Genomic DNA, 57,671 nt, shown 5'->3' on the forward strand with positions numbered 1-57,671 from the left:
TCAGTCAATTTTTCCAAGTGAACAGCGACAATGGCCGTTTATATCAGCACATTCGAGAGTTTGACGAGTTAGCTCCTATTGGCACAATGGCGACAGAGTTTTACCGTAAAAGCTTTGCAGTATTAAGTCCTGAAGGTGAGCTAACCTTGTTATACGCCACTAGCCAGCGTAATTTATTCGATGACGTATTTGAGCTACCTAATCCAGGTTTGATGTCGTTTAGTCCACGCTCAAATGCGCTTATTATAGAAGCAGATAAGCAATTACATTTATTTGCCGTAGAAAACAGCCACCCAGAAGTGTCATGGAGCGCAATGTGGCAAAAAGTGTGGTACGAAGGTTATCCAGAGCCTCAATATGTGTGGCAGTCTACTTCTGGCTCAGATGATTTTGAAGCAAAATTAAGCCTAATGCCGTTAGCATTTGGCACTATGAAAGCGGCATTCTATGCCATGCTATTTGCTGTGCCATTGGCCATAGCAGGTGCCATTTACACCGCATACTTTATGACCCCCAAAGTGCGTAATGTGGTTAAACCTACCATTGAAATTATGGAAGCATTGCCGACAGTTATTTTGGGCTTTTTAGCCGGTCTATGGCTAGCGCCACTGATTGAAGATCATTTACCGGCATTCTAGCCTTACTGATGCTATTGCCTACATCTATTTTAACCAGTGCATTTTGCTGGAGTAAACTACCGCAAAAATGGAAGCAACGTTTACCTGAAACCTATCAGGAATTAATGCTAATTCCGGTGATTGTTTTTGTTGGCTGGTTTTCATTTGCTATTAGCCCAACCATTGAAATTCTATTCTTTGATGGCAATACTCGCCAATTCATTACTAATGATTTAGGTATTACCTTTGACCAACGTAATGCATTAGTGGTCGGTATTGCCATGGGTTTTGCGGTTATTCCAACCATCTTCTCTATTGCTGAAGATGCCATTTTCTCAGTACCGCGCCATTTATCTAATGGTAGCTTGGCGTTAGGTGCGACAAACTGGCAAACCCTTACACGTGTTGTACTGCTGACCGCAAGTCCAGGTATTTTCTCTGCCATTATGATGGGCTTAGGGCGTGCCGTAGGGGAAACTATGATTGTCCTTATGGCAACAGGTAATACTGCCATTTTGGAGTGGAGTGTGTTTGAAGGTATGAGAACACTTGCGGCTAATATTGCAGTAGAAATGCCTGAATCTGCTATTGGTTCATCTCATTATCGTGTGTTGTTCTTAGCGGCATTCGTGCTGTTTATATTCACTTTCGTATTCAACACCATCGCTGAGGTAGTGCGTCAACGTTTACGTGACCGCTATAGTTCGCTTTAAGGAATAATGATGACTTTTATATACACAATTTCCGCGGTTGTCTTGAGAGGTTTATATAATGGGTAAGTGGTTTAAATCAGGCTCACCATGGATTTGGATGACAGGTGGCGCAGTCAGTATCAGTTTGATTGCCGTGATCGGCTTATTATTACTGATCGCTTGGCGCGGCTTAAGTTACTTTTGGCCTGCTGAAGTTTATCAGTGGGAATTGCAAGATCAAAAAGGCATAAAAAGCACTCTTATAGGCGAAATTTATGATCGAGAAGAAGTACCCACTGAACGCTTAATATCAGCAGGGCATCAATTTAATCAACATCCTGGTGAGTTTGTCACGCGCTACTTGGTCAAAACCGGTAACCGTGAATTTGTTGGATTAGATTTTAGATGGATCTTAGCGACAGACATTGTCAGTCGCAGCACTCCATCAGATGTAGCAAAATTTGAGCGTACTAAAAACGGTAACTTTTACGGTTATCCCATTGCGGTTATCGAAGATGGTAAGCGTTTGGCTCTTGACGGTGATGCGCTTGAAAGCTCATTGATTGAGCATATCAATCGTGCGGTTAATATTGGCGATGAAGCATTAACCTTACAAAAAAGTGACATTGGTTCAATTAACTATGAAATTGAACGTCTACGTTTAAAAGAGCGCAGATACGAGTTAGAAGGTAAGTTAACTGCGGCAGCTAAAGCTGAAATTGAAGCGGGCATTAGTCAACTTAACCAAGACTATTTAGTACTTGAGAAATCACTTTTTGCATTACGTGATAGCGCAGCACGGGATTCGGTTATTGTGCGTGATATGCGCGGCGAGGAAGTGACCTTAAAACTAGATAGCATTCTTGATGTTAACTATGTTAACCATATGAACTTTATTGATAAAGTGGCCCATTGGTTTATTGGTATAGGGCGTTTTGTTAGCGATGACCCACGTGAAGCTAATACCGAGGGTGGAGTGTTTCCTGCCATATTTGGTACGGTATTCATGGTGATGTTAATGGCCGTTATTGTGACCCCATTTGGTGTTGTAGCTGCGATTTACCTACATGAATATGCTAAAAAAGGTCCAATTACTAAGATGATCCGCATTGCGGTAATTAATTTAGCCGGTGTGCCATCAATTGTTTATGGTGTATTTGGTTTGGGCTTCTTTGTTTATGTGCTAGGCGGTTCACTCGACCAATTGTTCTACCCTGAAGCGTTACCAGCGCCAACGTTTGGCTCGCCAGGGGTCATTTGGTCAGCATTAACTTTAGCTATTCTAACGTTACCCGTAGTGATTGTGTCTACTGAAGAAGGCTTAAGCCGTATTCCAAGTGCCGTCCGTCAAGGCAGTTTAGCCTTAGGGGCGACAAAAGCCGAAACCCTATGGCGCATCGTTATTCCAATGGCGAGTCCAGCTATTATGACAGGATTAATCTTAGCCGTTGCCCGTGCAGCAGGCGAGGTTGCTCCTTTAATGTTAGTGGGCGTGGTTAAATTGGCCCCAACATTACCAATAGATATGAACTTTCCATTTGTGCATTTAGAGCGAAAGTTTATGCACTTAGGTTTCCACATTTATGACGTAGGCTTTCAAAGCCCTAACGTCGAGGCGGCGCGTCCTTTGGTTTACGCTACCTCATTTTTATTAGTCTCGGTAATTGTCGCGTTAAACTTAACCGCCATTAGCGTGCGCAACCATTTACGTGAAAAATTCCGTTCGCTAGAACACTAATAGCGATATCCTGAGGGAAAATTAAAATGATTTCGATTGATCGTACAAACATGCAAACTAAAACGGTAGATTTAGCTAACTTGCCAGAACAGGATACCGCTTTAGAAATTCGTAACCTTAATTTACGTTACGCAGAAAAGCAGGCACTATTTAATGTGTCGATGAAAATACCTAAAAAGCAAGTCACCGCTTTTATTGGTCCAAGTGGCTGTGGTAAATCAACCTTGCTGCGTTGTATTAACCGCATGAATGACTTAGTCGACACCTGTAAAATTGACGGTGAAATTTTGCTTCACGGTCAGAACATTTATGACAAAAAAGTCGATGTGGCCGCCCTAAGACGCAATGTCGGTATGGTGTTTCAGCGTCCAAATCCGTTTCCTAAGTCGATTTATGAAAACGTAGTATATGGCTTGCGCCTGCAAGGGTTAAATAACCGTCGCGAACTGGATGACGCCGCAGAGCGCTCATTGCGTGGTGCAGCTATTTGGGATGAAGTTAAAGACCGTTTACATGATAATGCCTTTGGATTATCGGGCGGGCAGCAGCAACGTTTGGTGATTGCCCGTGCTATTGCCATTGAGCCAGAAGTGTTATTACTCGACGAACCAACATCGGCACTAGACCCAATTTCAACCTTGACCATTGAAGAACTGATCACTGAACTGAAGCAAAAATATACCGTCGTGATTGTGACACACAACATGCAACAGGCTGCTCGTGTATCGGATCAAACGGCATTTATGTATATGGGCGAATTGGTTGAGTACGCTGATACGAACACTATATTTACTACGCCAAAGAAGCGTAAAACAGAAGATTATATTACCGGTCGTTACGGTTAATCGTAGTCAAGCCATAGCACAAGACTAGGCTTAAACTCGATATCGTAGACTTAGGGTGTAATTGAAAAGATCAGCGTAAAGTTCAAAAATTAGCTTAGGGTTAAATAAAATGGAAAAAATGAATTTAAACAAGCATATCTCAGGTCAATTTAACGCAGAACTCGATGATATTCGTAATCGCGTACTGGCAATGGGCGGCTTAGTTGAGCGTCAGTTAGAACAAGCATTAGATGCCTTAGCAGGCCTAGATGCTGAATTAGCTAAATCGGTTATTGAAGGCGACCATAAAGTAAATGGTATGGAAGTGGCGATTGACGAAGAATGTACTCGTATCATTGCCAAGCGTCAGCCTGCTGCCAGTGATTTACGTTTAATTATTGCTATTTCTAAAACCATTACTGACCTAGAACGTATTGGTGATGCCTGTGTACGAATTGCAAAAGCTGCGGTAGATAAACGTGCCAAGAGCCAAGAGCCATTACTGGTTAGCATTGAAAGTATGGGCCGACACGCGACACGAACATTGCATGCCACATTAGATGCATTGGCACGTATGGATGCTGAACAAGCATTAGAGCTGCATAAAGAAGATGCTAAATTAGACAAAGAATATGAAGGTATTATTCGTCAATTAATGACCTATATGATGGAAGATCCACGTTCAATACCGGTGTATTAGATGTGTTATGGGCTGCGCGTGCAGTAGAGCGAGTCGGTGACCGCTGTAAAAATATTTGTGAATACATCATTTACTACGTTAAGGGTAAAGATGTTCGACATACCTCATACGAAGACATGGAAAAAGACTTAAAGCAATAAACACTATTGTTGTACCATGGTCTAGGTGATTTATTAAATCCTATTGTGTGAAAAAAACGCCTTAAGTCATCGCTTAAGGCGTTTTTATTTGCTTTAATAGCCACAATATTAGCGAACACACTTAATCATACCCCTTATGAAAAATACATTAGCGCGCGGACTGACCAACTTATTACCTATGGTGCTATCTATATGGTTATTTTGGTCATTATTTATCTCACTTGATGGGCTTGGCAAATTATTACTCAGTGTTTTTGGTATTGCAGACTTGTTTGTAGGTGCGGGGTTTATCTTAGTCGCGGTTATTGTGTTTATTGCCGGGCTGTTATTTTCGGTCAGCCCAATAGTGTTACTTTATGGTTGGTTAGAGCGCCAATTAATGAAGTTCCCTCTATTTAAGTCAGTTTATGGCAGCATTCGTGATTTAGCCGGTTTAATGAACCGCGATGGGAATCCTAATGCTCAACAAACGGTGTTAATCAAACAAGCTAATGGTAGCTATATTGTCGGCTCTATTATGAGTGATAAGCCGCCTCAGCCGCTTGAAGATGCTTTGCCTGAAGGCGATTGGGTACCGGTATTGTTTCAATTAAGCTATCAAATGGCTGGGGTCACCACATTAGTTAGGCGTGAAGATTTAATTGAAGTCGATTGGTCATTTGAAGACGCAATGCGGTTTAATTTAACCGCTGGTATTTCAACCACTAAAGCTAGTGATGCAGTGAAACCACAAGAGGGACCCCAATGAAGGATATATTGGTTACAGTATTCATTTTAATTCGACAGCATTGGTGTTGGAACTGCACCAAAAATGTGCTGTTATGCGTGTCTATTTTGGGGTTCACTTCGCCGGTTTTGAGTGATAATCATGCCACTCACTTTGTAGGTGTTGCGGATTCATCCGTTCAAAATATTGGGCGAGTGGTGTTAGAAAAAATTTGTGTTACTCAAAAGTTGCACTGCGATGTTGAAATGTTACCGGCCCCACGTGCTGAACGCAGTATGCGCGAAGGGTCAGTCAACGGTGAAATTATGCGGGTTTGGCGTTATGGTGAAGATAACCCTGAGTTTATTAGAGTACCAACGTCATATTATGAAATAAAAACGGCTTTTTTTACCCGCAAAGATACTCAATATAAGATTGCGTCAGTAGCCGATATTATGGATTTAAATGTAGGGGTGTTAACCGGTGTAAAGCATACTCAAAATTTGGGGCTTGATCCTAAAAAAGTATTTTACTCCACGACCACTGAAAAAATGATGAATTTATTGGACAAAAAAAGGGTAGATGTGGTCATTGCAAGTTATATGGATGGCACGGCAACTATCAATAAAATGCATGCAGAGAATTTAATCGTCCAGTCGACGACCATAAAAACACAACCTGTTTATATGTATATTCACCCAAACAAAAAAGAACTTGTGCCTATTATAGATAACGCTATCAATAATTTAATTAAGTCTGGTAAGTTGCAAGCGATAATTACCGATGTCGAAAACAACGTATTGAATTAATCTTTCATATGCAGTGATCAAGCTAAAGGTACAAAGTATTGGCTGGACAAGACACTAAGACTCATGTGCAAGCATGAGTGTTTGGCCACCATTCTGCCACCGTTAATACTTAGTGATTTTGATGCGCCAATCGAGATGATAACGATAATGACATTGTTATCACCAGTAATTATTTACATACAAAGTGATATAAAATAGGAATAAACATGGAAGTTGATGTATTTAACAGAACTCAAACCACAGATAAAATCATTAGTGCCACAGCGTATAATTTTACTATAGGCTTAACCCTTTGTTGGGGTTTTGCCATCAATTGGTTAATGGTAACCAACATATCACCAGAATCTATTGCAGCAATTAACCCTTGGATCTTTTTCATTGGTTATTTCGCCTCTTGTTTTTTCGGCTTGTATCTATTTAGTCGTTCCAATAATCCGCTGGTTAGCTTTATAGGCTACAACTTCGTGGTGGTGCCATTTGGGTTAATTATCAATTTAGTGGTCAGTCAATACGACGAGGCATTAGTGTCTGAAGCTATCCGTATTACTGGATTAGTCACAATAGGCATGATGTGCCTAGGGTCACTTTTTCCGGCCTTCTTTCAAAAGATAGTCGGTGCACTGACTATCGCTTTGTTGCTGGTTATCGTGGTCGAATTGATTGAAGTTTTTGTGTTTGGCGTTCACCACGGCATTCTAGACTGGATAGTGGTATTGATATTCTGCGGTTACATTGGATACGACTGGGGGCGGGCAAATCAAATACCCAAAACCTTAGACAATGCCATCGACAGCGCCGCTGCACTTTACATGGACATCATTAACTTATTTTTGCGTATTCTAAGAATACTGGGCAGAAAGTAATTATCAATATTTACGTTCGATAGATTGGCAAAATATTAATCGGTCTGAGTTATCTGAAATCATAGCGTTATATGTATATTACTAACTAAAATCTAGGCAGGTTTTTCAGCCTAGATTTTAGTTATCTAGCATTTAACGCTGATAGCTAAAGCGTTTTTTCACTCGAATGTCTGCCACAGATGAGCCTATCATCACTTCAAACTCGCCTGGTTCTGCTAGCCAATCATTAGTGTTTACATCCCAAAATGACAAGTCGCGCTTTGTTAAGTTGAACTGGGCTGTTTTGGTTTCTCCGGCTTTTAACCAGACTTTTTCAAAGCCTTTTAACTCTTTTAGCGGGCGAGGGACACTGGCTTTTATATCATGTAAGTAAAGCTGAGCCACTTCTGCACCGTCAACTTTACTGGTGTTAGTGATATTGACTGTAACAGTTAATGTGTCGTTTCCTTTAATGCTGTTGTTGGATAATTTAATGTCTGAATAGTTGAATTGACTGTAAGACAGGCCATGACCAAAAGGGAATAATGGCGCAATTTTTTGTTGTTCAAACCAGCGATAACCCATGAATACACCTTCGCTATAAAGTGACTCTTTGGCGTGGTAATCATTTAAGGCTATTGGCGCGGTGTCGGTAAGTTTTTTAGGTAAGGTTATCGGCATTTTGCCACTCGGGTTTGCATCACCAAATAGAATGTCAGCATAAGCGTGACCGGCTTCCATGCCACCATACCAACCCCAAAGCAGTGCTTTAGTCTTGTTAGCCCAGGGCATTTCAACGGCTGAACCGCCAATCATCATTACTATGGTGTTGGCATTCGCTTGCAGTAGTTTACTGATCACTTCATCTTGTTGGCCGGGTAATATCATATCTGGACGGTCAATCGACTCTCTATCGTCTGCATGACTTAAGCCGCCAAAGTAAATAACCGCATCGGCTTTTTTCGCTGCAGCCAAATATTCTTGCTCACTATTATATAAGCTGTTTGGGGTTTCCCAGCCCAACGTGGCTTGTTTATTACCCTGATAACGTAAGCTAACTGCGTAGGTTTCACCGGCCACTAAAGACATTGATTGAATAAGCATTTTTGCTGACTGTGCGGTTGATGTGTTGATGAGCGGTTGATCATTAATATAAAGCGCAACCTGGCCATCAGCTTGAATGCTAAAGCTGTGGTTGCCGGACTCCATTGGTTTGATATTGGCTTTTATTTCAATAGATTGAGTATGACCTTTGGCATCAAACTGTGGATCTGCTATCCATGATTCACTGGCTAAGTTTGTCATCGCACTGTCATTGAAATAGTTAATTTGCCACGACGGTGTGCCAGTCCAATGACGTGTGGTGAGATAGTCATTAGGAATCGGCATAAATTTGCTACTGGCAGGGCGCATTAAGGTGACCTTGACCTTGTCGCCTAGTTTGGCTTTTAAGCCATCCAGTGGGCTTATTTCATATAGCGCTTTCACTTCAGATGAGCCGCCACCAAAGCCGTGGCGTTTATCGGCATTTGGACCTAATACCAGTACATTTTTAAGCTTTGCGGCCTTTAGCGGTAATACTTGGTCATCATTTTTAAGCAGTACAACACCGTTAGTGGCAATAGTGCGGGCATCATTTCTATGTGCTTGAGTGTTACGCTGGCCCGATAAGCGCTGCTTATCCATCATGCCGATGCTCAGTTGTACCCGTAAAATTCGAGCCACTTTGTCATCTAAAACTGACTCGGGTACTTTGCCTGCTTTAATCATCTCTAGTAATGGTTTTGCCATAAAGTAGTCATCAAAACTGGCAACATCTGTGCCCATTTCAATGTCTAGGCCGTTCATAGCGGCATCATAGGTGTTGATGTCGACATTCCAATCGGTCAGTAATACCCCTTGATAACCCCATTCACCTTTTAAAATATCTTTAACAAGGTGTTCGCTTTGATTAGCATTGGTGCCCCTGAACTCATTATAAGCCCCCATAATTGCGTGCACGTTAGCCTGTTTTACCGCCGCTTCAAAGGCGGGTAAATACACTTCACGCAAGGTACGCTCATCGGGTTTTGCATTCACCCCAGTGCGGTTTAGCTCTTGAGTGTTTAAGGCGTAGTGTTTTACGGTCGCGCCGACATCATTAGCCTGAATGGCTTTAATAGTGGGTACCACAAGCGCGGCGGCTAAAAAGGGGTCTTCGCCCATGTATTCGAAGTTACGCCCATACAAGGGTAAACGGGCAAGATTAACCCCTGGGCCCAAAATTAAGTCTTTACTACGGTGGCGTGCTTCAGCGCCTAAAACATTACCGTGTAAGCTGGCCATGTTTTTATCCCAACTGGCGGCTACAGCAGTGAGCGGTGGTAAGTAGGTTGAATAATCGTTGGTCCAACCCGCTGGCGCCCATGAGTTTCTGTCTATTTCATAGCGGACACCGTGCGGCCCATCAGACATCCACATTTCATGAATACCTAAACGTTCGATAGCGGGAATGTGAAACTTGCCTGCGGCGTGAACCAATGACACTTTCTCTGCCAATGTCAGTTGCGGTAACAGGTGCTTTATTTGGTCTTCAACTTGGATAATACGATCGCCAATACGGTGCTTTTCGCTATCGGGTAGCACAGTTATCGCATGAAGTGTTTGGGGAGTTATATTGGGGTGGGCTGCAAAAACGGCAGCGTTAACGCTAAGACATAAAAGCGCTGAAATACTTAACGTAAGCGCTTTCTTTTTGTAAAAAGATGTTGTGATACCCAATGGCGTAACCATAACGTGTTCCCTGTGTTATTTGAAATTGATAAAAATATTGGCGGTGAGACGACCGGTACTTGGGTCATCATCAATATCTGTGTTGAGGTCAACTAAGGTTGAGTGGAGTAAGTTACCTGGATAAATGACCAGTCGATTAGGCTTATATTCAACTTGATGATAAATATCATAATGTGGATCACTTTTAACAAAGTACTCTGGTGTGTCTTTGGCATGATCAGTTAAAAAGGCTTTAGCCGATTCAAAGTAATGATCCATCTTGGCTTCATTGACCCGCTCATAGCCAGTTTTTTTATGCCTGAAAAAAGCCGTGTTACCGTGGGGAGCATCATTAAGGTAATGCAAAATGGCAAAATAATACGGCTCTGGCGTATCAAAATGCGGTAAGCGCTGTAATGGCATTAGGCTATCTGGCGACTGGCTTATTAGTGAAAATGACAGTATTTGCGGCTTTATGCGTAAATGATGTGGCACTTTATAAACATCATAAACCAGTTGAAATACCTGATTAATGACTTCAATTGCATAGGGATTAGGCAATGGTGCACGCACCCCAGGATAATATGAACTGTCATCTTTAATAAACTTGGCTTGTTGGCGGGCAATGGATAATAGCGGTGCGATATCATCGGCAAAGTTGTCGATAATAATAATCGGGGTTTGTTCATTACCGATATAACAAATCTGCGGTTCAATGCCGCTAACCTGAATAATACTGTTAGTGGCATTTTGCTGGGTTTGTGTTTGAGTCGCGTGGGTCGTTGATGGTGACGACATGTAGCAGCTCCTTGGCTTTATTGAGTTGTTATTGAATTTACGCTAATGCAAATTTAATCTATATTAGCTTTGCAATAATGATTAATAAAATCAAAGTGAAGAGGTAAAGTATCGACTTTTCGTTTTGCCGTCGATTTAATGTTATTTAAAAAGTTAGCCAACTCATCGTCTTCCATCATATCCACAATTGGATGATACTCTTTAGGCATTATGCCTTGTCCCATCATGATTTGTATCCGAGGAGCTTTCACCAAATAATTCATTACCGTATTTGTACACTTTACCCGATTGACGGAACATATCGATACGATGCTGTAAAGACGCAGGTATTGGCATATTTTTACAGTAACGCCAAAAGCGGCTGTCTTCACGGTCGGTTACTTTATAATGTGAAATGATAAAGTCGCGAATGTTTTCTACTTCTAACTTGGTCTGTTGGTTGAACTCATTAATATTAGTGACATCCATTCCCTGTGATGGGAATAACTGCATTAATCGTACTATGCTGCGTTGAATAAGGTGAATACTGGTGGATTCTAATGGTTCTAAAAATCCTGATGATAACCCAACAGCCACGCAGTTTTTATTCCAGTGTTGACGACGGGTTCCGGTTGTAAACTTAATCACTCGAGGTTTATTCAGCGGCTCGCCTTCAATGTTAGCCATTAAGGTGTCAATTGCTTCATCGTCAGTCATGTATTTGCTGCAAAAAACAAAACCATTACCTGTGCGGCTTTGCAATGGAATACGCCATTGCCAACCTGACTCGCGTGCAATTGCGCGAGTGTAAGCAAGAGGGGTGTTAACCGATTGAGTTTGCACCGCAATGGCACTGTCACACGGTAAATAATGACTCCAATCGTCAAAGCCTGTATTAAGTGTGCCTTCAATTAACAACGCTTTAAAACCTGTACAGTCAATGAATAAATCGCCTTCAATGAGTTGGCCATTATCGAGTTGTAATGCTTTAATGTATCCGTTGTTGTCATGCTGTAGTACGTCGGTGATTTTACCTTCTATGCGAATTAAACCGTTACCTTCTGCCATTTTGCGTAAAAACTTAGCATAAAGAGTCGCATCCATATGATAAGCATGGTTGTAATCTTGATTCGGTAGCACAGCAAAGCGGCCCTGGCGCGCAGCTAAATGCTCGGTGCAGTAGTCGCCAATTTCACTCACCAAACCTTGCTGTTTACCTTTTAGCCAAAAGTGAATAAATCCGCAAGCCCAACAATCTTTACCTAAAAAACCAAATGAATGCAGATAATCTTTATTTATATCGTGCCAGTTTTCAAAGTTGATACCGAGCTTAAACGTAGCATTGGTCGCGGCCATCACATCTTGTTCTTTTAGGCCAAGTAAACGATGAAAAATATGTAATGTAGGAATGGTAGATTCTCCCACACCGACAGTACCAATCGCATCAGACTCAACTAATACCACTTCAATGTGCTTACCCATTAATTTAGTCAACGCCGCAGCGGCCATCCAACCAGCAGTACCACCACCGGCAATAACCACTTTTTTTACTGCTGTATTCATTTGGTTTACCTCTTGCGTATTATTGTTATTTTTACATGTAATATTTTGATGCCGGCATGGCTAAAATGTTTAATGAATGAGTTAACGTTTTAATCTATTGGTTAAATCAGCACGTAACTTACGGGCATTGAGTTCATCTAATGGCTTGGTTAGCATACCTTTAGCGTTATCGGGAATATGGCTTTCATCCACATCATCATGGTCGAATATGTAATGTTCAAATATAGCTTTCCAAGCTTGGCGCTGGGCTTTAGGCAATGAGCGCAGGCTTAGCATACTGTGTAGTAGCGCGTTGTTTGGCCGCCCCAGAAAGCCCGGTATCTCGCCACCAATGGGTAATAAGCACATTAAAGCTTTCTACGCCACGTACATGGTGCCACCACATGCTGGGGATAAATAACACATCCCCAGGTTCAAGTGCTGCGGTGAATGATGCGGCTAATGCTTGTTCAAATTTTGGGAAGCGTTCAAAATCTGGCTCATCAAAGTTCACCATGCTTATTTCTTGGCCGCCTGGAGCAAATTCCATTGGGCCAATGTATAGGTTGCTTATTTGATCTGGCGGAAACAGGGTGAAGGTACGCTTTCCCACCATATTGCAGGCTAGGTTATGCGGGAAATCAAAGTGAGCCGCCACGCGGGTTTGATTACCTAGCCAGATATTGGCCATTGGGTTTATTTGGTCAAACTGCAAACAGTTTTCAGCAAACAAACCTGGAAAATGCTGGTGAACATTGGTTGAACCCATGTACACACTGGCGGGTGTTGCTTGGGTCGACTCTGCTTGTAGTCGTGCCAAAATTTGGCTTAATGCTAACTTACCCGCTTGGTAGTTAAACCCATCAACCGTCTCGTTATAAAATACCCGACCTTGTTGTTCTGGCGGTAAATAATAAGCAATCACCGGTTGGCCAATGTCATGCTTGATTAAATAATCCATTGCAGACTGAGTAGATTCAAGCCCTGCTTGCACTAACGGGAAATGACCACATAAGCCTTTAAATATCATTGGCGAGTCGGCATCTTTTATGCGGTCATACAATTCCGCCATTGTGCAGTCGCTGTGCTCTGGCACTCGAGTGATGGGCATTTTTTCAACAGGTACTTGCTCTGTTGGTGCTGAAGGTTTAATCACTGTATCGATATTATGTAATCCGTTATCCATAGGGCTATGCCGCTTGAGTTTGCGCATTTTTACGGTCTAATAGGTTACGTATATTAGATTGTGATGCCATTGACATGTATATCGCCTGTAAGTAACCCTGTTGATGCAATGTCGCTAACACATCTGCACCAAGTTGATTTAATTTATCTTCATTAATGGTATAAAAACCAATCATTTGATGTTTTTCACCATTGTCTAATTCAATATCTAAGGTGAATGACTCCAGTAAATCATGTTCGAGTAATACTGCCGTAAAAGAGGTGTTATCGTTGAGCCCTTGATGTAGGGCTGCAAGCATATCGCCGACTTCATCCAAATAATCGGTATTGCCACCAAAAGGGTGGAATACTGCTTCGCCTTCAGTGGTGCTGACTCTTGGGTTATCTAAATCGACGTGAATGACATGCTGTTGCTGCTCAATACCATCTTCTTGCACCATTTGCTTACCAATAAGAAATGGTTGACGACGAACGGCCAGTGGCACATACGAGGCGTCCCAATCTTGGCCTGATAAGAACAAATTTTGTTCATTCTGAAAACCAAATAAGGCCACAGAGTTAAATTGACCCGTAGCGGGATCTTTTTGGAAAAAAATGGGGTAGTGGGCTTGAATGCTTCTAAATTCGAGCGGGAAAGTCACCGAGTACCATAGATTGTCACCATACTTGGCCGAGCGCTGGGTAATGATTTTAAGATCTTTGTGGTCGACACTGTTAAGTAATACATGTTGGGCCATGTTGCTGTCCTATTTTTATTGTATTCAGCTGTATCTTATTTAAGTTTTTTGAGTCAATTCTGATTCATCAAAGGTTTAATTTATCTAAGAGTGTTATTTTTAGACGTACAATCTTAGAGTGATGCTATCAGCTTTGATTGGTAATACTCACAGGTCAATATACTCAATCAAACACCTAATCGATTGTGTTGTTTACAATTCATGAAAATGTAAGCCTTTCAAGTGTTAATTTAATTGGTATTAAAGTCAAAAAAATTGGCAATATCCCTATTGCCGAGTTTTATAATCCTTATAAAGGAAAAGGCGAGGTTACCGTCGCCGCAAACGACCAAAAAGGGAAATAAGCTCATCCAATTAGACCGTATTGAATGAGCTATTACTTAGAAAGTGTAACGTGCACCTATGCCATAACGTGCACCTGTTTGGGTGTAGTTTAGAACTTGTTCTGTGGCTCGACCATGAACACGTGTTGACTCATTAGTGATATTTAAGCCTTCAAAGAAAACCGTTAAGCCTTCAACTTGCTCAATATCATAACCAATACTGAAGTCGATTTGTGAGTAAGCCTCTGTGTACTGCGGGTTAGCGCCAGTACCGTTACCCGTTGCATTTAAGAACTCATCACGCCAGTTCCAGGCAACACGGGCTGTCACGCCATAGTTTTCATACATAGCCACTAGGTTAGCTGTGTCACTGATGCCCACTTCGACATTTTGTGGAGCATCACCAGGACGATTTAAGTTGCTGTTGTCATAGCTATCGCCTGCGTTAACTAACGTGTAGTTAGCCTGCACACCAATACCTGATTCACCGAAGAAGTGCTGTACGGCAAACTCCCAGCCATCAATCACAGAGCTTTCACTGTCATTTGTTGGTTGATTAATTAGAAATATCAGCTCGTCATCACCCGCATTACCGGTGATTTCAATATTGCCGTTAGCAGGGTTAATGGTCACATTCGGATCAGTTGCGCCGTAATTGTCATAAATCCACTGACGTTGTTGTACTGCCGTGGTTTGACCCGCTGCAATGGCTTGATCAACATAAGCACTGTGTGAAGGGTCTGCAATATTGTAAATAGTAGACTCAACTACACCGTTATCGATAAAGTTAGTGACATCTTTACGGAAGTAGCCCATTGACACATAACTGCCTTGGTCGAAATACCACTCAGCAGATAAATCATAGTTAGTTGACTCTAAAGGCAACAATCCAGGGTTACCACTTGTGCCACTACCACCGCCACGGTTAGCTAATGTACCTATGACCGTACCACCTTGAATAGAGGTGTAATCAGGGCGACCAATGGTTTCGCTGTAGGCTGCACGAACGTACACATCCTCTACCACTTCAATATTGAAGTTAACACTCGGTAAAAAGTAGTCATATTCGCCGGTTTGAGTTTGGAATACGCGCTCACCCGATGAATTAATCGCAATTTCGGTTTCAGCAATCCAGGTTGCACTGTCATAACCCGATACCGCAGAGGTTGATTCCACATCAGTTTGCTCATATCTAACACCTAAGTGAACATCAAACGGCATATTGGCCATTTCACCGAAGTAGTTATATTGTAAGTAAGCTGATTGTGACTGCTCTTGAGTGAAGCGGTCGGTGTCACTAGCATAATCAGTAGATGGGCAGAAACCGTTACCACAATCACCCATTGCACTTGAGGCATACAGTTCTGCTGCACGAGCGCGAACCGCTTCAAAGTCCCAGAGGAAAATGGTGTTTAATGGATCAGTTGAGGCAGTACCTTGGTAGTTAGAAAAAGTCCCTTTTGAACCATCAAATTTATCTTGAACAGTATCAGCCAGGAACCATGCAGCGTCTAAATCACCCGCTGAACCAATTCCGCCCCAGTCATTACGTTGTACGTTTACAGATTGAGAGTGGTTATTGACATCGGTTGCTGCAATACCAAAATCGATGCTACCGGCATCTTCTAAATCATAACTACCAGAAATTTGCAGTTGTTCGATTTCAGAGCGGTTAACCGCGTTACCAAACACTGACCCAGTGACGCGCATATCTTCAGCACGAACATTGTTACCATTACCGACAGCCAATACGGGTACTTCACCGCTAAAGTCCGTTGCAGCACTGGTACGGATAAAAGCTGCAGTGCTTAAATTACTGTTGCTGCCATTAGGACTGTTTGGGGTACGCTCTGCGTATGAGTCATGGTAATCGACTTCAAATAATAATTTTTCAGTCGCATCCCATTCAACATTAAATCCTAAAGAGCCGCTTTGATCGCGAGTACCGAAATCGCCAGCAGCCATAGACAAGTCAGCGCCGCCGTCTGGGTAGGTTTCAGAGTAAACCAGTGGTGATGAAACTGGGCCGTCAGACCAAGTGCTTTCTTGGGTTGGCACAAAGTTAAACCATGCTGACACGTCATGTGATTGAGTATCAACATCGTTTTGCATGTAATTATAGTCAAGGGTAGCACGCACAGAATCAATAGGCTGGTACTGAAGAACTAACTGACCATTGGTACGGCTACGTTGTTGTTCTTCAAAGCGGTAAATGGTGGTTTGTGGTACAGAATAAACGTCATTGTCGCCTGGGCGGTTAATTTGGTTGGCATCTTTTGGAACGCCGCCCCATTCAGGGTTTGCTCCAGGTGAACCGCTCCAGTCCTGGTCAACACTGCCAGGAAAACTACGCCAGCCAGTACCGACTTGCGCTTGCTGATTACCACTTTCGCGGTCTTGGTAGCTACCAGAAATTAAAATACCAAATTTATCATCAGCAAATGTATTTGAATAAAGACCAGATAATTCAGGGGTAACTGAGCCATTGTCAGTTGATGTATCGTCAACGGCTTTAACCCCAAAAGAAGCTTTTTGTCCTGGAGCGCTAAGTGGGCGCTGGGTTAATACATTGATTGTTGCACCAATACCGCCGGTTGAGTTTTTAGCTTGGCTTGTTTTTTCAACTTCAACAGCACTGATTGATTCAGAGGCTACGTTAGCAAAGTCAAATGAACGCGAACCTGTAGTGGTGGGCATTTGACGGTTATTTAAGGTCACTAAGTTACGATCAGGACCGAAACCACGTACCGTGACCTTACTGCCTTCACCATTGCTTCTGTCAATAGAAACACCTGTGATACGTTGTAACGATTCGGCTAAGTTAGAATCAGGAAACTTACCTATGTCTTCGGCGTTAATGGCATCGACAATACCATTTGAGCTGCGTTTCAAATCCATCGATTTGATTAAACTGCCACGAATGCCGCTAACCTGAATCACTTCAATGTTTTCTTCACTGGCTTCATCAGCAGCGTGAGCTGGCATCATTGAACCGAGACCAAGCACAAGCGATAGGCTTGTTGCGAGCTTAGTTTTGGTAAATGTTCTTGTTTTCATCTAGGAAATCCCCATTGACTAGATTTTACTATTTTAATAGTTCACCCATAAAAAAGTGCAAACCGATTTGTAATTCTCCATTAGCGTCACAGTGTTGTTAATAATGATGTAAGCGCTTACATAAAACTAGATTAATTTATAACCTGAGTCAATATAAATGCTGATAAAAAATCAACATTTCATTAACTTTAGCGGAAATAAAATGGGAGGTTAACTGTAATTTATTGTATTTGTTGGATAAGTCTATTTGATGCGTAAGTGTTAAATATGTAAGCGCTTTCTTTTTGGGGTGGGAAAAGTACATCATTATAGGCTTAAATATTATTCCATACCCACTCAGTGACGAATAGGTATTGGGTATTGGGTGTATGGGGTTGATTCAAAAGTTGATTTAAAGCGGTAACTTGATTAGCCAATTGCTGCTGCTGAGTCTCTAACAAACAGTTCAGGTGAAAAAGAACAGTCGACAATCACTTTGTCATTTTTATACACATTTTGTAAAATCCAAAAAGCGGCCATTTTTCCCATTTCATCAATAGGGTTACTAATGGTGGTCAGTTTTGGCGAAATGTACTTAGGGAAAGGGGTGTTATCGTAACCAATGAATGAGATATCTTCAGGTACGCGGATACCCTGATCTAAACAAACTGCAATAGCGCCAGATGCCATTTGATCACTGGCGCACACCACAGCGGTAATGTTTTTATTTAAACTGAGTAAGTGCGTCATGCCATCGCTGCCACCAAATTCACGGAAGTTTCCCTCAAAACATAAAGCAGGATCGAATATCACCTTATGTTCTGATAGGGCTCTTTGGTGACCTTGGAGTCTGTCTCTGGCGTCTCGTTTGTACATGGGGCCAGAAATATAGGCGATATCTTTATGGCCCAAAGATAGAATGTATTCGGTTGCTAAGTAACCACCACGTTCATTTTCTAAATAAATACAATTGTCTTTCAATGCTTCAATATAGCGGTTTATCAATACGATAGGGGTTTTTTGTTTATACAGTTCGATGAGGTATTCATCGGAAACCGCTTCGACATCTAAAATCAGTGCATCACATCCGCGACTTAATAAAAATTCGACACCGTCTTTCTCTTGCGCTTCATCCGCATGGCCTGCTGCAATGATAACGTGCTTATTCGCGCTGCGCAGTGCCGTTTCAATTTCGGTCATCATTGGGCCATAAAATGGGCCATCAAGTTGCGATACCAATACCCCGACACTGTTAGAGCAATTAGAAGCAAGTGATTGGGCAATAGTGTTTGGGCGATAGCCTAATGATGCCATGGCATCTAGCACTTTTTGGCGAGTTTTATCACTGACTTTGGTGTTGTTGTTCATCACTCGCGATACGGTCGCGAGTGACACACCTGCCAGTATTGAAACGTCGTAAATAGTTGCCATATTTTTGCTTGCTTCTTATATAAATGGGTTGAAAACCGCAAAAGATTAGCATGGTTTATGTTAAATTTAAAAATCAAACCAATAAAAACGAATAATTATCAATCTTTGTTATAAAAAGCAGAGGGTTAAATACTCGTTTTATTTATTCAGCTGCAAATTAATTTCATCCACCTTGGCGGAGTCTAATGTATACCAACGCATGACAACTGCGACGGCAATAGAACCAAGTGCAGGAAAAATAGTGAACGACAGTAATATACCCTTTAAGGTTTCTGGTGTTTGAGCGGTATCAGCTTGATAACCATAACCTGACAATAACCAACCTGCCGCCGCGCCGCCAACCGCGACCCCTAGCTTGATGAAGAAAATAATTGATGAGTAAATCATCCCTGTAATTCTGACGCCGGTTTTATATTGTCCATAATCAACAGCATCTGCCATTTTAGCCCATAAAAGAGGGGTGGCCATGTTGAAGGTAAAACCCCACACAATAAACATGGCAAAGGCCAGTATCGGTTGCTCCGCGGTAACAAAGTAGCTGGCAATACACAATGCGGCCGCAATAATCTGTAAGCTTATATAGGCTTTTACTTTACAAACTTTTCTGGCTAGTGGTTCTGCTAACATACAACCAAAAATATTACCTAGCATACCTAGAGTAATAAATAAGGTAATAGAATCAGGCATATTCAAAAAATATTTAACATAATAAATGGCTAGGCTGGTTCTAAGCACCATACCTGAAAGCAAACATACTGCTGCAATTGACAGGATGCGCCATTGATCATTTTGTAATAAATTGGCTAAATCTTGTTTAAAGCTAGATTGCTGATCAACAGGCGGATGTAAACGTTCTTTAGTGCCCCAAAAACAGGTTAAAAACATCGCCACGCCTAAAATGCTCATCGCAGCAATAGTCAGTTGATACCCTTTAGCTTGATCGCCTTGACCTAAAAAATCGACCAGAGGTAAGGTTAAACCAGATACAAGTAGGCCGCCTAACATAGCAAAAACAAAGCGATATGATTGTACCGACACGCGCTCTTTGGGATCGGCGGTTAACACGCCACCTAAGGCGCAATAAGGAATGTTGATGGCGGTATAGACCATCATTAATGCTGTGTAGGTTACAAAGGCGTAAATCATTTTGCCATCTTCAGATAAATCGGGCGTGGTAAACGCCAGCACACTGATCACCCCAAATGGCAGGGCAAACCAAAGTAAATAGGGGCGAAACTTACCCCATTTTGTGTTGGTTCGGTCGGCTAATGCGCCCATTAATGGATCGGTTATCGCATCAATTAAGCGAACGGCCAGAAACATGGTGCCCACAAATGCAGGCGATATACCAAATATGTCGGTATAAAAAAACGTTAAAAATAACATTACGGTTTGAAACACAATATTACTGGCAGTGTCACCTAATCCGTAGGCAATTTTTTCTTTTATGCTGATCATTCTAGCCTCTTATTATTCTGATTCTTGACTATGTTAGCGATGATATTAGTAACAAACTCTAGCGACAACTAATTAGGTCGCGATAAGCTTTACCGCTCGCTTTTATGGTACGTTGTTGGGTTTGATAATCAACATATACAATGCCGAAACGTTTTAAATACCCCTCAGCCCATTCGAAATTATCCATTAGGCTCCAAGCAAAATAACCGACTACGTTAACACCCTGTGTGATGGCATTATTAACCGCGTTAAGGTGGGACTGATAATAGTCGATACGATCGTTATCCATCACCTGGCCGTCAATTAACTTGTCAGGCATAGCAGCGCCATTTTCGGTGATATAAATAGGCGGTAACGGGTATGTTTGACTCAATGAGACTAATAAGTCGGTAAAGGCTTGTGGATATACTTCCCAGCCCATATCTGTTTTTGGAACATTGATCATATCAACTTGGGCATAAATGGTCTCTGGATGGGCCTGGTACACCGCGCGCGTATAAAAATTAATCCCTAAAAAGTCGATTTTTTGCGCAATAATATCAAAGTCACCTTCTTCAACAACAGGGCGATCATCACTGGATAAATCCTCAATAATATCTGGGTAGCATTTATCAAAAAGCGGCTTGATATACCATTGGTTCATATACTCATCGGCTTTTTTAGCGGCATTAATATCAGCGATATTATATGAATGTGGGTAACAAGGGGTAAAGTTGAGCACAATGCCATTAAGAGTATGAGGCGTTTGTTTTTGCAGTACTTGCATGCCCAAACCGTGTGCTAACAATATATGATGTGCTGCCTGGCGGCCATAAGCCACTTTGGCTTTTCCTGGCGCATGTATGCCGACTTCATAGCCCAAGAATGCACTGCAAAAAGGCTCATTAAAGGTGGCGTATGAATGCACTCTGTCACCCAAAGCGGTGACGATTTTACTAACATAGTCTTGAAACAAGTACGCTGTTTGGCGATTCAACCAGCCACCATTGTCTTCTATATGCTGTGGTAAGTCCCAGTGATATAAGGTGACATAAGGTTTGATACCTTTGGCAATTAAGCCATCTAATAGGTGAATGTAGAAGTCGGCACCTTCTTGATTAAGGCTACCGTCTTGCTTTATGACTCGCGGCCATGAAATGGATAAACGATAAGCATCAACACCCAGTGATTCAATAAGTTCTACATCTTGTTGCCATAAGGTGACATGTTCACAGGCTTGTTTTCCATCAGAGCCATCACGAATTTTACCCGGCGTGGCACAAAATGTATCCCAAATAGACGGTAAACGATTCTGCGCGCTGCCTTCTATTTGAAATGACGCGGTAGCCACTCCAAATGTAAAATCCTTAGAAAGCATAGGTGATGCAGCTGGTAAGGTTATTTTCATATTTCTATTCACTTAGGTTTGTTTGAATTGACTCATGTCACATTTGAATTTAGCAATGTTATGTTGCGGTGATATTTGACAAGTAAAAACCATTTTTAAGTGCATTCGCACTCGGTTTCGGTTTGGCTTTACTGTTTAGCCAATCACGTCATAAATTGTTTAGTTTGCATCAAAAATCGTTGACATCGGTTATCGTTATGTTAAAAATGAAAGCGCTTACATTGAGGTTAGTGATTAATTAACTAAACGTCAACACAAGTTTTGAATGTCAAAGCGCGATTAGGTGTTTTGCACACGCTTTGTAAATAAACATATAACTATAAATGGATGGAAACATATGGCTGGGGCAACTTTTGATGCATCAACTCAATCTTCTGTGGTTAATGGTGTACCGCACCAACCAGGGAATTATCGTTTTGCGTTAATAGCATTAACGTCGTTATTTTTTATGTGGGGATTTTTAACCTGTTTGAATGACATCCTCATTCCATATTTAAAAAACATGTTTGATTTAAGTTATACCCAAGCCATGTTGGTGCAGTTTTGTTTCTTCGGTGCCTATTTTATTGTGTCTATTCCAGCGGGTAATTTAGTCGGTAAAATTGGTTATCAAAAAGGGATTGTTACCGGACTAATTATTGCTTGTATTGGTTGTTTACTGTTTTATCCTTCTGCCAGTTTGGCTTCTTATGATATGTTTTTGTTCGCTTTTTTTGTTTTGGCTTCGGGTATCACTATTTTACAGGTATCAGCTAACCCCTATGTCAGTACTTTAGGGCCGGCCAGTACGGCGTCATCACGCTTAACCATGACCCAAGCCTTTAATTCATTGGGGACAACCGTTGCGCCATTCTTTGGCAGTTGGTTAATTCTATCTACCATTGAACACCCCGATTCGGTTACTGAGTTAGATCAAGCTATTGCCACGTTAACGGTTGCTGAGCAAGCCAGCACAGTGCAACTGCCGTATCTTATTCTCGCGGCTGCATTATTTCTGCTAGCGACTGTTTTTATGTTTTTAAAACTCCCTTTACTCGGTAAAAAAGATCCAAACAAAAGTCATCAAACTGATTCTGATTCTGGTAGTGCGTGGCGTTATCCACATTTAGTCTTAGGCGCGGTGGGCATTTTTGTCTACGTCGGCGCTGAGGTCGGCATTGGCAGCTTTTTGATTAACTTTTTAACCCAAGATGACATTGGCGGATTAACCGAGTCACAAGCTGCTAAATACATAGCTTATTATTTTGGTGGCGCTATGGTTGGACGCTTTATTGGCGCCTTAGTCATGCAGAAAATTAACGCTGGGAAAGTGTTAGCGTTCAATGCTGTATTTGCCTGTTTACTGGTTGCTACAGCGATATTCTCCCAAGGCACAACCGCTATGTGGGCCTTATTGTTAGTCGGGCTATGTAACTCAATTATGTTCCCGACAATATTTAGCTTAGCGTTACAGGATTTAAAACAATATACCAGCCAGGGCTCAGGTATTTTATGTTTAGCCATTGTCGGTGGCGCTGTAGTGCCATTATTACAAGGGATGTTGGCCGATTCATTTGGGATTCAATTCGCGTTTGTGTTGCCACTACTTTGTTATGGTTTTATCGGTTATTACGGATTAATTGGCTGCAATGCTAAACGTCCAAACGAGTCAATTTAAAGGATCTTAAAATGTTATTGAAGACGATAAAATATGCACGTGCGGCTGGTGATAACTTTCCAAATACTCGTGCTTTTCTGAAAGGTTCAGTATTAACCGTTGCTGTTGTGGGCTTAATGGGATGCCAGCCAAAGGCTGTGATTGAGAAGGTGGATGCTGAAGCTGTAATTGATACTAAGCCATTGCCACTCAAAGATATTGGCCTTTGGCCACAGCAAGCTCCGGCAATTGCTGTTGACCCCGCATTAGAAGACAAAATAGCTAAATTATTAATGACCATGACACTTGAACAAAAAGTGGCGCAAATGATCCAACCTGAAATTCGCGATATTACAGTTGAAGATATGCGCAAATATGGTTTTGGCTCATACCTTAATGGCGGCGGGGCTTATCCTAATAACGACAAGCATGCTACGCCAGCAGACTGGATTAAGTTAGCTGAAGACTTCTATCAAGCGTCAATAGATGATTCTGTTGATGGCATCGCTATTCCGACAATGTGGGGAACCGATGCAGTACATGGCCATAACAACGTGATTGGTGCGACGTTGTTTCCACATAATATTGGCTTAGGTGCAGCAGATAATCCTGCGTTAATTGAAAAAATTGCCGCAATTACGGCTAAAGAAGTCATGGTTACCGGGATTGATTGGGTGTTTGCCCCTACTGTGGCAGTGGTACGTGATGACAGATGGGGTCGCACATATGAGGGGTATTCAGAAGACCCGCGTATTGTTAGGGACTATGCATTTGCGATAGTTGAAGGCTTGCAAGGCGCAGTTAATAATGACTTTTTAAGTGATCAACATGTGTTATCAACAGTAAAACATTTTATTGGTGACGGCGGCACCGAAAAGGGCATAGATCAGGGCGATAATATCGCGTCTGAGCAAGATTTATATGCAATTCATGCCCAAGGTTATGTTGGCGGTTTATCTGCAGGTGCTCAATCTGTTATGGCCTCATTTAACAGTTGGCATGGCGATAAAATCCACGGTAATCAATATTTGCTCACCGATGTGCTTAAAGGTCGTTTTGGTTTTGACGGTTTTGTGGTGGGTGATTGGAATGGTCATGGACAAATACCAGGCTGTACCAATGAGTCATGTGCCCAGGCAGCTAATGCTGGACTTGATATATTTATGGTGCCAACCGCGGCGTGGAAACCTTTGTACCAAAACACCATTGAGCAAGTTAACCGTGGTGAAATTGCCCAATCTAGAATCGATGATGCAGTGACGCGTATTTTACGGGTTAAATTTCGTGCGGGATTATTTGATAAACCTAGCCCTGCGAATAGACCGCTTTCGGGTAAAACCGAGTTAATTGGTCAAGCAAGTCACCGTGATGTTGCAAGGCAAGCGGTGCGTGAATCGCTAGTGTTGCTTAAAAACAACCAAAACGTATTGCCATTATCACCTAAGTTAACGGTATTAGTAGCAGGCGATGCCGCTGATAATATCGGCAAGCAGTCAGGTGGCTGGACGATTACTTGGCAAGGTACAGATAATCAAAATAGTGATTTTCCTGGCGCTACATCGATTTTTACTGGGATTGAACATGTCGTAAAGCAAGCTGGTGGCCAAGCGATATTAGCGGCTAATGGTGAGTTTGAGTCAGCTAAAAAACCGGACGTGGCCATTGTGGTGTTTGGTGAAGAGCCATATGCCGAAGGTAATGGTGACATTGATAATCTAGAATACCAACGTGGTGATAAACGAGACTTAGCATTACTTAAAAAGCTTAAAGCACAGGGTATTCCTGTGGTATCAGTGTTTATCAGCGGCCGACCAATGTGGGTTAATGCTGAGTTAAATCAGTCTGATGCTTTTGTAGCAGCTTGGTTACCTGGTTCTGAGGGTAATGGGGTTGCCGATGTATTGTTTACTGATGTCGACGGTCAAGTTAAACATGACTTTGTGGGTAAACTATCATTTTCATGGCCGGCTAATCCGCAACAAACGCGCGTGAATGTACCTTTAGATAAAGTGACTAATAAAAGCACTCTAGCTGAGTCAAATGCAGACTATCAACCGCTTATTCCCTACGGCTACGGCTTACACTATCAATCTGTATCAACAGATATGATAAGTTTAGATAACTTGTCTGAAGATAATTTGTCAGCAACTCAGGCGCTTGAAGACTTAGCTTTATTTGAACGCGCCGTTAAATCGCCTTGGTCAATGTTTATTGCCACAACAACTCAACGCGATGGCTTAAGCAGCAGTGTTGCCAGCAATGGTGCGCTTAATATTCGTACCATGGACAGAGTGGTGCAAGAAGACGCTCGTTTAGTTAAATTTAATGGCACTGAATTAGGAACCGTCGGCTTATTGAGTAACTTCCCAAGAGATTTTCGAGCGTACAGTAATACTGACTCGGCTTTGTCGCTCAGTATTAAAGTCGATAGCGCGTTAACTCAACCTTTGTGGCTGGGTATGGCGTGCGAAGGCGATTGTCGTCCTCAGTATGATATTAGCAAGCAAGTTAGCGCCGGCGAGTGGAAAAATATCAGTGTGGCGTTAAATTGTTTTGCTACTGAGTCAATGGATTTTGCCAAAATAGTATCGCCTTTTTTCCTAGCGACAGCCGCCAAGGTTGAACTGAGTTTTAGTGATGTCATTATTCAGGCAAGTCATCAACCAATGACAATTCAATGTCATTAATCATTCAATCACTGTGGGCTAGGCTTGACGATTTTAGTAAACCTAGCCCAAAGCTTTGATGCAGGCTAAAGACCTATAAACGAAAGTGAGTGTCGAAGGTGAGTGCGATGATATTTCAAGAGTTTGTATTGAATACGAATGCAGAAGCGCACTGTTTTCTATGCCTGAGTGAATGCTTAGCTTAGTATCAAGTGCAAGTTAGTTGTTTTTGATAGAAGTACAATCAAATAGTTATAAATCAATCACCTTAATAATGGCATAATATGCCATATTGAGCGTTTTTGTGAACCAAATGTTTTGTTAAGGAATTGATTTGTCTGATTTTGTATTTTCTCAAGCTGAGTTGCAGCGCATAGTGACTATTGCCAAGCAAGCAGGCAATGCCATCATGGATATATATGCCCAACCCGACTTGCAGGTCGAGATTAAGCAGGATGATAGCCCAGTAACGGCTGCAGATATAGCCAGTCATAATGTGATTATTAAAGGGCTAAAAACCTATTTTGCCGATATTGCCATCATGAGTGAAGAAGATGCCAATATTGACTGGAACACCCGCAAAAACTGGCAGACTTATTGGTTAATCGACCCGCTAGATGGCACCAAAGAGTTTATAAAACGTAATGGTGAGTTTACGGTCAACATAGCCTTAATCCATCAAGGACAAGCAATAGCAGGTGTGGTTTATGCGCCTGTTTTAAGCAAATGTTATAGCGGGATAGTCGGCCAAGGGGCCTGGCTTGAACATAATGACCAAGTGTCTTTATTAGATATTAGCCAGCGTTGCATTACGCCTATACCGGTTATTGTGGGCAGTCGCTCACATGTTAGCCCTGATGTGGCTGAATATTTACGTACTGTAGGCGAGCATCAAATGCTCAGCGTGGGCAGCTCGCTAAAGTTTTGTATGGTCGCTGAAGGTCAAGCTGATGTGTATCCAAGACTTGGGCCAACCAGCGAGTGGGACACAGCTGCAGCACAGGCCGTATTAGAAAGTGCTGGCGGCGTCGTGGTTGAATATCCTGCGTTAACCCCGTTACAGTACAACCCAAAAGAGAATATTTTAAACCCGTATTTTATTGCCGCATCAGCGGCATGGATGGCACGTTAATAGATAAATAAATCATTTACGTCAGCCTGATATGACACCCGAATTAATAATAATTACATGGAGAGACAAGATATGATGCGCATGGGCGTCGACCTTGGTGGGACTAAAATTGAATTAGTGGCGTTGGCTGACAACGGTGATGAGTTATTTCGTAAACGCATTCCTACCCCACGAAACTATCCTGATACCTTAGATGCGATTATCAGTTTAGTGAACGAAGCTGAATCGACATTGGACCAAAAAGGGTCTGTCGGTGTAGGAATTCCAGGGGTTATTTCGCCATTTACTGGCTTAGTTAAAAATTCTAATTCAACTTGGATTAATGGTCATCCGTTAGACAAAGATTTAGGGGCTCGGTTAGCACGTGAAGTACGTGTTGCCAATGATGCAAACTGCTTTGCGGTATCTGAAGCCGTAGATGGCGCGGCATCAGGTAAAGGCGTGGTATTTGGTGGTATTATTGGTACAGGTTGCGGTGCAGGCATTGCCATTAATGGCCGAGTGCATGCGGGCGGCAATGGCATTGGCGGCGAATGGGGGCATAACCCATTACCTTGGATGACAGCAGAGGAGCATCATTCAACAGACTGTTTTTGTGGCAATAAAGATTGCATTGAAACTTTTATATCAGGCACTGGGTTTGTGCGTGATTTTCGCGCGGCTGGCGGTGAAGCTACCAGTGGCATTCAAATTGCCCAAATGATGGCTGAAGGTGATGAGTTTGCTAAACAAGCTTTTGAGCGTTTTATTGACCGTTTAGCCCGTTCATTGGCGCATGTGATCAACATGATGGACCCTGATGTGATAGTTTTAGGTGGCGGTGTGTCTAATATCGACGCGATCTATACAGAGCTACCTAAAGTGTTACCTCAATATGTTGTCGGCCGTGAGTGTCGTACGCCTGTGGTTAAAAACCTATTTGGGGCTTCATCGGGTGTGCGCGGCGCAGCTTGGTTATGGGGTAAATAATCTCGTTACTTCCAACCGATTTGCTCGAAAATGCCATTGAAAAATTCAATGGCATTTTTAGTGTTAATGCTAGCCAGTAACCTTACTGGGCCCTGAGTCCCTAAAATTGGTTTCGCTAATTTGACTGTTAATCGTTACACTATTGCGATTATTGTCAATTGGACAGCTGTTGAATGTTTTGGCTTAAAAAAATCATCTCGCAATTATTCTTGCCTATCCCGCTTACAGTGTTATTTATTTTACTCACTTTGTTATTAATGACATTTGCGGCCTCAAAATTAAAGTCGCTGGCAACGTTAAGCTTACTGGCCGCGGTAATGCTACTGGTTGGCTTAAGCCAATCTGATAGCAGTTATTATTTAGCGAATTCATTAGAGTCTCAATATCCGATAAACTCTGCGCCAATTCCCCCTAGCCAGCAATGCGTGGTGATGGTATTAGGTTCAGGACACAGTGACAAAGCAGGCCTAACCGCAGTGCATAAATTATCAGCTGTTGCCTTAGGGCGCTTAACCGAAGGCATGCGTCAGTTAGCTATGGGGCAAAATTGTCAATTAGTGGTCAGTGGCTGGAATGGCGGTTATATGTCAACCGCACACGCGACCATAATGAAGCAAGCTGCCATTGAGCTAGGGGTAAAACCCGACACGATTATTAGCTTTCCTGAAGCTAAAGATACTATTGAAGAAGCCATGTTTTTATATCGTGTTGTTGGTCAACAACCATTTAGATTAGTTACTTCGGCAACTCACATGCCGCGTTCTATGATGATATTTAGCGCATTAGGAATGCAACCCCAAGCGGCCCCTGGGGACTTTATTGCCGAAAAAGGTTTGTGGTGGCGCCTTGATGCTAGCAATTTATTGACCTCTCAAAAAAGTATTCATGAATATGTGGGTATGTTATGGCTCAGTATCAGAGGGGTGTCGGCTGATCAAATGGTCAATCAGCTGTCACTTGATAAGGAATTGGATTAAATGAGCCAAGCTTTAGCGATATACCCGCATACCAAACGTAATGGGTTAACGTTTACCTTGGCGGGTGCGACAGGATTGTTAATTAGCTTTGTGCTATTTATTCAATACACTAGCTTATTCTCATTTTCATTACTGTTGTTTGGTGGCTCAAGTGTGAGTTTGTTACTGGGTGTGGCTAAACTAAATGAGCCTTTGATAAGTTTACAGCTAAATGGAAAAGGACTGACGTATTTTCATCGTCGTGGCCAAGTGACGCTGGAATGGCTCAATCTGCAGCGCATCGATAATGTCAGAGTGACCCAAAATATGGAGCTAATAGAGCTGCCCTATATTGGTTTTAAAGTGAAAAAAATGAATCCGGTGTTAGATTCGATTTCACCTCGACTTGCCACGGGATTATTAACCGAACAGCGGCCGCTATTAATGACCGCAGCAACCCATGATGAAGACTTACACAGTTTAGAACAGTATTTAGGTGCCGAATTTAGCCCGTTTGTAAGCCATGGCGAACGTTACCGTGGTGTATTAGCTATGTTTGGCCGTAGAAGTGAAACCTTAGCTGAAAATTTAGGATTTCATTTATATGTATCACATGATGCATTAGATCGAGATCCAAAAGAGATGCTCACTTTGCTGCGTGAGTGGCAGCAACAAGCGATGCAACGAGATGTAAATCAATAGTAAACTAGCTAATGAGTAATTTGGGTTCTCGGTGTCGCTGGCCTAAAAACTGACCGCCATCAATCACTTCTAATTTTTCACTATAAGCATCACCGTCAAATAAACCGGTTGATGAAATCAGTAACTTTTGACATTGCACCGTGCCTTTTACCAGGCCTGTAATGTTGACATCCTGACATTGAATATCGCCATTCACCTCTCCACCTGCTTCGACGACAACGTTACCTTGGGTAATAATATCCCCAAGTATTTTACCGCTTATCATCACGTCGCCATTAAATCGAAAATCTCCGGTGAGTTCACAGCCTTGGGCAATAAAACTTAATTGGGTAGTGTCTTTTTTGGGATTAAACATCAGTTGCTCTTATTGTTTTTTTAACATCATTATTTGCAATAGATATTAATATAATCATTTTGACTGACATGTAAATCAAAAATCAGTATCAAGCAGGGTTAGGTTATTGCTTCAAGGTGCAGCTAATACAATGGCATCAGAAGGACAGGGTGATACACATGCGCCGCAGCCAGTGCACGCACTGGTATCAATAATTGGTTTTGGCACTTGGCCTACGGCCATAACAAAACTTATCGCCCGCGGGTCACACGCATCTTTACAGCTTTGGCACCAGACCCCACTGTAGGTTAAACAGGTTTGCTGAATACTCGCCACAATCTGCCAAGGCGTGTGTTGTTCAGTGTCGAACAAAGGTTCTTCACACGCTGTGACACATTTTTGACAAAATGTGCACTCGCCAAGACTAAAGTCAACTTCAGGGAAACCGCCATCACCTCGCTTGATAATACTGGTTTCACAGGCGTTAATGCAGTTATCACAACGAGTACAAATATCAGTAAACTCAATATCTGCTTTTACCCAAGGCGGTCTTAATGCATTACTTTTTCTACGGCTAAATAAACTGCGGCGACCTTGATTGACCGATTGACTCATTGTGACTCCTAGATTAATCCATGATTTTTTTAAAGCCTAATCGGATCAAACTTTATAGCCATTCGGATTATGCGACTGCCATTTCCAGCTGCTATTGGCCATATCTTCAATCGTATGAGTCGCACGCCAATTAAGTTGGCTGGCGGCATAGCTTGGATCTGCGTAGCAAGAGGCTATATCACCAGCGCGGCGATCGACTATTTGATAAGCTAATGTTTTACCACATGCTTTTTCAAATGCCTTAACCATATCTAATACACTATAACCAATACCTGTGCCTAGGTTATAAGTCACTAAACCTGGGCTAGTTGAGAGTTTATCTAAGGCTTTTAAATGTCCCATAGCTAAATCAACAACATGGATATAATCTCTCACGCCAGTGCCATCGGGAGTATTGTAATCACCACCAAAAACGCTCAATTTGTCACGTTTACCTACCGCAACCTGTGCAATAAATGGCATAAGATTATTGGGAATGTCGTTAGGGTCTTCGCCAATCAAGCCTGATTCATGAGCACCAACAGGGTTAAAATAGCGTAAGCAGGCAATATTCCAGCTGTTATCTGAGTGATACAAATCCGCTAAAATATGTTCAACCATCAGTTTTGATTGGCCGTAAGGATTAGTGGCTCCCGTTGGAAAGTCTTCCTTTATGGGCAAGCTGGCTGGGTCGCCGTATACAGTTGCAGATGAACTGAATACAAGGTTTTTGACATTATGTTCAGCCATTACTTGGGATAAAATAATGCTACCAGTGACATTGTTTTCATAATATTTAAGCGGTAAAGCGACAGATTCTCCTACCGCTTTTAATCCTGCAAAGTGGATTACTGAGTCGATTTCATGATCAGAGAATATTTTTTGTAACAAGGCTTTGTTGAGTACATCGCCTTGATAGAAGGTCACCGTTTTGTGGCTAATACGCTCTACACGCTTTAATGCTTCAACACTAGAATTAGATAAGTTATCTACAATAATGACTTCCTGTCCTATAGCCAATAATTCTATAACTGTGTGGGTACCAATATAGCCTGCGCCACCGGTCACTAAAATTGCCATGTTTATATCCTAAAATTGTCTAAAGTATTGAACTTGTCTTTGATGCTTATTGTAAATCAGCTGCTTAAAATTACTATAGTAAAAATCAATTTAAGCGGGTGTTATGATGATTTTTTGTGATCGTTAGCCACATTTGTCACAATTACTATCCAGTATATTACAATGATATTATTAGCTATTTTTTTGTAACATACGACTCTGTATGCTTAGGTTTACAAAAAAACAACATTGTTGACCTGACTATAAAGTGTGAGGGAGTTAACAAAATCGATGGCATAGCACAATATGAAGGAAGTGAAGTTGACGTAAAGTGGAATTAATGAGCAACGTGACAAAGTATATTTCTCATCAGCCTGATAGCCAAGGGTATATTAATTATTCTGAACAAGAGGATGATTTATGGCAGCAATTGTACCAACGCCAAATTACTAATTTACCTGGGCGAGCATGTGATGCCTATCTACAAGGTATTGAGACATTAAACATGTCTGTTGACAAAATACCTCAACTGCCCGATCTCGACCATATTTTGACTGAGTTAACCGGCTGGAAAACCGCTGCGGTGCCGGCATTAATCTCTTTTGGTAAGTTTTTTGAATTACTGGCCAGCAAACAATTTCCTGTGGCGACCTTTATTCGCACCAAAGAAGAATTTGACTATTTACAAGAACCCGATGTGTTTCACGAGGTTTTCGGTCATTGCCCTTTACTGACTAATCCTGCATTTGCTAATTTTTCGCATATGTATGGCCAATTAGGTTTAGCCGCATCAAAAGAAGATAGGGTTTTTCTAGCCCGCTTATACTGGTTTACGGTTGAATTTGGGTTAGTGCAAGCCAAAGATGGTCCATTAAACATCTATGGCGGCGGGATTTTAAGTTCCCCTGGTGAAACCTTATATGCATTAAGTGATAAACCAGAACGTCGACCTTTTGATTTATTAGATGTACTGCGAACACCGTATCGTATCGATATTATGCAACCGATATATTATGTTATCGAAAGTGTTGAATATTTGGATGAAATTTCCAAAATGGATATTATGGCTTACGTTAAGCAAGCCCGTGAACTGGGAATGTTTGAACCTAAGTTTGCCCCTAAAGTAAAAGCAAGTTAAGCCATTTTTGGCGTACTTTTTAGTGCTAGTTATTAATGATAATTAGCCATATACCTAAATAGGAGTCCTAATGACTGCACTATCTGAAATGAAATGTGAAGCGTGCCAAGCTGATGCCCCAAAAGTAACTGATGCCGAGTTAGGTGAGTTAGTGCGAATGATCCCTGATTGGGGAGTTGAAGTGCGCGATGGCGTAATGCAACTAGAGCGCGTCTATAAATTTAAAAATTTCAAATTAGCCATGGCATTTAGTAACAAGTTGGCTGATTTGGCGGAAGAAGAATTTCATCACCCAGGTATTTTTACCGAATGGGGTAAGGTTACTGTGACCTGGTGGTCACATTCAATTAAGGGCTTGCACAAAAATGACTTTATCATGGCTGCCAAGACCGACCAGTTGTTAGACTAATAACAACACTCAATAATTCAGCATGTTACGTAAACGTAAGGTGCTGAATTATTTCTCTGTTACAATTCTGCTGTAAACTTCACTTGCCACCTCTATCATAACACTCTACCGTATGCGCAGTTTCCAAAGAAAACACTAATAATTAGGGAATCACAGCATTATGCGTTTGGAAGTGAGTTGTAACGATCGCGTCGGTCTCGCGAAAGACATCCTCGTCGTACTTGAAAAATATGGCATTAATTTAATTGCCATTGATGCTAGCAACAAAGGCTTTTTGTACCTGCAGTTTGCCGAAATTAGTTTTGAAATGTTGCGCGAGCTAATGCCACTCATTCGTAAGGTAGAGAGTGTGCATGATGTGCGAACCGTCTCTTTCATGCCTTCAGAGCAAGAACATTACGCCTTAAAAACCTTATTAAAAACCTTACCTGATTCAGTATTCTCCCTTGATGCCAAGGGGCGCATTCGTATTGTTAACGAGTCTGCCTTATTAACCTTAAATATGGCCGAGCATGAAGTCGTGGCTGAGTCATTAAATCATTGGGTGCAGGGCTTTAACTTTGTGCGTTGGTTAAGCGAGCCTCAAGTACCTGCCGTTGCCTCACGTGTCACCATTAATGCCAGTGAATATTTAGCCGAAATGCTGCCCATTTATTTACCTGACGATAATGACAAAACTATTCTTGCCGGTGCTGTAGTGTCACTTAAGTCGCCAGCTCGGGTAGGTAAGCAGTTTAATGCACTACAAAATCAAACGACAGGTTTTGATAATGTGCTTGCCGTAAGTGACAAAATGAAAGACGTGCTTAAACAAGCTAAGCGGATGGCGCAATTAGATGCACCGTTACTGATAACGGGTGAAACCGGTACTGGTAAAGAGTTAATGGCCCGAGCCAGTCACGACGCCAGTATGCGCCGCGAGCATCCATTTATTGCCATTAACTGTGCAGCATTACCCGATAGTGTTGCCGAAGAAGAGTTATTTGGTTTTGTTCACAATGGGCATATTGTGAAACGCGGTTTTTTTGCCGAAGCAAAAGGCGGCACGATCTTTTTAGATGAAATTGCCGAAATGTCTAAAGCGGCTCAGGTTAAGTTACTGCGTTTATTACAAGATGGTGCGTTTAGACGCATGGGGGGTGACGAAGAAGTACGTGCGGATGTGCGAATTATTTGTTCTACCCAAAAAAATCTTGCCGAGCTATGCCAGTCTGGCGAGTTTAGAGAAGATTTGTACTATCGTATTCATGTGCTGAGTTATCATATGCCGTCTTTACGTGAGCGTAAGGTTGATGTCATTCCGTTAACTGAAATGTTTTTAGAGCATTACAGTCAGCAATTATCTAGCCCACTGCGTCGTATTTCGGCCTCTTGTCGAGATTACTTATTTACCTATGCCTGGCCTGGTAATGTGCGTCAGTTGAAAAATGCTATTTTCCGTGCAGTGTCTATGTGGGATGGGTCGGCTGAATTAACCGTAGAGCAGCTTAAATTACCTTCATATGCAGAAGGTTTTGGCTACTTTGATGAAGAGTTTGAAGGCACATTAGATGAAGCAATGAAAGAATACGAGGCGAATTTATTACGTCGTTTGTATCCCGCTTATCCAAGTACAAGGCAATTAGCCAAAAAGCTGGGTGTATCACATACTGCTATTGCGAATAAATTACGTGATTACAGCATTTCAAAGAAACGTTAATTCGGCTGTGAAATAGTACTGTAACGTTTTGATGCCACAGTTTTGTTGGCTATTTAGTCAATGCATGGCCTGAAAATCACCATTTTCAGGTCATGTTTATAAATGTATACAAATATTTACAAAATCAGGGTAGATACCCGGATATGTGATTCAGCTCACAAGCTGTTTATTGCACTGTTTATCGGTTATTTCTATCATCAATCAAGCTGCAATTGTCTGATTGGCTCGCATTCTTTTACGGCCGACAGACTTTTCCAATATTAGGAGCAATAATGAAACTTGCAAGTTATAACAACGGTCGTCGTGATGGCCAACTTATGTTAGTAAGCAAAGATTTAACTAAAGCTGTTGCTGTACCTGCAATTGCTCACACTATGCAGCAACTGCTTGATGCGTGGGACTTATTAAACCCACAGTTACAAGAATTATATGAAGCGCTTAATGCTGGTCAAATGGATAATGCGATTGCATTTGACGAAAGCAAATGTTTATCACCATTACCACGCGCTTATCAGTGGGCTGATGGCAGTGCTTACGTCAATCACGTTGAGTTAGTGCGTAAAGCGCGCGGTGCTGAAATGCCAGAAACCTTCTGGACTGATCCATTAGTTTACCAGGGTGGTTCAGACAGCTTTATCGGCCCTAAAGCCGACATCGAAATGGCCAGTGAAGAATATGGTATCGATTTTGAATCTGAAATCGCTATCATTACTGACGATGTGGCTATGGGTGTTAGCAGCGAAAATGCCGCTAAGCATATTAAATTACTGATGCTAGTTAATGACGTATCTTTACGTAACCTTATTCCAGGTGAATTAGCTAAAGGATTTGGCTTCTTTCAATCTAAGCCTTCAAGTGCCTTTTCTCCAGTTGCAATTACGCCAGACGAGTTAGGTGACAAGTGGCAAGACAGCAAAGTGCATTTGCCGTTAGTGACCCACTTAAACAGTGAATTATTTGGTCGTCCAAATGCGGGCGTCGACATGACATTTGATTTTAGTCAGTTAGTGTCTCATGTGGCTAAAACTCGTCCTTTGGGCGCCGGTGCTATTATTGGTTCGGGTACCATTTCTAATTACGATCGCAGTGCAGGCTCAAGCTGTTTAGCTGAAAAACGTATGCTTGAGATTATTGCCGATGGTAAAGCAAGCACGCCATTTATGCGTTTTGGTGACACGGTTCGAATTGAAATGTTTGATGACAGCAACGTCAGTATTTTTGGTTCTATTGACCAAAAAGTTGTAGAGTACAAAGGTTAATTCGTTATCCATTAAGATAATATTTAGGCAATAACAGACATGTTATTGCCTTTTTTATAGGGAAAATAACATGAAATTGTATGGATATTGGCGTTCAAGTGCCGCATACCGAGTTCGCATCGCACTTAATCTGAAGCAATTAAGTGCTGAGCATATTTCGGTGCATTTAGTTAATAATGGTGGCGAGCAACATTCTGAGGCATTCCATCAGCTAAACCCTCAGCACTTAGTGCCTGCGTTAGTTGACAGTAATGAACAAGGCGAATTTAGCTTAACCCAGTCTTTGGCGATTATTGAATATCTTGAAGAAAAATACCCTCAAATTAGTTTATTACCGGCTAACCTAGAAGATAAAGCTGTGGTGCGCGCCATGTCGCAAGCCATTGCCTGTGAAATTCATCCACTAGATAACCTACGGGTATTACAATACCTAGTCAAAGAAATGGGCGTTGATGAAACTCAAAAAATGACCTGGTATCATCATTGGGTTCATGTCGGGTTTAGTGCGTTAGAAGTGCAACTGGAACGTTTTTCTGGTCAGTTTTGTTTTGGTGACAAGGTCACGTTGGCCGATATTTGCCTCGTGCCACAGGTTTATAATGCCGAGCGCTTTAAAGTGCCTATGGATGCTTATCCAAATATTGTTCGTGTATGGCAAAACTGTAATCAACTTGATGCTTTTATTCAAGCTGCGCCAGAACAGCAAGCTGACGCGAGTTAAGGTCTTGCCTGTGCTAAAAGACAGTAATGCAAAACCTGCTACCGATAAACTCAGCACGGAACACTTTGATCCGATAGCTGAGTGCTGTTATTTAGCTCAATTGGCTCAATTAAATGAGTGGTTTGAGCAAGATACCGTGCGGATGCAGGCATTAACGGTTTGCGCAGCAGTGTTTGCAAAGCTCAATATTACTGACTGGGCTATCGCTGCGGGTTTTGTACGTGATTTTGTTTGGGATAATCTACACGGTTTTCCAAGCCGTGAGTTAAGCGCGTTAAATGATATTGATGTCATTTACTATTGTGAAAAAAATATCACTCAAACCCAAGAAAAGCATATCGAACAATTACTGTTCAGTGTCATGCCGCTCAAGTGGTCGGTAAAAAACCAAGCCAGAATGCATATTCGAAATCTAGATCCTCAGTATCACTCCTGTCTCGATGCTATGGGGTATTGGCCAGAAAAACAAACAGCCATCGCGGTTAAATTGAATGTGCTTAAAGTGCAGCCACAACAACCAGCCAGTTCAAATTCTAGCTCTGACATTGGCGCATTAGTGTTTACTCATGCCTTTGAACTTGCCTGTTTATTTAATTTTAGTCTGACGCATAACCCAAAGCGTTCATTGACTCTATTTCAACAGCGAGTCATCCAAAAACAATGGCTTGCACGCTATCCCAAATTAATATTACAACCATCTGCTAAAAAATAGATCATAGATCACTCAACCCTCAGTCCATTGCATAGCCAATCGCACAACCAATATTCACCAAAAGCTCATTGATTAACTAATATCAGGTAACCACAGACAATCTTTAAACGCTGACAACTTGCCAAACTTCAATCAATCCGCTATTTTACTGTTAATATATACAGTGTTTGGGCGTTAAATGATTTTATACATTGCAGAAAAACCCAGTCTAGGCAGAGCCATTGCTGATGTATTGCCTAAACCGCATAAAAAAGGTGATGGCTTTATTACCGCAGCTAACGGCGATTGTGTGTCCTGGTGTATTGGCCATTTACTTGAACAAGCTGAACCAGATGCATACGATGCCGCGTTTAAATCATGGAAGCTCGAACATTTACCCATTATTCCGCAAACGTGGCAATTAAAACCCAAACCTAAAACCCGTAGCCAATTAACCGTATTACGTAAATTAGTTAAGCAAGCCTCAGCAATTATTAATGCAGGCGATCCCGATCGTGAAGGGCAATTGTTAGTCGATGAGGTGATTTCCTATTTGGGCGTAAAAGGCGACAAGCTGAGTAATATACAACGTCTATTAATCAGTGATTTAAACCCGCAAGCGGTTAAAAGGGCACTAGGACAGCTGCGCAGCAACCGTGACTTTATTCCTTTATCAACCTCAGCATTAGCTCGCAGCCGTGCAGATTGGTTATATGGCATGAACATGACACGCGCTTATACCATTCAAGGTAAAAAGGTTGGTTACCAAGGTGTGTTATCAGTGGGCAGGGTTCAAACCCCTTACTTGGATTAGTGGTTCGCCGTGATGATGAAATCGCCGATTTTAAGCCCAAGTCTTTTTATGAAGTATTAGCCCATTTAGTCACAGATCAACAGCAAAATTTTACTGCCAAATGGCAACCTAGTGAGGCTTGCCAGCCTTATATGGATGAAGATGGTCGGGTATTAGCCAAAGGTTTAGCCGAAAATGTGGTTCACCGTATTAATGGTCAACCTGCTGAAGTCACCAAGCTTGAAGCCAAAGATAAACGACAAAACCCACCATTGCCTTATAGCCTATCAGCACTGCAAATCGATGCGGCGAAGCGTTTTGGGCTATCGGCAAAAGAGGTGCTTGATACCTGCCAGAGTTTGTACGAACGGCATAAATTGATTACCTACCCCCGTTCAGACAGCCGTTATTTACCCAAAGATCAACATGGCTTAGCCCCTAAAGTATTGGACGCGGTACTCAAAGGTGCGGCCGGACTCGTTGAAGGGTGCGACGCGCCCAATGCCAAGCTTAAGTCTAAGGCGTGGGACGACAGTAAAGTCGATGCCCACCATGCCATAGTGCCAACCGAAAAAGTGGCTAACTTGTCATCGTTATCCAGTAATGAGGCCAAGTTATATCAGCATGTAGCACGCCAATATCTAGCTCAGTTTTACCCCGCTTATATTTACGCTGAAACCGCAGTTGAAGTGACCATTGCTGGTGGCTTGTTTACTACCAAAGCCCGTCAAGATAAAACCCTAGGTTGGAAGCAACTGTTTAAACGCACAACAACAAATCAGGCCAATAATCATTCAAACAGCAGTGAAGATGATAACGACGATGGGGGACCGTCGTTGCCACCATTAGTTAAAGGACAAATACTGCAATGTGAGCGTGGCGAGTTATTAGAAAAAATGACTCAGGCACCAAAGCATTTTACCGACGCCACCTTATTAGGCGCGATGACGGGTATTAGCCGTTATGTTACGGATAGTGAAATTAAAAAAATCCTTAAAGAAACTGACGGGTTAGGAACCGAAGCCACTCGGGCAGGGATTATTGAATTGTTATTTAAGCGCGGTTACTTAGTTAGACAAGGGAAATCAATTCTTGCTACGCCAGTCGGTACTGGTTTAATCCGCAGTTTACCTGAGTCTGCAACCACTCCCGACATGACCGCATTATGGGAAAATAGCCTAGATGCCATCAGTCAAAAACGGCTTAAGTATGATGCGTTTATGCAGCCATTACTGAGCCAATTAGAAGGTTTAATCAGCCAGGCATCTAGCCAGTTACCGTCAGCACTACAAGGCGTTGCTAGTACGGCACCTAAACGCAGTTTTAAGAAGTCGTATAAAAAGAAAGTTAAAGCGAAAAGCTAATCCATTGATGTATCTTCATGACTGCTTTGGGAAAGTTCAATTTATCCATTCCCGAACCAACATGTTGCGCGGAACTGTAAGTGATGAAGCTTCTCTTTTTTTGATGATGCTCCAGAGTAATATGACCAATTATTTAAAATATCAAAAAATGTTGCTGATTTAATTAGAGTTACGATACACAGCGTTCAAGCGTTAGAGAATCAGAATAGACTTAATAAACTCAGTAAAATAGCACAAGACACTGCCCAGAAATTAACAGAACAAATATGATTTGAAAGCAATTTAGGCATAACATATTGTAATATTTCGTTCATAGACTCACTGGTGAAATGACTGTTGGCCGTTCCGGTCCCAACGCAGTATTTTCCGACTGGCAAAGTATTATAAATTTTAATAAAGTGATGGAGTACATATTGAAAATTAACCACATAATATTATCAACATTAGCCATTCTTTCTGGTTGTGATGCATCGGATCCCAACAATGATATCGATGTTTATATAAGTACCAGGGAGCTACAATGCCAGAACAATGGTTTACCTATTTCTCTGACTAAGAGCTATTTATTAGATGCCAATATAGAAGTGAAAAGTGAAAGTTGCGGTTCTTTAACTCAAGTGATTTACGCTACTGTTTGTGGTGAGGAGACAGGAAAGTTACATGTGTTCACTATTGATAAAGCCGATTCACAAGTTGTAGAGAATATAGGATTCACTCTACCGAGTAGCTCAGTTTCTGAAGATGATTATAAAAAAGTAGAGTGTGGTGTATAACTGTTTAATGGGGTAGCCGCAGATATCTAACCTTTTGCCTCTACACCATCCTACCTGCGGTGATTAAACGATTGATTTACAACAATACATGCAACAGTCTCGTTAGATGTTTAGATGTTTAGAGGTTTTATGAAATCATTTTCAATTTTGCTTATAAAAATACTTGCTTTATATTTGGCTTTAACAACATTGTACTCATTTCTACCTGTTGTTTTTTCTGGAAATGTAAATAGTTTATTCCCACCTAAGCTGTTGGCTGTTGTATCTGCAACGGTTCTTTTGCCAATCATTAGTGGCATAGCTCTCTGGAAGTATGCAGAGTGTATTGCTGATAAAATTTATACAAATGAACCTGAACTGAATAAATGTACGGATGTTGAAATTGTAAGTGCGGGTTTATTTTTAATTGGTATTTCATTACTTATTAAGCATATAGGTATTTTTTTAAATCATTATTTATCAATGGGTCAAATCAATTATGGCTCAATATTTGTTATACTGATAAGCATCTTACTGGTTTTCAGAAGTAGTATATTTAAAAATATTTATTCAAAATATAGCAACAACAGATAACAAGAGACTATGGCGTGAAGAGTTAATATTAAGCTTTTAGCGCTGCCCATAAAACACCATCTCTTAACATCGAATTTAATCTCACAGCCATATTTCATACAGGCAATAATTGCTGATAAGTCTGTTTAAAAATGGGGCAAGATTGAATTGCTGACATAATAGCCACTTTAGTTAAAACAGAAATACAACCGTAGTTACTTGATGCGGTAATCAGAGCTTTGTTTAGATAACTTATCTTCAGAGAAGCGTTAACCCAAACGGGTTGCCTTTTTATGGGGAAATTAAAACTTAATCTGATTGGTTGAATATCGGTCATTAAACGCATGAAATTGTGTAGAACTGGCACCTCTTATCTATTGATACTTAAGTCATGCTGAATTAGACATTGACTATGATGTAAGCATCAATGAATAGGCATTAGAGCAATCCTATAATGGCTATAGTATTTTACACTCGCGACTTTTTCTACTTTTTAACGTAAGCAATGGCCGCGATTAAGGCTAATCAACTTATCTAGAATATGTTCGCCATCGATACGAATGCCGTTGTGTTCATATTTAGAGGTAAGCCAATATTTTAAGTTAAGCCAATATTTTAAGTTACCGACTTGTTTGGCGGTTTCTAAGCTATATAGCATGTCGACATACATGTCCTCGCTATAAATGGCCTGTCTTTTTTTGTCGATTTCACAAACCGTCTTGTGAGACACTCTGGCTAAAACTCTGCTAAATAATCAGTATTAATAGACGAGGATAAGCGCCCAAATGGAAATCAGATTTACACAGCTGCAATGCCGTTCGTCTAGTGTGACGATAGACATTGATGATTGGCTTATTGAACCGCAACAATCTTGGGGGGTGTTTAGTACCGAAGGTGGTTTAGGTGCCTTATTGGGCCAGCTCTTCACTCAGCAAGCGCAAGATAAAACCTTGACCTATTCTGGCAAGCTATCGGGAGTAGACAGCTCGAAAGTCGCCTTGGTGTCTTTGCATGAACAGCAACAGTTACTCGACGATATTCTTGATCAAGATGACAGCGGATCTTTAGGCTATATCGATCCTAAAACTACGGTTTATGGGGTTATCTTTGCTCAATGTAATGATGAAGTGCTGACTCATCGATTATTGCAGCAATTAGATCTCATTCAGTTGAGTGCTAGTCCGTTTACCCAGCTTTCTACCGGCGAAAGCCGCCGGGTGATGCTTGCCCGCGCAGTGGCAACCAAAGTGTCTTTTTTAGTGCTCGATGAACCTTATGCAGGGCTTGATGTTGGCCATCGACAAGCGTTAAGTCACTATTTACAGCAGTTATCGCAAACAGTACAAATGCTGGTGGTGGTGTCGCGTGAAGAAGATATGCCAGACTGGATTGAGCATATTGCGATGTTTAATCATGGCGCACTAGACAGTGTAATGATTAAGTCTGAGTGGGATAATCATCCGCTTATAAGCCAACTTACCGCGCAGTCTGGCCAACAAAGCGAAGAGTTGTTGGCGCTTATTCGTCGCCATCGTCACCGTCCAACCTTTGCAAATCCAGTTTTTCAATTGAACAATGGCCGAGTGGCTTACAGTGATAAAGTGATTTTTTCTGGGGTGAATTGGCGCATCGATAATGGCGTGCATTGGCAAGTTAAAGGTCCTAATGGTTGCGGTAAAAGTACTTTGCTTGGGCTTATTTTTGGCGATCACCCGCAGTGTTATAGCAATGACATTGATATTTTCGGTAAAAAAAGAGGTTCAGGCGAAAGCATTTGGGAGATTAAAAAGCATATTGGTATGGTGTCCTCGGCGTTGCATTTACAATATCGGGTTAATAGCAGTGCCTTAGATGTGATTGTATCGGGCTTTTATGACTCGATTGGTTTGTATCAACAACCGACAACGCAACAAGTGGCTATCGCAACTGAGTGGTTAGCCATTTTACACATGGGTCATTTGAGTAAATCGTCATTTAGGCAATTAGAATATGGCCAGCAGCGGTTATTGTTAATCGCCAGGGCCATTGTTAAACAGCCAACGTTATTGATCCTCGACGAGCCTTATCAAGGTTTAGATTATCTGGGGCGTAGATTGATTAAAAACGCCCTTGAACTCATCGCCAAAGAGCACTTAAGTCAATTATTGTATGTGTCACATTATCAACAAGATAGCCTTGATAGTATTGAGCACTATATTGAGTTTGTTTTAGATGATGCCCAGCAAGGCTATCGGGCAGTGGTCAGCGGGCCAACGTTAACTTAACCTGATGTAATGGTCTCCTAAAAAACAGTCAATTGAGGTTGGCTGTTTTGTTTCAGGCTGTTGCAGCGTTATGGCGAACGGTTATGTAGCGCTTATGGCATGGCTCAAATTCTATTACTAAAAATAAATTGATAATGTTTCAATTTTTACCCTGTATATAGCGAGCAAAGTTAAGCGTGATGTCAAATGACTACCATCAGGTTGAGTCAGACTCGCCTGAAAACATGCTTCGTTTTGCAGAGCTGCATGGGTTTACTTTTCCGTATTTAGTGAATGAAGATCAGCATGTTGGTCAACACTACGGCACTGTGTGTACCCCAAAGTTTTTGGTTTTAATGCCCAGGGTGAGTTGCAATATCGTGGTCGCTTAGACGATGTGTGGTTACAAAATGATCCTAATCGCGTCCCAGAGCTGGTGAATACCATGCAATTAATTGCAGTCATTGGAAAGGGCCTGAACAACAACGCCAGTATGGGGTGTTCAATTAAATGGCGTTAATACCCTTGAAAACACGTTATTAAGCACAATATATGCGAGATACATATCAGCCGAATTTATTGTTAACCATTTGATTTATTGAAACCGTCATCTTTTATTTTTATGGAGCATCACATGACTCACGCTATTATTTCTGATTTAGAAAAACGTTACACCGCAAAACGCTATGATGCGACTAAGCGCGTATCACAAGATGATTTAGCCGTTATTTATGATGCAATGGTGTTGTCACCTTCATCAATAAACTCTCAACCATGGAAATTTATCGTGATTGAAAGTGATGCTGCAAAACAACGTCTACATGACTCTTATGCTAATAAGTTTCAGTTTAATCAACCTCATGCTAAAACGGCTTCACATACAATATTGTTTGCATATAACCCTAAGTATACTCGCGAAGATTATGCCAAAGTGGTTGACCAAGGCATTATTGATGGCCGTACTAAGGCTGAAGCTCGCGAAGGTGCATTTGGTTCATACGCATTTGTTGATTTAAATACCGATGCAGCGGGTAATAATGCGCCTTGGACTAAGTCTCAAACCTATTTAGCCTTAGGTAATACTATGCACACGTTAGCGCGTCTTGGTATTGATTCTACCCCGATGGAAGGCGTAGACAGTGAATTGCTGGGGCAAATTTTTGCTAAAGAGCTCGACGGTTATGTGTGTGAAGTTGCCTTAGCATTTGGTTATCACCATTCAGATGAAGACTACAATGCCAAGTTGCCTAAGTCGCGTTTAGCTCAAGATAAAGTATTGCAGGTTTTATAATGGGCTAATCGTTTATCACGATTGGCGCTATGTAAAGGGGCATAAGATTAAATCTTATGCCCCTTTTGATTTTATTATAATGTTGATGTTTAATTTTTTAACGTAAGCAATGGCCGCGATTAAGGCTAATCAATTTATCTAAAATATGTTCGCCATCGATACGAATGCCGTTGTGTTCATATTCAGAGGTAAGCCAATATTTTAAGTTACCGACTTGTTTGGCGGTTTCTAAGCTATATTGCATGTCGACATACATGTCCTCGCTATAAATGGCGGCAGCAACAGGAACCGTATTATTTGCAAGTTGGCTTAAATCGTATAAGTCAGGCCAATCTTTGTGCTCGGCTATTAATGCTGCCGCCGCAGCAAGCGGTTTTAGCGCGTTAAATTGATTGAACATCCACGGGTAAACCATTTCGCCTGTAAATAGTAATGGCTGTTCTGGTTGATAATGAAACTCAGGGTAGTTATCTCGCACCCTATGAGCAGCCCATTTTGATGCACTTTGCTGGCAATAAATAGACTCATGCAACAGGGCAAATATTGGATTTGTGTTGTAGTCTAAAAATTGGCTAAATTGATGTAAGAAAAGTGGGTTAACTTCAGTGCCCTGGCTTGTCTCAATAAGAGCTTGTTCTAGCAAGTAATAAACCGCTTCAGGCCCTTGCTCCATGCCTAAATTAATGCCCAATAATTGGAACATTTCGACAGTGAGTTGCTCACCCGTTGCTAAATAGACTTTATGTTCATACAAGTATTGCGCGATACGGTCTACTAAGGTTCTCGCGTCAGTAAATCGAGTAAAAAAGTCTGCATTTTTAGCTAACACACGTTGGTAAGTGGCTTGATAAACCTCATCGGCACAGCGTGTTAATGAAGGAACACCGCCAGTGATATAAGCTTCTTTCACACCTTGCGGTGCAGCTGACAAATAATGCAGCACGCAAAAACCACCAAAGCTTTGGCCTAGAATACTCCATGGTTGGTTAGCTGATAATTTTGCACGGATAAACTCAGCGTCGCGAATGATATTGTCGGCGCGAAAATGGCTTAAATACTCGGCTTGTTGTGTAGCGGTTAAATGACTTAACGATACCGCATTTACTGGTGTAGACAGGCCTGTGCCACGTTGGTCGAGAAGTAATACGCGGTATTCCTGTAATGCACGTTTTATCCAACCACTATTAGTGATAGGTCTAGCAGCGCCAAAACCTGGACCACCTTGAAAGAATACTAAGTAAGGTAATGATTTATGCTGATTTTCAACACTGGCTATTTCGCGGGCAAAAATTGAAATTTGCTGATTTGAATTCAATTGATAGTCTAAAGGAACTGAAAAGGTGTGCTTTTGAACCACAATGTCTTTTAAGGTTTGTGAAATAATCATCTTGGCTTATCGTTATTTATTTGAGGATGATTGTATGTGCCTGTAGGCTATATCACAATCAATCAGGCAGATTAAATTTAAGTAAATAGCTATCAAGGTCAAGTTCGCAAAGGTAAAATTAGACAATAATAAAACCTTGGCAGCGACATTAGGGAGTCTTTCATGAAATATCAAATCATACCGGTTACCCCGTTTCAGCAAAATTGTAGTGTGATTTGGTGCGAAACTAGCCTCAAAGCAGCGGTTGTTGATCCTGGTGGTAACATTGACCGAATTTTAGCCGAAGTAGCAAAGCTTGGGATAACGGTTGAAAAAGTATTGTTAACCCATGGCCATATTGATCACGTTGGTGGGGCTAAAAAACTCGCCACTGAATTAAATGTGCCCATTATTGGCCCGCATATAGCGGACCAGTTTTGGTTACAAGGGCTTGCTAAACAAAGCCAGAACTTTGGTTTTCCCCTTGTTGAAGCATTTGAACCTGACCAGTACCTCACAGAAGCTGATGTTATTACCGTGGGGCAGCAGTCTTTATCGGTATTGCATTGCCCAGGACACACACCGGGACATATCGTGTTTTACTCTAAAGTGTCCGGATTAGCTTGGGTGGGAGATGTACTGTTTAGAAGCTCTATTGGCCGTACCGATTTTCCGCAATCTAATCATCAAGATTTAGTGAACTCAATAACCCAAAAACTGTGGCCGCTAGGTAATCATGTCAGTTTTATTCCTGGTCACGGCCCTATGTCTACTTTTGCTGAAGAACGTGAGCATAACCCTTTTGTAGCGGATCAATTACTCAGTTAGTTTATATTGAAATACTGAACATGCAGCTTTGCTAAAACGAGGGTGATAGTTTCAGTTAAACCCAGCGATAGGCGTTAAAAACGTATTTTGTCACACTCGCTAAAACGGCATTACATACTTTTATACATTTTGACGCTTTTCATCATTAGCGTACAGTGTTAGGTTTAATCAACATAACACTGTTTTTAGAGCTCAGAATGCGCCAACACTTGGTTGATTTATTAGATGTTTGGCAAACTGATTATCAAGATGATTGGGTTGTCGCCATCCTTACACATGTACAAGGTTCTTCGTATCGAAAACCGGTGCTATCATGTTTTTCCACCCACTAGGCAAAACATTAGGCATGCTCAGTGGTGGCTGCTTAGAAGCTGACTTACGACGTCATGCGCAGCGCGCCATTCAAACCCAACAAGTTGTTCAATTAACCTATGATGCCACCGATGAGTCCGACACTAGCTATCAATTAGGCTGTGGTGGCATTGTTAATATCATGATGCTACCAATTAACTCAGCCAATCAGTATCTAGGCCTGCAAAAGCTCTATTTTGATTTAAACAGTGGCAAAACAGGTGAGTTTCACATCGACATTGCTAAGCAAGACACACCGTCAAGTAAAGTGCGTGGGAAATGGCAGGCAAAACCTAAAAATCAATTGATTAATCAAACGACATTTATTGCATCAGTTGATGAGGGAGAAAGCTTCATCGCTGACGGTATTCACATTGAAAAACACATTCATGGTCAGTTGATTATTCCGATAACTCCACCCATTCATCTCGGTCTTTTTGGCGGCGGATTAGATGCCCAACCTATTGCGCAAATGGCGGCGACTTTGGGCTGGCAAGTGACTATTTTTGATGAGCGTACCGCCTATGCTCGTCAATACGATTTCCCTAGTGCCAACATAATGAAAATGCCATTTGATGGTGTAAATGATGAGGTTTATCAAACCTTGGATGCCGCCTTTGTGATGACCCATAACCTGACGCTTGATGCTAAAGCGCTTAATCAACTGGTTAAGTTCGATATAAGCTACATTGCCTTACTGGGGCCAAAACATAGGCGCGATAAAGTGCTTAATGTCGCTCAATTAAATATTAATGATTTTAGTGGCTTTTTTTCAGCCCCAGCGGGATTGGCGTTGGGCGGCGAGTTACCAAGTTCAGTAGGATTAAGCATGTTGGCCCAATGCCATGGGGTATTACATAACAGCCAGTTAATTAGTTTAGATAAAGTGATGCGTTAATGTCACTGAACAGAATACCTAATCCACAAGATGATAAACCTATCGTAGCGGTCATTTTGGCCGCAGGCGGTAGTAGTCGATTTGAAGGCGTGAAACAAATCGCTCAACTTAATGTTAATCATTCAATATTAGCCTCAACAATTGAGGTGATTAAAACCGTACAATTAAGGTTTAATCAATCGGCTGTTAATCTGGTTGATGATAATCATCATCTACTTGAGCAAGCCAATATTGCCACTTTGAGTGCATTAACTCTGGCAAAAGTAGCTGTGGTATTAGGTGCAAATCAACAGCAAATAATGACTGATGAACTATCATCAATTATGCTTGAACAGGTGGAAGTGGTGGTTAATCATCAGTGGCAGCAAGGTTTGGCGACATCAATACACAGTGCAGTTCATTATGCGCTTGAACAGCAAGCTTGCGGATTAATGTTGATATTAGCCGATCAGGTCGCATTAACCGCTGATCATTACCTGACTTTACTGCAATCTTTTGTGACACAGAATCAGACAACGAGCGCCTTTTATCAGCAAAGTGTGGGTGTGCCTGCTATATTTTTAGCGCAAGATTTTGAACAACTATTAGCGTTAACTGGTGACAGTGGTGCTAAAAAAATATTAAAAAAACGACAACAATCACATCGTTTAGTGTGTATAGACCTACCGCAAGCGAGCATAGATATTGATACCCGAGCCGATCTAACAAGATTTTTGGCAACCCAGGAGTAAGTGATGACAATTCCAACTCAAACCCTATTAGTTAATGGTAAAAACTTTACCATAGATGCAGACCCCAACATGCCAGTATTGTGGGCATTACGCGATATTATAGGCTTAACGGGCACCAAATTTGGATGCGGTTCAGGGCTTTGTGGTGCCTGTACTATTCATGTTGACGGTGCGCCAATGCGCGGTTGCTTAACCAGCCTTAAACAAGTTAGCGGTAAGCAAGTGACCACCATTGAAGGTGTGGTCGCTGAGCAGTTAAAGGCGAAGTGGGCGGAACATAACGTGCCGCAGTGTGGTTATTGCCAAGCGGGTCAAATAATGTCTGCTGCTGCATTAATCGCTCAAACACCTAAGCCAACAGATAACCAAATTGACGAGGCCATGTCGGGCAATATATGCCGTTGTGGGACATACCCACGTATTAAAGCCGCCATAAAAGCAGCTACCACTGATATTGCGGGGGCGTAATCATGACAACATTTACCGCTATAGAAAATATTAGTCGTCGCGATGTATTAAAGCTTTTTGGTGCAGCTGGTGGCGGATTAGCCTTAGGCGCCACAGGTTTAGCCTGGAGCCCAATGGCATTAGCACAAGATAAACTGGCAATGATGAATCTGTTTATTGCTATTGGCGAAGATAATAAAGTGTATTTAACCTGTCATCGCTCAGAAATGGGGCAGGGGATCCGTACCGGAATTCCACAAGTATTAGCCGATGAGTTAGAGGCGGATTGGGACAATATTGTGGTAGTCCAGGGGTTAGCGGATAAGCGCTATGGCAGCCAAAATACCGACGGTAGTCGCAGTATTCGTAAACATTACTCCCGTATGCGTCAAATGGGGGCGATGGCCAGAACCATGTTAGAAATGGCCGCGGCAGAAAGATGGCAAGTATCGCTTATTGACGTTTATGCAAAAGCGAATAAAGTACACCATAAAGGTTCAAATAAAAGCTTATCATTTGGCGAACTCGCCCTTGATGCGGCTAAACAAACTGTGCCTGAAATTGACTCATTAACCTTAAAACCTAGCAGTGAATTTACCCATATTGGCCAATCTAAAACCATTGTTGATATGCAAGGTATGCTTAATGGTAAAGCTATGTATGGTTATGACATTAAACTAGACGGTATGGTGTACGCCAGTATTAGTCGCCCGCCGGTTTTAGGCAGTGACGTGGCCAGTTTAGATGACTCTGAGGCCCGTAAAATTGCAGGTGTCATTGATATTATTCAGTTACCTGTGCCTAAAGGTGCGCCGCTATTTCATGCGTTAGGTGGCATAGCAGTTATTGCGACTAATACCTGGAGCGCCATGCAAGGTCGTAAAGCATTAAAAGTGACTTGGACAGCTTCGGTTAATGACAGTCACGATACTGATAAATACATGGCTGAGCTGGTGGCCAAGGTTCAACAACCAGGTAAGGTCATGCGTCAATTAGGCGACAGCGTGCAAGAGTGGCCTGCGGAATCAAGCCTCAATGCTGTTTATACCGTACCTTATTTAGCCCATGCCATGATGGAGCCTCCGGTGGCAACTGCAAATGTAACCAGTGAAGGATGTGAGCTGTGGTCATCAACTCAAACGCCACAAAGTACTCAGCAAAATGTAGCAGGTGCCTTGGGGATCGCAGAAGATAAGGTTAAAGTAAATGTCACTTTATTAGGTGGGGGGTTTGGGCGAAAATCTAAGCCTGATTTCAGTGTTGAAGCGGCGATAATTTCGAAACGATTAAATAAACCCGTAAAAGTGTCGTGGACCCGCGAAGATGAAATTCAGAATGGTTATTACCATGCTATTAGTGCTCAATTTTATCAAGCAAGGTTTGATGGTAACAATAAAGTCGATGCTTTTTTAGCCCGTACTGGGTTTCCGTCTATTAGTTCAACGTTCGCAGAAGGTGTCGATATGCCATCGGCTGGTGAACTTGATTTAGGCTTTTCAGATGTGCCACTAGCGTTACCACGCATTCAGTTAGAAGCCGTTAAGGCAACCGCGCACACACGCATCGGCTGGATGCGTTCGGTTTGTAATATTCAGCATGCATTTGGTATTGGCAGCTTTGTTGATGAGTTAGCGGTTAAAGCCAATAAGTCTTGTATTCAAATGTGGCGAGATCTACTTGGTGCCTCACGACATGAAACTTTTAAAAATCAAGGTTTCGAGTATGGTAACTATGCAGAGGAATTAACCGATCATCCAGTTGATGTTGGCCGTTATCATCACTTGCTTGACATTATGGAAGGCAAGTTGGCTCAGCAACCACAAGCAGCGAAAAATCAAGGTTGGGGTTTTGCAATTCATCGCAGCTTTGTCAGCTACGTTGCGGTGGCAACCTTAGTTGAAGTGGCTGATGGTAAGCTGACAGTATTAAAAACCATTACCGCAATTGATGCGGGTTTAGTGGTTAACCCTGATAGGGTTAAATCACAAACAGAAGGCGCGGTTATCTTTGGTTTAAGCTTAGCGATGATGGGAGAGATCACCTTTAAAGAGGGTAAAGTGGAACAATCAAACTTCCATGATTACCCGCTGCTACGGTTACCACAATGCCCGGATATTGAAATTATACTTGTGCCCTCTGATGCCAACCCCGCAGGTGTTGGAGAACCAGGTGTTCCTCCTGTAGCCCCTAGCTTAACTAATGCTATTTATGCCGCTACAGGGAAAAGATATCGAGATTTACCACTAAATCGTGATTTAACGCTATAAATAGATCATTTGATTAAAGTATAAATAGGTCTAGGCCGAAATAAATATATGCCTAAGTGTTGGGGGTCAACGCTTAGGCTTTTTTATTGGTCTTGCGGTTAAGTTTTATCTCAATATATTTATCTGAGCAAAATTAAAGTAAAAAAATTAATACACTATACTTTGGTTCAGATTACTTTTTGTGTACATAAAGATTACTAGGGAAATCTTATGAAAGCTATTCAGTTTCGTAAAGTCGATGCCATGCTGATTAAACTCAGTTTAAACGGTAAGTTTTGGGTTGTTTGCTCACTCGTTACCGTGATCACACTGGCAATTGCCATGTTGAATCAACAGCATAATCAAACAATTATTCAAGCCAGTTCGATGGCTCAAGCCAGTGCGAGTGTGCAGGCTTTTGCCGATGCAGCTGCTAATCAACAGTTATCTTTGGAGCAATTAAATCAGTTTGCTGAAGCTAATCAGTTGTCTGTGGTGATGCAGTCATCTGCTATTCGACGGGGGGATTCAATCACTGTAACGGCACCTGTGGGAAGTCAATTTTTATCATTGACTAAAAATGTTGCCCAATGGGAACAAGCGCAGTCGGATAGCAGCTTATTTTGGTATGCCTTGCTGGGTTTATTGCCGTTGTTTCAATTATGCTATTGGATCTCGACCTCGTTAGGCGGTGGACTATGGGATATGTATGTTGCTATTAAACGCTTAGCAGATGGTAATTTAAGCCAAAGGCTCAACTTTTTTGGCACCGATGATTTTAGTTTAATCGCCACTGAAATTGATCGCTGCGCAGATAACATGAGTGAAATGGTCACTGCCATAGGCGAAAATGCAAACACCTTAGCAATGGCTGCAACCACCTTTAGTCAACAAGCTAGTACTAATGAAGATTTAATCAAGCATCAACATCATTTCTTAGATTCTGTTTCACATTCGATGGAACAAATGACAGCGGCCATTGCAGATGTTTCTCACCATGCATCAACAACCTCGGGTCATACTAAAGAAAACTCAGTGCAAGTTAATCAAAGTCGTAAAGGAATTAAGGATGCTGAAGAGCGTATTAATTTTTTAACCGCGCGTATTTCTGATGCCTTCGCATCAGTTGAGCAGCTGTCTAAAGACGCGACTCAAATTAATGTGGTGGTTACCACTATTAATGCTATTTCAGAACAAACTAATTTACTTGCATTAAACGCGGCCATTGAGGCTGCGCGAGCCGGTGAGCAAGGTCGCGGCTTTGCAGTCGTTGCCGATGAAGTAAGAACACTTGCTGGACGCACGCAAAAAGCGACTGTTGAAATTCAAACCATGATTGAGGGGTTACAAACAGGTACAACCAAGTTAACCCAAATTACTAATGAAATTGTTGAGCAGGCAGATGAAGGAAGTGTCAGCATTAAAGCCGTAGGAGGGGAGATTATCTGTATGGCGGAATCGATTAATGTGGTATTTGATATGAGTAGCCAGATTGCCGCATCAGCAGAAGAGCAAAGTGTCGCATCGGCTGACATTGTTTCACAAGTTAATGAAGTCAGAAGCCAATCGGATACTATTCTTGCTAATGCCAATCAGGCATTGGTTATTGCTAATGACTTAAATGTTGCTTCAAAAGGGTTAAGTCAGATTTTGGCCCAATATCATACCCATTAATTAAGGGTAAGATTTAACATCTATGGCTCATTAAATTCTCTTTATTGAGCCATTTTTATTGATGTAGAGCTATTTTGATAAATATATAACATTGTTAATAGATGGGCATTATTAGCGATGATGAAAGCTATTATTATATTTGGTGATTGGCGGAGGAAACCTATAACTACATATTAACGGATTGATGAGTACTATTTTGTGTTTGAGCGTGTTTCGGTTGACTCAATTCTGGCATCTCACACACGGTATTTCTGCCACTGTGCTTCGCTTTATATAAAGCAATATCAGCCAGTTTTATTAGATCTTCTAAATTATGCATTTGATCATTAAACTCTGCCACCCCTAAACTGGCTGTGACAGATAGTGAGCCTTCATCATGTAACACTATCATTTCCGCTATTTTATTGCGGATTACATTAGCCAGTTTAACCGCCGCCATTTTACTCGTATTAGGGAGAAAAATAATAAACTCTTCACCGCCCCAACGGGCTAAAATATCATTCTTTCTAACTTGTTTATTTAATGTACTAGCAATGCGTTTAAGCACCGCATCTCCTGCGGCATGGCCATGTTCATCATTTATTTTCTTAAACCAATCAATATCAAGCAAGATTATCGAAAAGTCGGTTTTATCTTTAATACCTAAATTCCATAAGGGATCAGCTGCCGCGGTAAACGCCCGTCGATTATATAGCGCGGTTAAATGATCGATTTGTGCAGTGACCTCAGCTGTTATACGCGCTTTGTCGACTTCTTTTAAATTAAACGCCAATGCTAAAGCCAAAATGGACATTTCAATTAACATGCCGACTTCAATGCTATGGAATAACAATGTGTTATAAGGTATTACGCCTCCTGTGGTGGCTGCCGAAATAGCAGCCCCTCCTGCCCCCATAAAAACCGCAGGAATAAAAAATTTGACCATTTTATGGCCATTATTTAACGCTAGAAAGCCCAATGAAACAAAAATAACGACTAATAATGAGGTTAGCGCAACAGCAATCTCAACAGCGAGCAATTGATCTGCATTAATAAATAGACAGACCATCAACAAAACTAAGCTTGTGTATATCCACCTCTTCATCTTATATATTTGGGGTGAAAAAACTTTCAATTTGAGAAATTCAAAACAAAAAGCAATACCAAAAATAATGTAAAAATACAGAAAAATAGTCATTAACCATTGTTGTAAAAAAATATTATCGGGCCAAATGAACTTAAAACCATGACCAGTATAAGCAATGTTTAAACTTAAAAATGATAATAAATACAAAGCATAAAATATGAAACTGGCATCTTTTAAACTAATAAAAAGCGCAATGTTATAAACAAATAGGATAAAAAAGGCACCATATAAAAATCCATAAAAGTAACTTGATAAAATGAGGTTATCTTGAATGATTGCTTCGGTTGATAAATAGAGCGGGATCAGCAGCGGGTCGTTCGATTCAAATCGCATCATTACCTGGGTGATCCCAGGTTTAAACTCGTGTGGCTGAGACAGCATGCGTGTTTGATTTTTTCTTGCAGAGTAAGGTAAGGCGTCGCCTATATAGGTTTTATCTATCAGCTTATTTTGGTGAATAAAATAAAAATTAGCATGATCTAACCAAGCACTATCGAGATAAAATACCTTCTTTATAGCTTCGGTGGACGAATTATTAATTAATATCGATGCCCATAATACATCATGGGTAAAACCAAAACTGACAGTTTTATTAACGTTTTGGGTAAATTTTCCTTGCTGGTATTGTTTTAAGGCATTCAGGTACGATAAATTCGTACTACTATCTTGTAGAATATTTAAGTGTTTATTTATTAATAGCTCATTAGAAACTGTATGTAACTCAATAGCTTTGCTATTAACGCAACAACTATAAAAGAGTAAAAATAACAATAAAAAACGAATGGTAAATCCCCAAAAATAATAATCTACTTACTTAGAATAGAGCTTAGTAGGGCTTTTGTCTAACCAGCAAATGTACAACTTCTGCATTACATTCAACATTTGTCTTGTGTCACGAGTCAATGTTCTGCCGTGATAGGATTAGTGAGAGACAATCATGTTTAATGTGAGTATTAATCTGCGCAGTGCGGTATTGCTTTTTATTACCTGATTCACGTCAGTGAGTGACAGCATAGAGTATTGTTGAGCTTTCCTTGTGATGGTATCAATAAAAATAGCAGCAATATATTGCTGCTATTTTTAGCTGGTAAATAATGTGTGCCATTGATTTATTGCTAAGCCCTAAGATTTAGCTTAATTGAGAGCCATCTTTTTTATCATATCTAACGCTACAGCTTCAGCAATACTAATACCGTCAATACCTGCGGATAAAATTCCACCAGCATATCCAGCACCTTCACCAGCCAGGTACAACCCTTTGGTGTTGATACTTTGATAATCTGCACCGCGCTTAATTTGCACCAGGAAGATGTGCGGGTTTCAACACCAGTTAACATGGCATCTTTACTGTCAAAACCGCGGATTTTTTTACCAAATGCAGGTAATGCTTCACGAATAGCATCGATGGCAAATTGTGGTAACGCATCGCTTAAATCGGTCATTTTTACATTAGGTTTATATGATGGCTCAACGTTTTCAAATGGCTTACCAGCACCAGCAGCTAAAAAGTCGCCGACCATTTGCGCCGGTGCATCGTAATTACTGCCGCCCATAATATAAGCATTACGTTCTAATTTGCGTTGTAATGCAATACCTTGCAGTGGATCGTTATCAAAATCACTTGGATCAATGCCCACTACAATGGCGCTGTTGGCATTACGCTCGCTACGGGAGTATTGGCTCATGCCATTGGTGACAACGGCGTGTTCTTCAGATGTTGCGGCTACAACCACGCCGCCTGGACACATACAGAAACTGTAAACACTGCGACCACTTTTACAATGGTGCACTAATTTATAATCTGCCGCGCCTAGTAGAGGGTGACCCGCATTAATACCAAAGCGGTCTTTATCAATCATCTCTTGCTTATGTTCGATACGAAAGCCAATCGAAAATGACTGTGCTTGCATAAAAACACCTTTATCATGCAGCATTTGAAAGGTATCACGAGCACTGTGACCTATCGCGGCAACGACATGTCTAGAATGCAACACTTCGCCATTTCTTAGGGTCACACCGGTGACTTGACGATCGCTTATATTGATTTCATCGACGCGGGTTTCAAAACGTATTTCACCGCCTAGTCGAGTTATCTCACGGCGCATTTTCTCAACCATTGTCACCAGCTTAAAGGTACCAATGTGAGGTTTGCTGACATAAATAATTTCCGCAGGTGCGCCAGCAGCAACAAATTCTTGCTTTACTTTTAAACCTTTAAATCCTGGGTCTTTAACCTGACTGTAAAGTTTTCCATCCGAAAACGTGCCTGCGCCGCCTTCACCAAATTGTACATTAGATTCAGTATTTAATTCACTGGTACGCCAAAAGCGGAAAGTATCTTTAGCACGTTCATGCACAGATTTACCGCGTTCAAGAATGATAGGTTTAAAGCCCATTTGCGCCAGTATTAAGCCAACAAATAGACCGCAAGGTCCCATGCCAATCACTATCGGCCGTTCGGTTAATCCTTCTGGTGCATTAGCAACATATTTGTAATCCGTATCTGGCGACACGCGAATGTTGTGGTCATCTACAAGAGATGCCAATAACGCAGTTTCGTCTACATTTGTTAAGGTGATATCTAAAGTATAAATGAGAAAAATTAAATTCTTTTTACGTGCATCATAGCCACGCTTAAATACATGTATATCAACCAGCTGATCCGCTGTAATAGAAAGCCTTTGCAACACGACTTGTTGCAAAGCATCTTCATTATGGTCTAGAGGCAATTGTACTTGGTTTAAACGGATCATGATCTACCTAAAAAAGAGACTTAAAAAACAGCGCGTAGTTTACGTGATCTAGACTAAAAATGAAATTAACTATTGATGTTATCCACACGGAAAACAGTGCCGTTTTACTGCTCAGTGATATCGATTCTAATGATAATATCAGTGCATAATATTAATAAATGCTGCAGGGTTTAACTTAGCTCAGGTAGAATAGCGACTTACCCATTTTTTATTTTTCGGATATATTCTAGATGCAAATCAATCGTGTACTTCTAACAGCTATTGGCAGTGTTTTATTGGCCATGGTAACTATTCAGTCAGGTGCTTCTTTAGCTAAACAACTTTTTCCTATCGTTGGCCCTGAAGGTACAACGGCACTACGTTTAGGTTTTGCTGCAGCGGTGCTTTGGTTGGTGTTTCGTCCTTGGCGTGCCTTACCTCAGGGGAGAGATTGGCAAAGCATCATTATTTATGGTTTGTGTTTAGGTGGAATGAATATTTTGTTCTATTTATCCATTGAACGTATTCCATTGGGAATAGCCGTTGCGCTTGAGTTTACCAGGCCTTTAGCGTTAGCGCTTTTGGGATCAAAAAGA

General features: G+C 41.5%; 40 protein-coding genes and 8 pseudogenes (2 of these 48 cut by a window edge). 32 read left to right on the forward strand and 16 right to left on the reverse strand.

Annotated features, from left to right (window positions below; all coding sequences use genetic code 11):
• From L0B17_RS09290 to L0B17_RS09320, 7 genes and pseudogenes are all read left to right on the forward strand, one after another.
• Window positions 1–1,330, forward strand: a pseudogene (locus L0B17_RS09290) (ABC transporter permease subunit); it begins 922 nt to the left of the window's first position.
• A 58-nt stretch (window positions 1,331–1,388) separates the two neighbouring features.
• Window positions 1,389–3,047 carry a phosphate ABC transporter permease PstA gene (gene pstA, locus L0B17_RS09295; RefSeq protein WP_235084296.1) on the forward strand — a complete coding sequence of 553 codons (1,659 nt, stop codon included), beginning with the start codon at window positions 1,389–1,391 and terminating at the stop codon, window positions 3,045–3,047.
• A gap of 26 nt (window positions 3,048–3,073) precedes the next feature.
• Window positions 3,074–3,892, forward strand: a complete 819-nt coding sequence (gene pstB, locus L0B17_RS09300) for a phosphate ABC transporter ATP-binding protein PstB (RefSeq protein WP_235084297.1) — start codon at window positions 3,074–3,076, stop codon at window positions 3,890–3,892.
• Between the two features lie 109 nt (window positions 3,893–4,001).
• Window positions 4,002–4,711, forward strand: a pseudogene (gene phoU, locus L0B17_RS09305) (phosphate signaling complex protein PhoU).
• A 136-nt stretch (window positions 4,712–4,847) separates the two neighbouring features.
• Window positions 4,848–5,459 carry a DUF502 domain-containing protein gene (locus L0B17_RS09310; RefSeq protein ID WP_235084298.1) on the forward strand — a complete coding sequence of 204 codons (612 nt, stop codon included), beginning with the start codon at window positions 4,848–4,850 and terminating at the stop codon, window positions 5,457–5,459.
• Window positions 5,456–6,226 (forward strand): substrate-binding periplasmic protein, encoded by a 771-nt coding sequence (locus L0B17_RS09315; protein WP_235084299.1) that lies wholly within the window; start codon window positions 5,456–5,458, stop codon window positions 6,224–6,226. The genes L0B17_RS09310 and L0B17_RS09315 overlap by 4 nt, the downstream gene beginning before the upstream one ends.
• Before the next feature lie 206 nt (window positions 6,227–6,432).
• Window positions 6,433–7,089, forward strand: a complete 657-nt coding sequence (locus L0B17_RS09320) for a Bax inhibitor-1 family protein (protein ID WP_443019882.1) — start codon at window positions 6,433–6,435, stop codon at window positions 7,087–7,089.
• A 132-nt stretch (window positions 7,090–7,221) separates the two neighbouring features.
• Here L0B17_RS09320 and L0B17_RS09325 read toward each other — a convergent pair whose 3' ends face one another.
• The 9 genes and pseudogenes from L0B17_RS09325 to L0B17_RS09370 all read right to left on the reverse strand — a co-directional run bounded on the left by L0B17_RS09325 (window position 7,222) and on the right by L0B17_RS09370 (window position 21,695).
• The gene (locus L0B17_RS09325) at window positions 7,222–9,840 is read right to left on the reverse strand and encodes a glycoside hydrolase family 3 C-terminal domain-containing protein (protein ID WP_235084301.1); all 2,619 of its coding nucleotides are present in this window, start codon (window positions 9,838–9,840) and stop codon (window positions 7,222–7,224) included.
• A gap of 15 nt (window positions 9,841–9,855) precedes the next feature.
• Complete coding sequence (locus tag L0B17_RS09330) at window positions 9,856–10,617, reverse strand: DUF6445 family protein (protein ID WP_235084302.1); 762 nt, start codon at window positions 10,615–10,617, stop codon at window positions 9,856–9,858.
• A 53-nt stretch (window positions 10,618–10,670) separates the two neighbouring features.
• Window positions 10,671–12,159, reverse strand: a pseudogene (locus L0B17_RS09335) (tryptophan halogenase family protein).
• An 81-nt stretch (window positions 12,160–12,240) separates the two neighbouring features.
• Window positions 12,241–13,249 (reverse strand): annotated as a pseudogene (locus tag L0B17_RS09345) (cupin-like domain-containing protein).
• 79 nt (window positions 13,250–13,328) lie between these two features.
• Window positions 13,329–14,060 (reverse strand): SapC family protein, encoded by a 732-nt coding sequence (locus L0B17_RS09350; RefSeq protein ID WP_235084307.1) that lies wholly within the window; start codon window positions 14,058–14,060, stop codon window positions 13,329–13,331.
• Between the two features lie 380 nt (window positions 14,061–14,440).
• Window positions 14,441–17,440, reverse strand: a complete 3,000-nt coding sequence (locus tag L0B17_RS09355; RefSeq protein ID WP_235084309.1) for a TonB-dependent receptor — start codon at window positions 17,438–17,440, stop codon at window positions 14,441–14,443.
• Window positions 17,441–17,848: 408 nt separating this feature from the next.
• Entirely contained in the window at window positions 17,849–18,850 is a 1,002-nt protein-coding gene (locus L0B17_RS09360; protein WP_235084310.1) for a LacI family DNA-binding transcriptional regulator, read from the reverse strand.
• 138 nt (window positions 18,851–18,988) lie between these two features.
• Window positions 18,989–20,308 (reverse strand): glycoside-pentoside-hexuronide (GPH):cation symporter, encoded by a 1,320-nt coding sequence (locus L0B17_RS09365; RefSeq protein ID WP_235084311.1) that lies wholly within the window; start codon window positions 20,306–20,308, stop codon window positions 18,989–18,991.
• 58 nt (window positions 20,309–20,366) lie between these two features.
• Window positions 20,367–21,695 carry a GH1 family beta-glucosidase gene (locus tag L0B17_RS09370; RefSeq protein WP_235084315.1) on the reverse strand — a complete coding sequence of 443 codons (1,329 nt, stop codon included), beginning with the start codon at window positions 21,693–21,695 and terminating at the stop codon, window positions 20,367–20,369.
• Window positions 21,696–22,032: 337 nt separating this feature from the next.
• On the opposite strand from L0B17_RS09370, the gene fucP reads away from it, so the two are divergent.
• The 6 genes from fucP (at window position 22,033) to L0B17_RS09400 (ending at window position 29,756) form a co-directional block, all read left to right on the forward strand.
• Complete coding sequence (gene fucP, locus L0B17_RS09375) at window positions 22,033–23,352, forward strand: L-fucose:H+ symporter permease (protein ID WP_235084318.1); 1,320 nt, start codon at window positions 22,033–22,035, stop codon at window positions 23,350–23,352.
• A gap of 11 nt (window positions 23,353–23,363) precedes the next feature.
• Entirely contained in the window at window positions 23,364–26,018 is a 2,655-nt protein-coding gene (locus L0B17_RS09380; protein ID WP_235084322.1) for a glycoside hydrolase family 3 protein, read from the forward strand.
• Window positions 26,019–26,331: 313 nt separating this feature from the next.
• Window positions 26,332–27,129, forward strand: coding sequence for a 3'(2'),5'-bisphosphate nucleotidase CysQ (gene cysQ, locus L0B17_RS09385; RefSeq protein ID WP_235084323.1), 798 nt, complete (start codon window positions 26,332–26,334; stop codon window positions 27,127–27,129).
• A gap of 72 nt (window positions 27,130–27,201) precedes the next feature.
• Window positions 27,202–28,098, forward strand: a complete 897-nt coding sequence (gene mak, locus L0B17_RS09390; RefSeq protein ID WP_235084325.1) for a fructokinase — start codon at window positions 27,202–27,204, stop codon at window positions 28,096–28,098.
• Window positions 28,099–28,271: 173 nt separating this feature from the next.
• Window positions 28,272–29,075: a YdcF family protein gene (locus L0B17_RS09395; protein WP_235084327.1), complete on the forward strand. Its 804-nt coding sequence runs from the start codon at window positions 28,272–28,274 to the stop codon at window positions 29,073–29,075.
• On the forward strand, window positions 29,076–29,756 hold the full coding sequence (locus tag L0B17_RS09400; RefSeq protein WP_235084329.1) for a DUF2982 domain-containing protein: 681 nt from the start codon (window positions 29,076–29,078) through the stop codon (window positions 29,754–29,756).
• Window positions 29,757–29,760: 4 nt separating this feature from the next.
• Here L0B17_RS09400 and L0B17_RS09405 read toward each other — a convergent pair whose 3' ends face one another.
• The 3 genes from L0B17_RS09405 to galE all read right to left on the reverse strand — a co-directional run bounded on the left by L0B17_RS09405 (window position 29,761) and on the right by galE (window position 31,764).
• Entirely contained in the window at window positions 29,761–30,111 is a 351-nt protein-coding gene (locus tag L0B17_RS09405; RefSeq protein ID WP_235084331.1) for a bactofilin family protein, read from the reverse strand.
• Window positions 30,112–30,222: 111 nt separating this feature from the next.
• Window positions 30,223–30,705 (reverse strand): ferredoxin-type protein NapF, encoded by a 483-nt coding sequence (napF, locus tag L0B17_RS09410; protein ID WP_235084332.1) that lies wholly within the window; start codon window positions 30,703–30,705, stop codon window positions 30,223–30,225.
• A 45-nt stretch (window positions 30,706–30,750) separates the two neighbouring features.
• Entirely contained in the window at window positions 30,751–31,764 is a 1,014-nt protein-coding gene (gene galE / locus L0B17_RS09415; RefSeq protein ID WP_235084333.1) for a UDP-glucose 4-epimerase GalE, read from the reverse strand.
• Between the two features lie 319 nt (window positions 31,765–32,083).
• Here galE and phhA point away from each other — a divergent pair, with 319 nt between their 5' ends.
• The 9 genes and pseudogenes from phhA to L0B17_RS09460 all read left to right on the forward strand — a co-directional run bounded on the left by phhA (window position 32,084) and on the right by L0B17_RS09460 (window position 41,163).
• Window positions 32,084–32,881: a phenylalanine 4-monooxygenase gene (gene phhA / locus L0B17_RS09420; RefSeq protein WP_235084334.1), complete on the forward strand. Its 798-nt coding sequence runs from the start codon at window positions 32,084–32,086 to the stop codon at window positions 32,879–32,881.
• Window positions 32,882–32,951: 70 nt separating this feature from the next.
• Window positions 32,952–33,290, forward strand: coding sequence for a 4a-hydroxytetrahydrobiopterin dehydratase (locus L0B17_RS09425; RefSeq protein ID WP_226415150.1), 339 nt, complete (start codon window positions 32,952–32,954; stop codon window positions 33,288–33,290).
• Between the two features lie 160 nt (window positions 33,291–33,450).
• Window positions 33,451–34,989 (forward strand): transcriptional regulator TyrR, encoded by a 1,539-nt coding sequence (gene tyrR / locus L0B17_RS09430; protein WP_235084338.1) that lies wholly within the window; start codon window positions 33,451–33,453, stop codon window positions 34,987–34,989.
• Window positions 34,990–35,261: 272 nt separating this feature from the next.
• Window positions 35,262–36,248 (forward strand): fumarylacetoacetate hydrolase family protein, encoded by a 987-nt coding sequence (locus tag L0B17_RS09435; protein WP_235084342.1) that lies wholly within the window; start codon window positions 35,262–35,264, stop codon window positions 36,246–36,248.
• Window positions 36,249–36,318: 70 nt separating this feature from the next.
• Window positions 36,319–36,969 carry a maleylacetoacetate isomerase gene (gene maiA, locus L0B17_RS09440; protein ID WP_235084344.1) on the forward strand — a complete coding sequence of 217 codons (651 nt, stop codon included), beginning with the start codon at window positions 36,319–36,321 and terminating at the stop codon, window positions 36,967–36,969.
• Window positions 36,970–36,979: 10 nt separating this feature from the next.
• A complete protein-coding gene (locus L0B17_RS09445; RefSeq protein WP_235084345.1) occupies window positions 36,980–37,681 on the forward strand; it encodes a nucleotidyltransferase family protein in 702 nt (233 codons plus the stop codon).
• A gap of 178 nt (window positions 37,682–37,859) precedes the next feature.
• Window positions 37,860–39,817 (forward strand): annotated as a pseudogene (locus L0B17_RS09450) (DNA topoisomerase III).
• Between the two features lie 329 nt (window positions 39,818–40,146).
• Window positions 40,147–40,590 carry a hypothetical protein gene (locus L0B17_RS09455; protein ID WP_235084347.1) on the forward strand — a complete coding sequence of 148 codons (444 nt, stop codon included), beginning with the start codon at window positions 40,147–40,149 and terminating at the stop codon, window positions 40,588–40,590.
• A 129-nt stretch (window positions 40,591–40,719) separates the two neighbouring features.
• Complete coding sequence (locus L0B17_RS09460; protein WP_235084349.1) at window positions 40,720–41,163, forward strand: hypothetical protein; 444 nt, start codon at window positions 40,720–40,722, stop codon at window positions 41,161–41,163.
• A 472-nt stretch (window positions 41,164–41,635) separates the two neighbouring features.
• Here L0B17_RS09460 and L0B17_RS09465 read toward each other — a convergent pair.
• Window positions 41,636–41,830 (reverse strand): annotated as a pseudogene (locus L0B17_RS09465) (alpha/beta hydrolase); the annotation flags it as partial.
• 97 nt (window positions 41,831–41,927) lie between these two features.
• Between L0B17_RS09465 and L0B17_RS18170 the strand changes: the two are divergent.
• From L0B17_RS18170 to L0B17_RS09490, 3 genes are all read left to right on the forward strand, one after another.
• On the forward strand, window positions 41,928–43,406 hold the full coding sequence (locus L0B17_RS18170; RefSeq protein ID WP_272491873.1) for an ATP-binding cassette domain-containing protein: 1,479 nt from the start codon (window positions 41,928–41,930) through the stop codon (window positions 43,404–43,406).
• A 310-nt stretch (window positions 43,407–43,716) separates the two neighbouring features.
• A complete protein-coding gene (locus L0B17_RS09485; protein ID WP_235089954.1) occupies window positions 43,717–43,905 on the forward strand; it encodes a hypothetical protein in 189 nt (62 codons plus the stop codon).
• Between the two features lie 114 nt (window positions 43,906–44,019).
• Window positions 44,020–44,676 carry a nitroreductase family protein gene (locus L0B17_RS09490; RefSeq protein WP_235084355.1) on the forward strand — a complete coding sequence of 219 codons (657 nt, stop codon included), beginning with the start codon at window positions 44,020–44,022 and terminating at the stop codon, window positions 44,674–44,676.
• A gap of 97 nt (window positions 44,677–44,773) precedes the next feature.
• Here the strand turns inward: L0B17_RS09490 and L0B17_RS09495 are convergent, their stop codons facing one another.
• Window positions 44,774–46,063, reverse strand: a complete 1,290-nt coding sequence (locus L0B17_RS09495; RefSeq protein WP_235084357.1) for an alpha/beta fold hydrolase — start codon at window positions 46,061–46,063, stop codon at window positions 44,774–44,776.
• A gap of 162 nt (window positions 46,064–46,225) precedes the next feature.
• Here L0B17_RS09495 and L0B17_RS09500 point away from each other — a divergent pair, with 162 nt between their 5' ends.
• The 6 genes and pseudogenes from L0B17_RS09500 (at window position 46,226) to L0B17_RS09525 (ending at window position 53,217) form a co-directional block, all read left to right on the forward strand.
• Entirely contained in the window at window positions 46,226–46,870 is a 645-nt protein-coding gene (locus L0B17_RS09500) for an MBL fold metallo-hydrolase (protein WP_235084359.1), read from the forward strand.
• 197 nt (window positions 46,871–47,067) lie between these two features.
• Window positions 47,068–48,119, forward strand: a pseudogene (locus L0B17_RS09505) (XdhC family protein).
• The gene (locus tag L0B17_RS09510) at window positions 48,119–48,850 is read left to right on the forward strand and encodes a nucleotidyltransferase family protein (RefSeq protein WP_235084361.1); all 732 of its coding nucleotides are present in this window, start codon (window positions 48,119–48,121) and stop codon (window positions 48,848–48,850) included. The pseudogene L0B17_RS09505 and the gene L0B17_RS09510 overlap by 1 nt, the downstream one beginning before the upstream one ends.
• 3 nt (window positions 48,851–48,853) lie before the next feature.
• Window positions 48,854–49,318: a (2Fe-2S)-binding protein gene (locus L0B17_RS09515; protein WP_235084362.1), complete on the forward strand. Its 465-nt coding sequence runs from the start codon at window positions 48,854–48,856 to the stop codon at window positions 49,316–49,318.
• Between the two features lie 2 nt (window positions 49,319–49,320).
• Window positions 49,321–51,564: a xanthine dehydrogenase family protein molybdopterin-binding subunit gene (locus L0B17_RS09520; protein ID WP_235084365.1), complete on the forward strand. Its 2,244-nt coding sequence runs from the start codon at window positions 49,321–49,323 to the stop codon at window positions 51,562–51,564.
• 210 nt (window positions 51,565–51,774) lie between these two features.
• Window positions 51,775–53,217, forward strand: coding sequence for a methyl-accepting chemotaxis protein (locus L0B17_RS09525; protein WP_235084367.1), 1,443 nt, complete (start codon window positions 51,775–51,777; stop codon window positions 53,215–53,217).
• Between the two features lie 166 nt (window positions 53,218–53,383).
• Here the strand turns inward: L0B17_RS09525 and L0B17_RS09530 are convergent, their stop codons facing one another.
• Complete coding sequence (locus L0B17_RS09530; RefSeq protein ID WP_235084369.1) at window positions 53,384–55,114, reverse strand: sensor domain-containing diguanylate cyclase; 1,731 nt, start codon at window positions 55,112–55,114, stop codon at window positions 53,384–53,386.
• Between the two features lie 363 nt (window positions 55,115–55,477).
• Window positions 55,478–57,096, reverse strand: a pseudogene (locus tag L0B17_RS09535) (NAD(P)/FAD-dependent oxidoreductase).
• 230 nt (window positions 57,097–57,326) lie between these two features.
• On the opposite strand from L0B17_RS09535, the gene L0B17_RS09540 reads away from it, so the two are divergent.
• A protein-coding gene (locus L0B17_RS09540) for an EamA family transporter (RefSeq protein ID WP_235084371.1) crosses the window boundary here: on the forward strand, window positions 57,327–57,671 show its start. Its footprint extends 525 nt past the window's final position; only the first 345 of its 870 coding nucleotides appear in the window; its start codon is at window positions 57,327–57,329; its stop codon lies off the right edge, out of view.

The organism is Shewanella sp. OMA3-2 (genome assembly GCF_021513195.1).
Taxonomy (GTDB): domain Bacteria; phylum Pseudomonadota; class Gammaproteobacteria; order Enterobacterales; family Shewanellaceae; genus Shewanella.

Bases quoted from the DNA above. Each gene is read 5' to 3' on its own strand.
- pstA (WP_235084296.1), top strand. From the start codon at position 1,389: ATGGGTAAGTGGTTTAAATCAGGCTCACCATGGATTTGGATGACAGGT.
- L0B17_RS09495 (WP_235084357.1), bottom strand. From the start codon at position 46,063: ATGATTATTTCACAAACCTTAAAAGACATTGTGGTTCAAAAGCACACC.
- L0B17_RS09455 (WP_235084347.1), top strand. From the start codon at position 40,147: ATGACTGTTGGCCGTTCCGGTCCCAACGCAGTATTTTCCGACTGGCAA.
- L0B17_RS09500 (WP_235084359.1), top strand. From the start codon at position 46,226: ATGAAATATCAAATCATACCGGTTACCCCGTTTCAGCAAAATTGTAGT.
- L0B17_RS09425 (WP_226415150.1), top strand. From the start codon at position 32,952: ATGACTGCACTATCTGAAATGAAATGTGAAGCGTGCCAAGCTGATGCC.
- L0B17_RS09490 (WP_235084355.1), top strand. From the start codon at position 44,020: ATGACTCACGCTATTATTTCTGATTTAGAAAAACGTTACACCGCAAAA.
- L0B17_RS09330 (WP_235084302.1), bottom strand. From the start codon at position 10,617: ATGTCGTCACCATCAACGACCCACGCGACTCAAACACAAACCCAGCAA.
- L0B17_RS09525 (WP_235084367.1), top strand. From the start codon at position 51,775: ATGAAAGCTATTCAGTTTCGTAAAGTCGATGCCATGCTGATTAAACTC.
- fucP (WP_235084318.1), top strand. From the start codon at position 22,033: ATGGCTGGGGCAACTTTTGATGCATCAACTCAATCTTCTGTGGTTAAT.
- L0B17_RS09520 (WP_235084365.1), top strand. From the start codon at position 49,321: ATGACAACATTTACCGCTATAGAAAATATTAGTCGTCGCGATGTATTA.
- L0B17_RS09380 (WP_235084322.1), top strand. From the start codon at position 23,364: ATGTTATTGAAGACGATAAAATATGCACGTGCGGCTGGTGATAACTTT.
- galE (WP_235084333.1), bottom strand. From the start codon at position 31,764: ATGGCAATTTTAGTGACCGGTGGCGCAGGCTATATTGGTACCCACACA.
- maiA (WP_235084344.1), top strand. From the start codon at position 36,319: ATGAAATTGTATGGATATTGGCGTTCAAGTGCCGCATACCGAGTTCGC.
- L0B17_RS09320 (WP_443019882.1), top strand. From the start codon at position 6,433: ATGGAAGTTGATGTATTTAACAGAACTCAAACCACAGATAAAATCATT.
- tyrR (WP_235084338.1), top strand. From the start codon at position 33,451: ATGCGTTTGGAAGTGAGTTGTAACGATCGCGTCGGTCTCGCGAAAGAC.
- L0B17_RS09395 (WP_235084327.1), top strand. From the start codon at position 28,272: ATGTTTTGGCTTAAAAAAATCATCTCGCAATTATTCTTGCCTATCCCG.
- L0B17_RS09370 (WP_235084315.1), bottom strand. From the start codon at position 21,695: ATGAAAATAACCTTACCAGCTGCATCACCTATGCTTTCTAAGGATTTT.
- L0B17_RS09350 (WP_235084307.1), bottom strand. From the start codon at position 14,060: ATGGCCCAACATGTATTACTTAACAGTGTCGACCACAAAGATCTTAAA.
- L0B17_RS09460 (WP_235084349.1), top strand. From the start codon at position 40,720: ATGAAATCATTTTCAATTTTGCTTATAAAAATACTTGCTTTATATTTG.
- L0B17_RS09365 (WP_235084311.1), bottom strand. From the start codon at position 20,308: ATGATCAGCATAAAAGAAAAAATTGCCTACGGATTAGGTGACACTGCC.
- L0B17_RS09510 (WP_235084361.1), top strand. From the start codon at position 48,119: ATGTCACTGAACAGAATACCTAATCCACAAGATGATAAACCTATCGTA.
- pstB (WP_235084297.1), top strand. From the start codon at position 3,074: ATGATTTCGATTGATCGTACAAACATGCAAACTAAAACGGTAGATTTA.
- L0B17_RS09315 (WP_235084299.1), top strand. From the start codon at position 5,456: ATGAAGGATATATTGGTTACAGTATTCATTTTAATTCGACAGCATTGG.
- L0B17_RS09355 (WP_235084309.1), bottom strand. From the start codon at position 17,440: ATGAAAACAAGAACATTTACCAAAACTAAGCTCGCAACAAGCCTATCG.
- L0B17_RS09435 (WP_235084342.1), top strand. From the start codon at position 35,262: ATGAAACTTGCAAGTTATAACAACGGTCGTCGTGATGGCCAACTTATG.
- phhA (WP_235084334.1), top strand. From the start codon at position 32,084: ATGAGCAACGTGACAAAGTATATTTCTCATCAGCCTGATAGCCAAGGG.
- L0B17_RS09400 (WP_235084329.1), top strand. From the start codon at position 29,076: ATGAGCCAAGCTTTAGCGATATACCCGCATACCAAACGTAATGGGTTA.
- L0B17_RS09360 (WP_235084310.1), bottom strand. From the start codon at position 18,850: ATGGCAACTATTTACGACGTTTCAATACTGGCAGGTGTGTCACTCGCG.
- mak (WP_235084325.1), top strand. From the start codon at position 27,202: ATGATGCGCATGGGCGTCGACCTTGGTGGGACTAAAATTGAATTAGTG.
- L0B17_RS09515 (WP_235084362.1), top strand. From the start codon at position 48,854: ATGACAATTCCAACTCAAACCCTATTAGTTAATGGTAAAAACTTTACC.
- L0B17_RS09325 (WP_235084301.1), bottom strand. From the start codon at position 9,840: ATGGTTACGCCATTGGGTATCACAACATCTTTTTACAAAAAGAAAGCG.
- L0B17_RS18170 (WP_272491873.1), top strand. From the start codon at position 41,928: ATGGAAATCAGATTTACACAGCTGCAATGCCGTTCGTCTAGTGTGACG.
- L0B17_RS09310 (WP_235084298.1), top strand. From the start codon at position 4,848: ATGAAAAATACATTAGCGCGCGGACTGACCAACTTATTACCTATGGTG.
- napF (WP_235084332.1), bottom strand. From the start codon at position 30,705: ATGAGTCAATCGGTCAATCAAGGTCGCCGCAGTTTATTTAGCCGTAGA.
- L0B17_RS09405 (WP_235084331.1), bottom strand. From the start codon at position 30,111: ATGTTTAATCCCAAAAAAGACACTACCCAATTAAGTTTTATTGCCCAA.